Source organism: Flavobacterium panacagri (assembly GCF_030378165.1).
In the GTDB taxonomy this organism is placed as follows: Bacteria; Bacteroidota; Bacteroidia; order Flavobacteriales; family Flavobacteriaceae; genus Flavobacterium; species Flavobacterium panacagri.
On sequence record NZ_CP119766.1, the window covers coordinates 4,902,079 to 4,959,749 of the forward strand.

Here is a 57,671-nt window from a genome sequence, read left to right on the forward strand (position 1 = left end):
AATAATAGCAAACCTCCCTCTTGTGTTCCAACCCAAAGATTCTTGTCTTTATCTTCATAAATACATCGAATAGGATTTCCAATGGCTTTTTTAGTAACTTTTCGCGTTTCTTTTTCGATAGATAAAAGCGTACTATAATTTCCTGCCCACAATTTTCCATCTGAAGTTTCCGTCATGCATTGTAGATTGTCAATATTTTTATCAAAAAGAATAAAATTGTCTGTCTTGCGATCCAGAAAATATAATGAACCTTCATTTGTTGCACTTGCCCAAATATTGGCTTTTGAATCCTTGAATACAAACCAAATATTTTTTTCAGTTTGTTTAGTAAAAGTATTATAACACGAATATTTTTTTACACTATTTGTTTTCTTATTGATGCGATTGATTCCTCCTGCCCAAGTAGAAATCCAGATATCGTTATTGGCATCACGAATTATTCCGGTTATAAAAGGACTTGAAAGTGAAACTCCGTAATTGGTATAAGTATTATTTTTTCGATCCCAATATTTTAATCCTGCACCATCTGTTCCCACCAAAAGATTGTTCTTTTCATCTTCATAAAAAGATAAAATAAAGTTGTCTGCAGGCTCTTTTGCATTGTATCGGATGCTTTTAAAATACCTAGGCGTATCACTCAGCATACTGATTCCCCCACGAAGTGAACCAAACCATTTGTTACCTGATTTGTCTTCGTATAAACTCCAGACCGAATTACTCTTTGCTAATTGCTCGTTGTAAGGAAAAGGCTTATTATTTTGATTGATGTAAAAAATACCGCATCCGTCTGTTGTCAACCAGGTTTTTCCTTTTTTATCAATTAAAATATCTGTAACACTGCATTTATTGGTAAAATAATTTTCAGAAACCAAACCTGTCTTAGTATTCAATAAAAACAATCCTTCATCGGTTCCTAATAAAAGATTTCCGTCAGCGGACAATTTCATTGCTTTTACTCCAATGGAAAGCGGAAATATTATTTTTAAATCTTTTATCTTATAATCATAATTACACACCCCCACATTTCGAACATACACCCAGCATCCTGATTTTTCTTTGTTTTCCTGAATAGCAATCGCGTCATAAGTATTAATTCTGATTCTGTTTCCTAAAGCATTTAACGAAATATGTTTTCCAATAAAAGAACCATTCTCAAAAGCCAATAATCCTAATTTTTGGGAAGCAACCAACACCAATTGATCTGACACAGATCGCATCTGATGAATAATATCCTGTAAAACTTTTGTTTTTTTATCTTGAGCTATATATCTAACGGTATGAAAGACGGCTTTCTTCTTGTCGTAAATACAAATTCCATTGGTTCCTCCTATCCAAATATTGTTTTTAGAATCGCCTTCAATATTGTAGATCGTATTGAATAAAAGTGATTTTTTATCGTTGATCCGATTTCTAAAAACTTTAAAATTGTAGCCATCATATCGATTTAGACCATCATAAGTTCCAAACCACATAAATCCTTCATTATCCTGGTAAATAGAGATAATTGAATTATTAGACAAACCGTCAGAAATATCAAGGAATTTGACTGGATAATCTTGTGAAAAAACCTCAGAAGAAAATCCTAAAAGGAGTAGAAAATAGAGAACAAATGGTTTCAAAATGTACTTAGTTAGGGTCGGGTAATAAGTACAATTATAAGGTAATTTTAGGAAAAATTTAAAAAAAGAATGCAGAAATGACCAACATTCCTGCATTCTAATCAAGCTTTTATATTTAAGCTATTCTTTTTAATAAAACATTCCTTATAGAGTTTAAATTCTATGCGAATATTTTTATCAATAAAGAAGCTCAATCAACTTATTATTCTAATAAAAAAACAATCAATCCTCTTGCGCCATGTGCGCCTAGAACTAGAGATTGTTCAATATCTGCTGTTTTTGATGGCCCTGCAATGAAAGTTCCAAATCCATATTCCATATTGCCAATTCTGTCATAAGCTTGTTGCATCGTTGGCAGAATGTCTTTTTTATGAACTATAATAGCTAAATATTGTGCTATGAAAGGTGCAACACGCTGACCTAATATATCATCCGTAACCCAAAGCCCACTGTTTTCTGCAACACCAAAATGTGCTTTAATAACCGTTAATTCAACATCCTGAAGCGAATGCGGATCAACTGTTTTCCAGTCTAAAGACGCAATTTCAGAAAGTTCTGGAAGTGTTGTTATTAATCGTTTCTGCAGATTATAATTCGATTTGATGTAATTGATGATTTCATTATAATCAGCAACTTCAACAGGATCGCCTCCAATTCCTTTTAAAACCGTTTTATACGTTTCTAAGATATCAAATTGTTCCGATCCTAAGACTTTTAAATCTGGTAGTTCTGAAACCAATTCTGACTGATTCGCTTTTATTCTTTTTAAAATTTCGCCTTTACTACTCATTTCCTTTTTCTTTAGATTCTCGCGAATTTTTCTTGTACCATTCTCTAAAAGATTCTTCTGGAACATCTGGCATTTCGCGCTGATCGTACCATTTATTCATCTTATTGTTAACCATTCCTGGAATATTCTTCATTACAAATCGTCCTGATTTTCCAGCAATATTAAAAACCGTTGGATTTGCCAGCACTGTTGCCATTGTTTTCATTGCCACCGTTTTTACTTTTGGTGTATGGCCTTCTTTTACCAAAACCTGACGCCATTTGTATAATTGATCGTGAATATCAATTTTTACGGGACAAACATTCGTACATGAACCACAAAGTGTGCTTGCAAAAGGCAGATCAGCATTTTTGCTCATATCTAAATTTGGCGCTAATATAGAACCAATTGGCCCCGCAACTGCATTATGATAACTGTGTCCACCACTTCGTCTGTAAACTGGACAAGTATTCATACAAGCACCGCAACGAATACATTTTAGAGAATTTCTAAAATCTTCTCTTCCTAATTGCGTACTTCTTCCGTTGTCTACAATTACAATATGCATTTCTTTTCCGTCTCTTGGTTTTTTGAAGTGACTTGAAAAAGTAGTAATCGGTTGTCCTGTTGCGCTTCTTGCTAATAATCTAAGGAAAACACCTAAATGTTCTCTTTTCGGAATTAATTTTTCGAATCCCATGCAGGCGATGTGAACGTCTGCTAAATGAGCGCCCATATCGGCATTTCCTTCATTGGTGCAAACCACAAATTCCCCTGTTTCTGCAACAGCAAAATTGACTCCCGTCAGCGCCACTTTTCTAGTCAAAAAAGTATTTCTCAAACTATGACGAGCTGATTCCGTTAAATATTGCGGATTGAAATTTCCTTTTTCTGTACCTAAATGTTCGTGGAAAGTTTCACTTACATCTTCTTTTTTTAAGTGAATCGCTGGAAGTACAATATGACTTGGCGGTTCTTTACGAAGCTGCACAATATATTCTCCTAAATCTGAATCGATTACTTCAATTCCTTTTTCGGCTAAATAATCGTTTAAATGGCATTCTTCTGTAAGCATCGATTTGGATTTTACCATCTGCTTTACATCATGTTTTGCCATGATCGAATGTACAATTTCGTTGTGTTCTTTGGCATCAGCTGCCCAATGCACAATGATACCGTTTCTTTGAGCGTTTGCTTCAAATTCAACTAAATAATCGTGAATATTAGACAGTACGTTTAACTTGATTTGAGAAGCCGTTTCGCGAAGCAATTCCCAATCTTCAATTTGATGTGCGGATCTATCTCTTTTAGCGCGAACAAACCAAAGTGTTTCATCATGCCAATTGACACGTTCTACATCTTTATTAAACTTTGTCGCGGCTTCGCTGTGGGATATTATTTTTTCTGATGACATTTTCTACTATTTAAAAGTCAATTTTGAAATATTTATCATTGGTATGCTTTATTTAACCGCAAAGTTCGCAAAGGAAAAAGCGCAAAGTTCGCAAAGATTAAAATTAACTTTGCGAACCTAGCGTAAAACCTTGCGAACTTTGCGATTAAATTTTATACTCAACATTTGTTCTTAATTTTCGAGTGAATTTAATATTTCAGCAATGTGAATGGTTTTGATCCTGCTTTTTTGTCTTTTTAGAATTCCGTCCAAATGCATCAAGCAAGACATATCTCCACCGGTAATATAATCCACATCATGACTTTCATGATCTTTAATACGATCTTGCCCCATTTTTACAGAAACAGCTTCTTCGGTAACACAAAATGTACCTCCAAAACCACAGCATTCGTCTTTTCTGGTTAAAGCAACTAAATCAAGATCTTTTATATTGTGTAATAATTGTTCTGGTTTAGAAAAGAATGGTGCATTTAATTCTGACATCTGCGAAAGCTTTAATCCACGCTGACCGTGACAGCTTACGTGCATTCCTACTTTAAAAGGAAATCGTCCGTCGATATGGTCAATTTTTAAAATATCTGTAATAAACTCTGTAAGTTCGTAAACTGTATTTCGTATTGCTGTCGCTTTCTCTTCTTGTTTTTCATCGTGTAAGTGATCTTTCACGTGTAAAACGCAACTTCCAGAAGGACAAACGATATAATCAAAACCTGAGAAATTAGAAATAAAATTAGCGTCGCATCCTTTTGTTAAATGTGCATAACCACTGTTTGCCATTGGCTGTCCACAACAGGTTTGTCCCATTGGAAAATGCACGTCACAGCCTAATTTTTGAAGTAATTCGTAGGTTGCAATTCCTACTTTTGGGTAAAATTGGTCGACATAACAAGGTATAAAAAGTCCAATTTTCATATTGTAGTATTTAGTGTGTTGTTCATTAGGCGTATAGGGTAAAAAATGTAAAAAATACGTTTTTCAGCAAATTTACAACATACAGACCGTTTTTACCTAATGTTTATAGAATTTCAAGTCAATTAAATCATTCTGAATTGGTTTTGGATTCCAATTTTCATGAATGGCCAATGCAGCGCCCAAAGCACTCGCCTGCGCCATTGAAGCGGCATAAACCTCAACATCTGGAAAAGCCTCTGCCAATAAATTCATATAAATTGAATTCTTGCTGAATCCGCCATCTACAAAAATCTTTTTTACAGGACTGTTCTGGATTACCAAATTGGTAGAAAAATATTGCTGTTCCACTAAATCCAGCATCAATTGATGATACGCAGTTTCATAATCTTTAAACTGTGATAAATCTCTCTTTTGAAAAGGACACTCTTTTAAAATATCAAAATCATATTTCTTTGGATAGAAAATCTGATAGTTCAGTGAACGTAAATTGGCTGTTATTTTTTTGTCAAAATAAACCTCCTTATAAGTATCCACAGGTAGATTAAAATGTTCCGCCAATCTTTTCGTTTGCACTTCATGTTCGTTTCCGGCAAATAAACGTGCCGCTTTAACGGGTTTATTTGTGTATTGCATATAACACAAACAATCATGCTGCAACTCTTCAAAAGTCAATGGCTTAGTATTAAAAGGATTTAGAGAAATACTCCAAGTTCCAGTTGATAATAAAACGAAAGGTTCTGTAAAGTTTATGGTGTACGGAATTATTGCTGAAGAACTGTCGTGAAGTCCTGTTCCAATAGATAATCCTTCTTTTGTTCTTATAACATCTTTACCGTAATAAATTGGAGGCAATTTAGCCTCAATTTCTTCACTTTTTAACCATTTATGATATTTCATTTTTTTGAAATTCCACAAATTGGTATGACAGCCGATGCTTGTAATATCTGCATAAGCTTCATTAGTTAAAAGAAAACTCAAAAACTGCGGAAGATGCAGACAGTATTTTACTTTCTGAAATAATTCAGGTTTTTCTTCTTTTAACCTGTAAATCTGCATTCCAGAATTCAGACTGCCTAAAACTGGAGAAGCTGTTTTTACAGCAAACTTTTCTTCTCCCTTATATTTTTTATAAAAATCAGATTTTAATTCCTCTGGATAATCTTTCAGATAATTATACAGAGGAGTTAAAACTTTTTCTTTTTCGTCTATATAAACGAAGCTGGCTCCGTAAGTGCTGAAATTGATGGCTTTTAAAACATAATCACTCAGCTTTTTTATTTCTTCTAATCGATCTAAAATCCATTTTTGAAGAACCTCTATATCTTCGCAGGGAAATCCGTCTTCGTCTTTTGTTTCCTCCAGATTAACTGATTTTTCCCATACAATTTTATAATTTTCATTAAATAAAAAAACCTTTTTGTTTGTTTTACCAATATCAAAAATCGCAACTACATTCATTTTATTTAGTTATGAGTTATGAGTTATGGGGTTATTGGTCATGTGAAAAGTTCAATATTATTGTGCTTAATCATATTGTTTTTTACATTAAATAAACAACACAAGCAACAATAGTTAATCTACTTAACTCATAACTAATAACCAATAACTTAAAAATTCAGATTATAATCCCGTTGCCATTGTTTTTAAACCTCTTTCTTCGATAAGATTTTGTCTTACTTGAAGTGAACGATATAATGCCACTGGATCTAATGCTGCTCCAGAACGAAGACGAGCTTCTGACACTAATGCGCGAACATCTGTACGGAAAGCATTTTGAAGGATTTCCTGTGCTTTTACCACATCATTTTCTTCTTGCGCTTTTTCCAATGCTTTTCTGTCAACAGAAAGTGCTTGTGCATAAGCAATCATAATCGCTTCAACAGATTGCAATAAATCTTCTAATGGATCTTTAATGTTATGAGAAGCATCAATCATCCAGCCTAAATCTTTTGCGTGATTCATTCCTCTTGCATCCATTCCTTCTACTAATTCATTAAAAATTAAGAATAACTGGTATGGCTTTAACGCACCTGCAGTTAAATCATCATCTCCATATTTTGAATCGTTAAAGTGGAATCCACCTAATTTATTATCCATCAATAAAATAGAAACAATTTGTTCGATGTTTGCATTTGGCAAATGATGACCTAAATCAACAAGTGTTTTTGCCTTGTCCCCTAATTTTTGAACGTATGAATAAGACTGTCCCCAATCTGCTACTGTAGTAGAATAAAAGTTAGGTTCAGCACATTTATATTCTAAAAATAATTTCCAGTTTGAAGGCAATGCATCATAGATTTCCTCTAAACTTTCTAAAGTATTTTGATAGGCGCGTCTAAAATTTAATTGTCCTGGAAAATTAGAACCATCAGCTAACCAAATTGTTAAAGACTCAGATCCTAATTCTATTCCATGTTTAATTACTTCAATATTGTGAGCAATCGCCTGTTTGCGAACTGCTTTGTTTACGTTTTGTAAAGAACCGTATTTATAAGTATGCTCAGAACTAGCTTGATCTTGAAATGTATTTGAATTCATTGCATCAAACTTCAAACCATGCTGACTAGCTAATGTTTTAATTGCACCATAATTCGTTGGAATATCCCAAGGAATGTGAAGTGAAATGGCACCTGATGCATTATTCAATTTATGAAGCAACCCAACGTCTTCAATTTTTTCTTCTAAAGAACGAGGCTCTCCTCCTCCTGCAAAACGTCCAAATCTTGTCCCTCCAGTTCCTAAAGCCCAAGATGGAATTGCAATTTGAAAATCGATTAATTTTTGAATAATAGCTTCTGTTTCATTTATTTCTGAAGCTGTAAAAACTAATTTATTTTGATGTTTTTTTAATAAATCCTCATTATGAGAATCAATATGGTTTGATGAGATTAACATAGTTATTTATCTTTTTATAGAGTTTACAATATATAAATTTTTATAGGCTTATTATATTTTTTAACACCAAATGCTTAGATTTTTGACGCGGATGACGCGGATTCGCTATCGCGAAGACACGGAAAAAACCGGATTTTTTTATTGTAATGAAATTTAAAAAATCTGTGCAGATCAGCGTTTTCGCGATAGCGAATCCGTTTTCTCTGTGTTCCATATCTTTACGTGTTTAATATTTTTCAACTTAAAAATTTTATAGCAGTTAAACTCCCGTTTTACTTCACTTTTTTGTTAAGTTTTTGTTGTTAAAGCGCAATGTTATATGCTAAAAAAATCTAACGTCCGAAAGATTCGAACGTTAGACCACAAAAAACCACTTTTGCTTAAACAAACTTATATAAAAAACCTAAACAATCTTTATCTATAAAAGCCCATTGCAACGCCGCCGTCTACGTTTAAGGCATTTCCTGTAGATTTACCAAGTAAACCTCCAACAAAAGCAAAACAAGCATTGGCAATATCATCAGGCAATATGATTTCATTTAATAACGTACGTTTTGCATAGTAAGCCGGAAGTTCTTCCACTGTGATTCCGTATGCTTTTGCACGACCTTCAGCCCATCCTCCAGACCAAATATTTGAATCTGAAATTACAGCATCGGGATTTACTGTATTGACACGAATTTTATCTGCTCCAAGTTCTGCAGCCATTAAACGTGTTAAGTGCGCCTGCGCAGCTTTAGCCGAACCATAACCTGGGTTATTTGGGCCTGCAACAACAGCATTTTTAGAAACGATATTTACGATATCTCCTCCAAAACCTTGTTTACGCATTACTTCGATTCCCGCTTTAGAAACAATAAATTGTCCTTTTACCAAGATATCATATAATCTATCCCACTCTTCTAAAGTATGTTCTGCAATAGATTTTGAAATACTAATTCCAGCATTGTTCACTACAATGTCAACACCACCAAAAGCTAAAGAAGCTTCATCTAATGCTTTTTCTGTACTTACTTCGTCAGTAACATTCAATAAAGTACTAGAAACCGCATCTTTTCCAAATGATTTGATAAACTCAGCAGTTGCACCTTCTAAACGCTCTTCATTAATATCATTAATTACAACGCAAGCACCTTCTTGAGCGAATTTTTTAGCAATAGCTTTACCAATTCCTCCCGCTGATCCTGTAATCAAAGCTACTCTTCCAGATAATGCTTTTGGCTTTGGCATACGCTGTAATTTAGCTTCTTCCAACAACCAATATTCAATATCAAAAGCCTCTTGATGTGGCAATGAAGTGTATTCTGACACTGCTTCAGCACCTTTCATAACGTTTACAGCATTGATATAATATTCAGATGCTAAACGCGCCATTGTTTTATCTTTAGCAAAAGTAAACATACCAACTCCAGGATATAAAATTACAACTGGATTTGGGTCACGCATTGCTGGCGAATTTGATTTTTTACAAGCATTGTAATAGTCCTTGTACATGGCACGGTAAGCCTCAAAAGCAGGAGTTAATTTTGCTTTGACCGCATCAACATTAGATAAATCTTCGTTTGGATCTAATTCTAAAACCAAAGGACTGATTTTAGTTCTCAAAAAGTGATCTGGACAAGAAGTTCCTAGCGGAGCTAATTTAGACAAATCATTAGAGTTGATGAATTCTAAAACTCTTGCATCGTCTGTATAATGACCAATCATTTGACGCTCTGACGAACAAAAACCTCTTAAGATTGGAGCTACTTTTGCTGCTTTTAATTTACGATCTGCTTCAGCAAGACTTTCAATTTTCTGACCTCCAAAAACTGGACGCTTTTTACCATAGTTGCTTTCTAAGTATTCAGCACATTTTTCGATTACTTCCAGCGTATTAATATAACTTTCGTATGCAGTATCTCCCCAAGTAAATAAACCGTGAGAACCTAACATAATACCACGTAATTGTTTTCCGTTTTTAGCGGCTTCTTCTAAACAAGCTCTTAACTGAAGACCAAGGTCAAAACCTGGACGCTGCCAGCCAACCCAGCCAATTTCTCCGTTAAATAATTCTTCTGTAATCTTTTTTCCATCTTTAGCCGCAGCGATTGCAATTGCCGCATCTGGATGTAAGTGATCAATATGTTTGAACGGAAGAAAACCGTGTAAAGGTGTATCGATAGAAGGTGCTTTAGAAGCCAAATCAAAAATACAGTGGTTGAATAATTCTACCATCTCATCTTCGAATTCAATTCCTCTGTAAACATTTTCAAGATTACGAAGTCTGTCTAAATACAAAGCTGCACAACCAGATTTTGTCAAAGTTCCAATATCACCGCCAGAACCTTTAATCCACATTACTTCAGAAGATGTTCCTGTTAAAGGATCTTTATCTGTAATTTTTACAGAAGTATTTCCACCTCCATAATTAGTTAGTCTTAAATCAGCTCCTAACAAGTTAGAACGATAAATAAAAAGCGCTACTTCATCCCCCGCTAGTGCTGCGGCTTTAGCATCATCCCAAAGGTAGCTTACATGCTTAAAATTTGTATTAATTGTTTTTGTATTCGACATATACTTATATTATTTTCTTGTATTATTTATAATGAGTTACCAATTCCTACCAAAACGATCGCCAGCATAATAAGCCCGATCCCCCAGAAAAAAGTTCTTATTGTTTTTTTAGAAACTCCTTTCCATTCTTTCAAATAAAAACCCCAAAAGTTTGCTGTTAAAATAATGGTTGCCATGTGCAGAATCCATGAACTGGCACCATTTCCAAGTTTGCTCTCTCCCATTCCGTAAAAGAAAAACTGTAAAAACCACATTGTACCTGCAAGTGCAGAATACATAACGTTTTTAGTTATTGGAGTAGATTTGTCCGTATAATTTTTAATTGTTTTATTTTTAAAATTCAAATAAAGACACCAAATAAAGTTAGTGGTTAAACCTCCCCATAACAAAACAACATAAGTTACATTATTCTGAAATAATGGATTAGAACCTGTTATTACAGCTTGCTCTGCCATTGATTTCCCAGCTTCAATTCCGTAATTAAAGAATGAACTCAAAATTCCTGAAATCACAGCTACAATCAAACCTTTTACTAAGTTGAAATCCTTATCCTTATCTTCATGACCTGTTGCAAAATCCTTTTCTTTCAGCATTCCTGCTTTTCCAGATATGGCAATCCCAACAAGATAAACGACAACTCCAAATAAAACCAGCTGTCCACCAGAATTAGAAAGCATGTCAGAGAATGAAATTTTACCCTCAGTTGGAACAAAATCGTAGTAAATAGAAGGAACTAAAGCACCAAATGCAGAACAGAATCCTAGAGTAATTGAATTCCCTAAAGACATTCCTAAGTAACGAACTCCTAAACCGTAAGTTAGACCGCCAATTCCCCAGATTAATCCCATCGAAAAAGTAAAGGCTTTTATTGATGGAGAAGCTGCTGCAATAATTTCGGCAAAATTTGGAATCGTTAAGTAAGCTGCAATTGGCGGAACGATCAGCCAAGAGAAAAATCCTCCTACTAGCCAATAGCTTTCCCAAGCCCAGTCTTTTACTTTCTTAAAAGGCATATAAAAACTACCTGAAGAAAATCCTCCGATAGAATGAAAAATAATTCCTAATAATGATTCCATATATTTTTTTGGTTTAAGGTTTGGTTTGTTAGTAATTTGGTTTTGTAAAATAATAGAATGTAAAAAACAAAACTGTCCTGTACTATCCTTTATGTTTTTTGTATTTTTTGTTAAAAATTGAAGGTTATTAGAAATAACAGTCTGTAATTATTGGAGAAATAAATTTAAAATGGCTATTTTAGCAATCGATTTCGTAATTATTGAATCCACATTTTAAGGAAATTTAATAAATTATAAAAAAAGTATTACAAGCCTTGTAGAAATTCTCATTTTTGGCTACTCATAGAAAACATTAGTCCTAAAAAGAGTTTCTAGTAAAAGTTATAATTAAAAATCGTTTCGTCGAAATACGCGACAAGTTTCCCAGATACCATGATTAAACTTATTAAAATAGATGAAGATTCACGAGTTCCAAAGTACAAACAAATTGTAGACTCTATTCTTCAAAACATCGCCAATGGAAATTTAAAGATCAATCAAAAAATTCCTTCCATTAATAGTTTCAGCGAAGAATTCTATATGTCTCGTGATACTGTGGAGAAAGCATATAATATTTTAAAGGAACGGAAAATTATTTCTTCTATTAGAGGAAAAGGGTATTATATCACAAGAACAAAGCTAGAGTCTAAAGTAAATATTTTATTTTTGACGAATAAGCTGAGCTCTTATAAAATGAAAACCTACAGCACTTTTATCAATACTTTAGGAGCCAACGCACATGTCGATCTTCAAATTTACCACTGTGATGAAACTTTGTTTTTAAATATATTGGATAAATTCGAAGGCGCCTACGATTATTATGTAATCACAACCCATTTCAAAACAGACGAATTAAAACATTTAAGTTTTACTGATGAAGTGGTTAATGCTATTAAAAAAATTCCGCAGGAAAAATTGGTTGTTTTAGATAATATTAAATTAGGAACCGGAGATGATGTGATTAAAATCTATCAAGATTTTGAAAATGACATTTACAACGCATTAAAAGAAGGACTTTCTAAAATAACCAAATATAAACGATTAATATTAGTTTATCCAGACAAAGCCGTTTACCCTTATCCGCGAAGAATATTACACGGATTTAGAAAGTTTTGCGTTGAACACGAAATCAATTTTGAAATTCTGAGTGAAGTTTATGATGATATGATTCTTAAAAAAGGAGATTTATTTATCACTATTGAAGAATCTGATCTAGTAAATTTAGTGAAACAAATTCGGGATGAAGAGTTTGTTCTAGGCAAAGAAATCGGCGTGATCTCTTATAATGATACCCCTCTAAAAGAATTATTAGGTATTACTGTAATGTCTACCGATTTTAATATTATGGGAGAAACAGCAGCTCGAATGATTTTGAATAAAGAAAGAGGAAATGTAAAAGTGCCTTTTAATTTTATTGATAGAAATTCAATTTAAAGATACAAAGTTACAGAGGAGCAAAGCAACAAAGGTTTCTTCTCTTTGTCTTAAACTTTACTCTTTTTAAACATAAAAAACCTCGTCAATTGACGAGGTTTTAGTTGTATTATTTTTTTGATTCTTCGATAGAAACTTTTCTGAACTCTTTTAAAAGTTTTTCAATTTCTAAAGTAGCTTTACGTGCTCTTGGACCTGCAGCTTTAATTCCTTTTTCAGTTAAAGATTCAGCTTCTGCTTTAAATGTGTCAATTTCGGCGTTGATTTTTACTAATAAATCTTTCATGCTTATATATTGTTAAATTAAGCCACAAAAATAAAAGTTTGTGTGATAGTTACAACAAAATTGCTGTTAAATTTAATGCAGTTTTTCAGTCATTTTCTTTACAATAAATTGACTCTTCAGTTTTTGCAAACCCCAGAAAACACAAACAATTAAAAATCAAATACTTATTTAAAAAACCAATCACATCAACTCATTTTTAGGTAATCTAGAAAGTATCTCAAGCCCTAAGATTAATAAGAAAAACGACTCTCAAAAACTGTCTTTTCATACAATTTTGTTACATAAAAACACTTCAAACAGGAGAAAATTACTCAACTAACACCTCATTTACATTGATATTTTTTAAAATAATGTCCTTAACAAGACTTTTATCAAGCTTCATTTTTAAAGATTCTTGTTTAAATTTTAAAATGTTTTAGTGCTTTCTTTTTAATAAAAATTTATGTGAATTAATAATTATAAAACACCGCGCAAAAACAAAAAAATATTTGCAAGAACATTAAAAAGTATATATTAGAAAAGTACTTAAAAAAGAATGCAGGATAAGGAACAATACTTACCCTGCATTTTGAAGGTGTATTATAATTCAAAAAACATACACCTAAAAAAAAATAAAAATTACATTAAATAGTACATTGCTTTGTAATATTCTGGAAAACTTGTCTGCATAGTGATTGCTGCCTGTTGAAAAGAGATTGCCTCATTTCGTGAGTCTAATTTCTTTTTAAAAAATGTTTTTATTTCTTTAAAAATTTCACGGCTAGTTTTACATTCATCAAACAATATCAAGCTACTTATTCTTTCCAAAAATGACAAGCTTGTAAAAAACTGTTTATCAAATAAACAAACTAAAACATTGGCACTCTTATTCTCTTGTAAAAAGCCAAGCAATTCTTGTTTATCATACACAACATAAACAATACGATCGTATTGCTTTATTTTATCTTCATCAGTATCAAAAAATGATTTTTCAAAAAAATCAAAATCAGCCTTTAACCTTCTCTTAAACATTTTTAAAAAGATTCCTTTATTGTCTGGCACCTGGTGCACCATTACCGCCATTCATTCCATCTTTTCCATTATTCCCGTCTTTTCCGTTTATTTTTGTCCATGTTCCATCAGGATTTTGAACATATACATCTCCATTTTTAGTGTTAGTATAGATAACAACACCTTCTCCTGGATAGCCAGGATCACCTTTTTTGCCAGGAACACCTTCACCAACAGCTGTTTCCGTTTTTCCTCCTCCTTCACCAGAAATAGCTATTCTGTTCCATCTTCCTTTATACCAATAGTAATAACCTGGTGTAATGTCTGCTATTGTAGAAGTATTAAAAACTAATAAACTTTCAACATTGCCAGGTTTAATTGTTTCGGTATCTGTACTACTTTTCAACGCAATTTGAGGAATCAAAAGTCCCTTATCCTTTGAAGTAATATCCAACTGAGCAGAAGAATTGGGCGTTAATGTCCCAACACCTACCTGTGAATAAGCAGAATAAGATCCCAAAGCAACAAATAAAGGGAGTAATTTATTTTTCATGACATTTAATTGTTTAGATGTTTTAAATTATTAATAACCTTAAGAGAATGACTATTAGTGAAATTTTTAATCATGCAGAGTAAAATCCAAATGACCATTCCCTACAATAGACTTACAATCAAAAACTTATTTCAGAGTGCAAATTTCTCTTGAAATACTATTTATAAATGCCAGTAAAAGTTTTTAAACTTATAGATTAAGGTAATTCTGTAAGTTTTTAAAGACTAATTCAAATAATTTGTGATAAAATAGAATTATAGAGGCATAACGATTCCTCCTTTTATTCGAACAACTCTCTATGACTAGGACGTACTTTTTTAAACAAAAAAAAGAGAAAGCCAAGGCTCTCTCTTTTTTAGAATTGTAACATATTGGTTAATAAAAAACTGTAAACTGAATTTCTTTAAATCATAAATGTATTACAGATTAAAAAAAATGCAGATCACTATATAATTAAATACTAAAAGAGTTATTGTTAGTTTTAATAATTTATTTAATATTTCCTTTTATTCTTTTTAAAGAAGAATCATTTAATAATTTAAGTTGTGCAATAAATATTTGAGCTATTTCAACAGCTCCTTTTTGGGACAAATGTGTATCATCTGCTTTATCTTTATCATAAAATGCGTTTTCACCTGCTTTAAAATGCAGATGTAATGTTTTTGATTTTTCTGGCCCGTAAGACTGCTCCAATAATTCTGTCCAATATTCCATATCAATAAAAGGTACATTATATTCCTGAGCGACCAAACGTGTTTCTAAAGGATAATCACCATGCGTAGGAACTAGTACTCCCTTGTCATTAAAATTACGTCTCGCAATTGAAGTTAGCAATATAGGAATTGCTCCTTTTTCTCTGCTTTCTTTTACAAAACGAATCAAATTATATCTATACGCTGTATGTGGATTTGTATAACGTGTAGAATCTTCTATTTTTGCATCATTGTGTCCAAATTCAATTAAGACATAATCTCCTTTTTTTAATTTCTTGCTGATAGAATCCCAACGCTTTTCGTTAATAAAGCTTTTTGTACTTCTACCATTTACTGCTTTATTTATTACTATTATATCTTGCTTAAAAAAAGACTGTAAAACCTGTGCCCAACCATGTTCTGGATTTCTATCTGGATCTTTTTTATTTGCCATTGTGGAATCACCAATGCAATATAGTGCTGTTTTCTGTGCAAAACTTACCGTAGTAATTAGAAGAGTTAGGATGATGTATTTTTTCATTTTGTTTTTTTGTTTATTGTTTTTATAGTAAAGAACACAATCCTGATAACTATCAGGAACGCAAAGTTCAACGAGTTTTTCTTTCTTATAATTCTTAAGAAGGCACAAAAAATTGTTCTCTTAAACTAAAAAATCAGTTTTTAGAAACTGCTGTTGGCACATTTGCTTTTTGACCTATAAAAACATCAGTCATCAAAACATTTTCTGCATTCTCATTGGACAATGCATTTTTAGCTTCTTTGATTTCAATATTTTTTAAAGAAATATTCTTGATTTTTTTATTCTCAAATCCCTGAATTACAATTCCTGACTCAGAAGCTTTGTTACAAGTAATATTTGAAAAATATACATTCGATATATCCGATTGATATCCTTTACCTTCTCCATGATAATTTGCTGTAATATACAAACAGTCTTCAACCTGGTCTAACTGGATATTTCTAACAAATATATTTTTAATATATCCTCCACGGTCAGCATTGGTTTTTAAATAAATTCCTCTTTTTAAATACCCCGCCGTTTTACAATTTTCCACAAAAATATTTTGTACTCCTGCTGACATTTCACTACCCACTACAACTCCGTGAAGTCCTTTGAAATTACAATTTCTTATTACAATATTCTGACTTGGCGTTGCTGTATTTGCTCTTCCTTCATGATCTCTACCTGCTTTTATGGCTACATTATCATCTCCATTATCGAAGTTTACGTTTTCAATTAAAACATCTTTAGTATATTCTGGGTCTATTCCATCATTATTATGATTCAATGATTTATAACTTATACCACGAATGGTTATACTCTCGGATTTTAATAAATGTAAGCACCAAAATGGTGAATTCTCGATTCTAATATTTTCTATTAATATATTTTTACTATTCAAGAACTGAATCATCTGTGGTCTTAAAAAATATCCTTCTCCAAATTTTCTATTTCCAACAGGTGTGTTATTGTGATTCATTTCACGACTCAAGTTTTTACCCTCCCCTTCCTTTGTTTTAAATGTTTTCCATGTTTTTCCTCCTTCTCCATCAATCGTTCCATTTCCTGTTATGGCAATATTAGTGCAATTATTAGCATAAATCAACGGACTGTAATTATAAAGCATAGTACCTTCCCAGCTTGTCAGAACCAATGGAAGATAATCTTTAGGATTGTCGCTAAATTTAATTTTTGCACCTTCCTCAATCTTCAAATTTACATTACTCACAAAGTGAATTGGACCATTGATTTTATAAATTCCTTTTGGCACTATTATAGTACCACCATTATTTTTTTTACACATAGCCATTGCTTTGTCAAAGGCTTTTTTATTATCTGAAATAGAGTCACCTTTTGCACCAACTTTTAAAATATTAATTTGGTAAGCTGGAAATACTGGTAACTGAATTCTATTCACTATCGAATCTACTTTTGCAGATGGGAAATCACCATTTTGAGAAAAAGATACCCAAGAAAATAATAACAGAACGAAATATTTAATATTCATTTTTTTTAGTTTTTTTAGTTTCCAATCGTAGTTTGTACAGTAAACTTTGACTGATTCTAATAATCAAAGCAAATTAATTTAAATACCAACTAGAAATTTTATCTTTAAGGATATTTTCTGTAGTATATTTTCCAGCTTCTTTTTTCGAAAGTTGGTGCGACCATTTGACTCTTTTAGATGGCTGAAAGCCATCACCAGTACAATTATATTCTGCATAAAAAGAGTTTTTTTCAGCTTCAGGTTTTGACCAATTTTCCCAGCCTTCTGATCTAATTTGTCTCCCCATGTCACAATTTACAAAGACAGTCTTGGCATAAATTCTCCAAGGTCGTCCTAAATAAACATCTTTAGCATCAGGGTTAGCTGTTAGTTTACAATTTTTGAAAACAAACCCAAAATCAGTTCCTTGTGGGGTTGACGCTGCTGTGATGTAGGAACTTTTAATACTATGAATGATACAGTTTTCAAATAAAGCAGTTGCTCCTCCGAAAATAAAATCTGTGGTTCCTTCTATGTAACAATCTTTGAAATATTGCTTTGCTTCTTTTCCTGATAAATATAAAGTGTCTTGGTTTCCTAAAAGATTACAATTTATAATTTTAGCACGATTTGCAACAACAGACAATGCAATTGCCTGACCACGCTCTCCTGATGAATTTTTAACAGTTAAATTTAATGCTGTAAAGTCATCTCCTTCTACTAAAATTGTAGATGTGTAAAAAGTACTATTTCTGCCAAGAGCTATTTTAGAAAAATTATCATCAAAAGTAATGATGGTATTTTCTTTACTTTCTCCTTTTAGAATTACATTATTATTCCATTCTGGAATTCGGACTTTTTCAGTATAAATTCCATTTTTAATGAATATTGTCACTTTTTCGTAAGGAAAAGCTGGGGTTGCGTAAACAGCATCCTGAATTTTTGTAAAATCTCCTGAACCATCTTGTGCTACAGTAATATAGTTTACATTTTTTTTATCTGCAGCACCAACTTTTGTTCCATTTTTAACCGCCCAGTCAGGAAACCTTTTTAAGACTTCATTTGGAGCATCTGAATACCATGAATAACCATTTCGGCGTTCTGAACCGATTTGATCAATCGACTTCTTTTTTATCCCGTCGCGATCACAAAAGAAAGGTTCATTAGTTTCTAAATCCATAAATCGAGCCCAGATAGGATCTGCATTTACAGCTGGAATCATTTTCTTATCTATAACTTTTCCTGCGTCATTTAAAACTCTCTTTTCTTCTAAATTGGTAATTTTCGTTTTTTCAAACCATTCAACAGCGCTTTTTACAGCTGTTACAATTTCTCTTGAAGGTTTGTCAATTGACATCAATAACAATACAATTTTTGCGGATTCATAACCGCTTAATGAAGCTAATTCAAAAGCTCTAGCGTTTGCGGGAGCAAAAGTAACTTCATCGTGCTGCGCGCACCATGCTGTTAAAACTCCGTTTTGTCTATACTGTGTTTTTAGGATGCATTCTATACCTTTGTCAAAAGCTTTTTTACATTTTTCTACAATTTCTTTTGATGGCTTAATACTGTAATAATCAGTTTCGTCTGCAACTGCTTTTATTACATTCAAAATATTTACCATCGAATCATCATTATAAGTAATATGTGTATAATATCCTTTTTTCAACGGATAAAATTGAGGCCAGCCACCATTTGGATATTGCGCTTCCAATAAATAATTAAGTCCACGCAGGAATGAGTCTTTATAACGCTCATCTTTTACCTGAGCATACATTCTAGACATAAAAAGTATTTCCTGAGAAGTTGCTCCATTGTCTGTTGTTGTTTCAACTGCAGTTTTTTTGAGTGCTACTAAATCCTTTTTCTGTTTTTCGGTCAGCTCGTCCTGCATCTGAATATTTTTTGGCCAGCCACCAATTTCTCTTTGGTATAGCAAAACATTCTCTGCAATTCTTTTCGCTTCATCCGATCCAAACCATACCGCATCATTCTTACGAATAATTTCTGGCCATCTTTTATAAGTATTCTGAGATTTTACAGCAAAACTGCAAAAACATAAAAAAAGGATTATTTGTTTTTTAAACTGCATTTTTTTCTTTCTTATTTAGTTACTCTAAACCAATCTACGGCTACATTTCCTGAATCATTTTTTACTTCTTCCCCTAAAGCAAAAAGTCCTACTTTGGCACCAATCCATTTTCCTTCTCTTGCTTTAAATTTAGTTCCTATTGTCTGATAATTTTTATCATCTAAACTATAGAAGAAGTTACATATAGCTCCTTTTTTGATTTGTACTCTCAAATAAATCGTATTGCTTTCTATTAATACCGATTTCGTTTCTGTTTCTGAAACCGTATTTGCAAAAGTTCCTGTTTTCTGATTTAGATATAATTTTCCGTTATCATTTTTAAAACAAAGTGCGCTAAAATCTAATCCCATAATAATTAAACCCGTTGATTCGCCATTTAATCTCGAATTAAAAGTCAGCTTTGTTGTTACAGTAAATTCTTCTGCTGGAAATTTTTGCATAAGTAAATTTGGTGCATTAAAAATGTTCTTAGTAGTGGTGTTACAGAACAAATTCAGATAACCCAAACTGGTTGGAAATCCAAAATTAACTTGTTTATTGGCCTGCCATTGCCATTGCAACCCTAATTTAGGTTCATTAAATTCATCTGAAGTTGCAGGTACTTCTATCGGATATTTTTTACCAACATTGGGTTTCTTATAAGTAATAACAGGTTCTCCTACTCCGTTTTTATCAAAATCTTCCCCCATAACCGGCCAGTCGTTTACCCATTTCATAGGCTGTAAATGAACAATTCGTCCATAAGCTCCCTTATCCTGAAAATGAAAAAACCAGTCTTCTCCTGTCTGAGTTGTTACCCAAGCACCTTGATGTGGCCCATTTATGATTGTAGAACCTTGTTCCAAAACTTTTTTCTTTTCATAAGGTCCAAAAACATTTTTAGATCTTAAAATAGTCTGCCATCCTGTTGGTACTCCTCCCGCAGGAGCAAAAATGTAATAATATCCTTTACGTTTATAAAACTTTGGACCTTCAATGGTTTCTTCTCCTTGATGTCCATCAATTACCATTACTTCATCATTGTTGACAACAGTACCCTCAGAATTCATTGTGCAAACAACCAATAAACTCTTAATTTGTGCACGGCTTCCTGCAAAAGCATGAGTCATATAAACTTTACCATCAGTATCCCAAAGAGGACTAGGATCAATTAGACCTCTTCCTGCTTTTACTAAAATTGGCTCAGACCAAGGTCCTTCTGCTTTTTTAGCTTTTATCATATAAATTCCGTAATCTGGATCTGGATAATAAATGTAAAATTCATTTTTATGATACGTAATACTTGGTGCCCACACCCCATTTCCATGCTGCACTCTGTCATAAGTTTCATAAGGGGGCTGTTTTGTAAGCGCATAACCAATAATTTTCCAGTTTACCAAATCTTTAGAATTTAATATAGGGAGTCCTGGAATACAATTAAATGAAGAAGCTGTCATATAATAATCATCGCCTACACGTACAACATCTGGATCTGAATAATCAGCATGGAGAATCGGATTTGTGTAGGTTCCGTCCCCATTATCAGGAATCCAGACTTGCGCTGTGCTTTTCTGAAAGAAAAAAATGGAGAGCAGCAAAAGGATGATTTTTAAATTTTTCATTATAGAAGTATTTGACTTTTAAGAGACCTAACAGGTTTTAAAAACCTCTTAGATTTTCTTGTAAATTTTATATTCAAAACAAATCCGATAGGTTTTAAAACCTGTCGGATTTGTTGAAATAATTTTTTATCTATTCAATTCTAAAGCTGCCAAAATAAATGGCCCCGTAGCTTTAGGATCATTGTCTTTTTTTCTTTCGTTCACATAATATTCGTAAGATCCATCGCGGTATGGAGTTCCTCCAAGACCAGCAACTTGACAGCAGTTTGTTAATGTTATACCTCCATCTTCATCTACTTTTTTGATTAAAACTGTAGTCAATCCATCAAAAGCCTTGTTTGCCGCTTTTTTAAACTTGGCTGGCAAATAACCATTATTAGCTCCTTTTGCATAAGCGTAAGCAAACATAGCCGAACCAGAAGCTTCTAAATAATTTCCTTTTTCGCCTCCTTTATCTGTTACCTGATACCATAAACCCGAAGATTTATCCTGAAATTTAAGAATAGCCTCAGATGCATTGTTTAGATATTTAACCAATTCTTTATATTTTGGATGCTCTTTTGGCATATAATCCAGAACATCAACTAATGCCATTACGTACCAGCCTAAAGATCTAGACCAGAAATTTGGAGAATTTCCTGTTTCTTTATTAGCCCAAGGCATTTGTTTGCTTTCGTCCCAACCATGGTATAAAAGACCTGTTTTTGGATCTGTCGCTTTAAGTTGTATCAACTCAAATTGTTTCGCTATATCGTCGAAGCTTTTACCATTTTCAAATTTAGCTGTATACTCAGCATAGAATGGTTCTCCCATATACAAACCATCTAACCACATTTGATTTGGGTAGATTTGTTTGTGCCAAAATCCACCGCTAGGAGTTCTTGGCTGTTCTGTAAGCTGTTTGCGGATTAACTGCAATGCTTTTAAATATTTCTCGTCTTTTGAATAAGCATAGACGTCAAAAAGCAAACGTCCAGGCAAAACCAAATCAATATTATATTTATCAAACTCATAAGTATTGATACTTCCGTCCGTTTGTACCAATTGATCTACATAACCTTTTACGTAAGCTTTGTATCTTGGATCTGGATTCTTTTTGTACAACTCCTCGATTGAATGAAGTACTAAAGCATGAACATAATCCCACTTTGGTTTCTTGGCATCGTCCAGCATATAAGATTCAGGATGGCGTTTCATTAATGTCAAAGCCATTTTATCAGACCATTTCGCATTCTTTGCAATTACAATGTCTTTTTTTGCTGGTTCCTGAGAAGTTACTTTACAACTTGTAATGGTCATAACACAGATCATTAAAACCGACATCAAATAACTTTGCTTTCTATTGTTTTTCATTTCAAAATATATTTAAATTCTATTATTTTTCTAATTCTATTGCTGCTAAAATAAAAGGCCCTAATCCATGTGAATTGTCTACTTTTATTTTCTCATTTATATAATACTCGTACGAACCATCTCTAAAAGGATTTCCTCCTAATCCTGCACTTGCACAAACTTGAGTAATGTGTATTTCGCCATCATCATCAACTTTAACCAAATCTTTTATAACAGCTTCAAAACCTTTAACTGCAAGTTTTTTATAACTAGCTGGCAAATATCCTTTTTTTACACCTTTTGCAAAAGCATAAATAAACATCTCAGAACCAGAAGCTTCCAAATAGTTTCCTTTCCTATTACCCGCATCAGTAACTTGATACCATAATCCCGAAACGTCTTGATATTTGGCAACAGCTTTTGATATCTCATTTAAATATTCTATAAGTTCTTTTCTTTTAGGATGCTCTTTTGGCATATAATCCAAAACGTCTACCAAAGCCATCATATACCAACCGATAGATCTTGACCAGAAGTTTGGAGAAGTTCCTGTTTCTTTATTTGCCCACTCCATCTTTTTACTTTCATCCCAAGCATGAAATAGAAGTCCTGTTTTTTTATCTAATGTATGAAGATATATTTGTTCAAATTGCTTTACAATATCATTAAAATCTTTTCCATTATTGAATTCAAACGTATAGCGGGCATAAAAAGGAGTTCCCATATACAAGCCATCAAGCCACATTTGGTTTGGATAAATCTTTTTATGCCAAAACCCTCCAGAATTTGTTCTTGGATGCGTTTCTAATTGTTTTCTCAATTGTTTGATCGCTGTTAAAAATCTGCTGTCGTTTGTCTGCTTATAAAGATCAAAAAGTGTTTTTCCAGCATTAATATAATCTATATTGTAATCTTCGAGTTTGTAATTTGTAATCTCTCCTGAATTACTAATTACCGTTTCATAATAGTCTCTAATATAATTTTCGTAAACTGGATTTTTTGTCTTTTGATACAGATTTTCAAAAGCGGTCATAACCAAACCTAATTTATAATCCCATTTGGGTTTATCATTATTATCAATCTGCCATGCTTTTGGAGCGCGCTTCATTATAGAAAGTGCCATTCTTTCTGACCATTTTAAATCTTTTGAAATTACAATTAGGCTTTTGGAAGTTTCCTGTGCTGCAACATTCAAAAATGAAAAAAGCATCAATCCAAAAGAAATAGCTAAAACAAAATATTTTTTCTTTCTATTCATATTAAAAACTATCAATCATTTATTTGTCTAATTCTACCGCGGCTAGTAAAAATGCTCCCAGTCCAATTGCTCCATTCTCTTTTGTTTTTGCTGTAAGATAATATTCGTTTGTCCCATCCCGAAAAGGCTTTCCTCCTAAACCTACATTCGACGATACATTCAAAACATTTATTTCTCCTTTTTTATCCACTTTTATAAATTCTTTTATAAAACTTTCAAAAGATTTTTTTGCTGTCGATTTATAACTTCCACCCAAATACCCCCTGTTGGTTCCTTTTGCAAAAGCATAAATAATCATTCCAGATGCAGATGGTTCAACATAATTTCCAAATTTTTCTGGTTTATCTGCTACCTGATACCACAAACCTGATTCACTTTTGTATTGATTTACATTCTTTGCAATCTGATTCAAATACCCAACCAAAACTTTGTATTTTGGATGTGACTTCGGAAAATAATCTAAGGTTTCTACTAAAGCTACCATATACCAGCCAATTCCCCTTCCCCAAATTGTTGGCGAAGTCCCTGTTTGCTTATCTGCCCAGCCAATTTCTTTGCTTTCGTCCCAAGCCTGATACACTAAACCCGTTTTTTTATCTACAAGATGATTTTGAACCAATTCAAACTGTTTTGCAACATCATCTAAACTCTTTCCTTTCTCATATTTAACAGTAAACTGAGTATAAAATGGTTCTGCCATATACAAGCCATCAATCCACATTTGGTTTGGGTAAATCTGTTTGTGCCAGAATCCTCCGCTAGCAGTTCTTGGCTGCGTTTCTAATTGTGTTCTTAGCTTTCCTATTATCTCAAAATAGCGTGAATCCTTAGTAATTTCATACAAATTAAAAAGCAGTTTCCCCGGATTGAGATAATCTATATTGTATACCTTAGCATCATATTTTTTTATATTTCCAGTACTGTCAATCATTTCATCAACATATTCTTTAATATAATTCAGGTATTTTTTATCATTTGTTTTTTGATATAATTTTTCAAAACCTGACAATACAAATCCCATTTTGTAATCCCATTTTGGTTTTTCGTTTTCATCGAGCTTCCAAGCCTGCGGATATCTGTTTAAGATCGTTAGCGCCATTCTTTCCGACCATTTTAAATCATAAGGAATTATATTTTTTTCTGATTCGTTTTGATTCTGAGCTATTGTTTTAAAACCTAAAAAAAGTAATAAAACAATTGCCGTTTTAAGATTAATCTTTGTAAGTAGAGATTTACACATAATTTTTATTGGTTTAGATTTTCATTCTAAATTACTTAAAAATTTTATCTAAAAATCCTACAGTATATGAAATTGTCTCTCCAAACCAAGGTTCATAAAACCAAAAAGAATGAGGAGAATCTGCAATCGTATGTACTTCATTATAAATCTTATATTCATTCAAAATTTTAATCATATCATCTCTTCCCGCATGAAATCTTGGAATACTGCTGCAGATATATAAGGTTGGCGGTGTATTTTTATCGGTATGAGTTAAAGCAGACGCATTCTTCCAGTTTTCAGGAATCTCATTTGATTTCCCGCCTAACCAAAATGCAGCCACTTCTCCTTCTGTAGATTCTGGGTGTTTCATTGCCAAAACTCCGTCTACATCGATTATTGCATTTACTTTTGATGATGATTTACTTTTGAAACTCTTGTCTTCAAAAATTGCATTATTATTTGTTGTGCCAATTAAAGCTGCCATCTGTCCTCCCGCTGAACAACCTAAAACAGCTATTTTATTAGGATCTACATTAAATTTTGAAGCATTGTCTTTGATAAATTTTATAGCATTTTTTACATCAATAACTCCAGTCGGATATTTGGCTTCTAATGACAATCTGTATTCAATAGAAAAAGTAGTATACCCTTTTGCTGCTATTTCTTTTCCTAAAAACTGCATCTGATCTTTATTTCCTGATCTCCATCCGCCTCCGTGAATCATAATTACAGCTGGATTTTTTTTCTGTTTTTTGTTGATAAACGCGTCAAAATGAAGCACTCTTTCTTTTTCTTTATTGTAAACTAAATCAAACATTTCCTGAACATCTGGATTTGGTTTAACTTCTGGAATAGTAATAAAAGGATGTTTCTTAATTAATTTGGCGTAAGTACTTTTTATGGTATAAGAGGAATCAATCTGATATTGCTGACTTTGAGCAGCTACAGCATATAAAAATATAACTAAAATTAACTTCAATTTTTGCATTTCACTTTCCATTTTACAAGTCAAGAAAAGAGTTTGACACTTATTAATCAAACTCTTTCTCAACTACTTCAAAAAACAATAGTCTCAAAAAACTAACAAATTACTAATAACCAGGATTTTGAGGAAAATCTTTGTTTTGGTTTAAATCCAAAACTGTTTGCGGTATTGGTCTTAATATTTTAAGCTTTCCATCTACTCCAACAAAATTAGCTGCCTTAATTTTATAATTATAAGCAGAAGCTCTTGCAACCAATGTTCCAGTACGTTTTAAATCGAACCAGCGCTTATATTCTCCTAAAAGCTCTCTTCCTCTTTCATCTAAAACATAATCTATGTTGAATTGTGCAATTGTTGCATTTGCTACACCTGCTCTTTTTCTAACTTCATTTAAACGATCTAAACCTGTTGAAGGCACACCTGCTTTTAAATACGCTTCAGCGGCAATTAAATAGGTTTCTCCTAGTCTTGAAATAATGATATCTCTTGTACTAACTGGCCCTGTGCTTGAAGGTGTTGTTGGATCTGGATCATCGAATTTCTTAACTGGAATAGTATAACAATCTAGGTTTTTAATTAAAGTATGTGCTGCAGAATATTCCCCCCAAGGATGATAAACAAATGTAGCTGATAATCTAGATGCATTCGTAGTCATCCAAGCTGTTTTATCAGCTGGTGTAAACCATTTTGGTTCATAAAAGTGTCTTACCTTTAGTGATGCTGGATTTGTACTTCTATAGTATGGATAATATAAAATTGTTTTTGTTACTCCATTTGTTGTTTCTGGGCCTTCAACAATTTCTGTCATGAAAGTAGCATCCCATCTTTTATCTCCTTTTTCATATAAACCTAAAGCATAATCTGTTGGACATAAATTATAACTTCTTAATGGAGCTCCAGTCTCAGCACCTCCTAAATAAGAACTAAAATAGTAAAACTGATTATTCCCTAATTTTGTTGGATCTGTACTTGTAGAGGCCTTATCATATTGCACAGAGAAAATTGTTTCAACATTTAAATCATTTCCAGGTTTAAATAACTGATCAGCAGCAACTGTTAAAGTCTGCCCAGCAATAGCAGCATCAGCATAAGCTGCCGCTTTTGAAAAATCATCAGCTTTTCCAAAAGTTTCATATCCTCTTGTTAAATATACTTTAGCTAACAAATCGTTTACCGCTCTTTTATTTACTTTTCCTGATGCGCTGTAAGCATTAGTTCCAACATTAGCTAAAGCAAAATCTAAATCACTTATAATCTGTGTATACACTTCCTCTGCAGTATTTCTTTTAAAAGACAAAACTGGCACTGTAATATGCTCATTAACAACAGGCACACCTCCATAAGTCTGCACTAATAAGAAGTAAGCTTGTGCTCTTAAAAATCTTGCTTCTCCAACTAGAGTGTTTAAATTTGAAGTCTGTTCTGTTACTGTTGAATAATAAATTGTTTTATTAACTGATTGAATTAACTGATAACACGGAGTATATAAATCAGCAACATTGTCAGATGATGGTATCAAAAGTGTATATTGACTTAAACCTGCAGGTTCTGGTCCTCTTCCTTCTGCATACATATCTGTTCCTGCTTCAAACAACCATGGATTACCTCCGTAAATACTTTTAAGCCATGCATAATTTGTATTTACTAATAATTGAAATCCAGATGCTGTTTTATAAGTTGCATCTGCAGGCACATAAGAACGGCTGTCTTCTTCAATATAATCACTGCATGAACTTACAGATACAGCGAATATTCCTAACATTATTATTATTTTTTTCATTTGATATCTTTATTAAAATTTAACACTTAATCCTAATTGCGTAGTTACAGATGCTGGACGGTTTACACCAAACGGCGAAGCTGCCCATTCTGGATCATAACCATCAAATTTTGTAAACACAAATGGATCTAAAACATTTACATAAACTCTTAAATTTGAGATTTTTAGTTTCTTTAATAAATCAGAATTTAATGTATAACCTAAAGATATATTTTTAATTTTCACGTAAGAAGCGTCTCTATAATATCCAAATAAAGAAGTCCAATAAGCACCTGCTCCAGTTGCAACTGGACCCGGTCTTGGGTTTGTATTGTTAGCATTTGCTGCGATTCCGGTGCCATTAGTTGGAATGAAATAATCCATTGCTAATTTCTGGCGTCCACGATCACTTACATCCGCAAAGTTTTGATGAAAAGTACTCAAGACAGTTTGTCCTTGACTTGTTAAAACGGAGAAGTTAAAATCAAACTGGCCAACAGTCAATTTTGAATATAAACTTCCCTGCCATTCAGGATTTGGATTACCAATAACAGTTCTATCATCTTGATTGAATTTGCCGTCTCCATTTAAATCTTTTGGTCTTGCTTGTCCTGGAGCCATTCCGTAAGATGCAGCCTGTGCTGCTTCACTTTCCTGCCAAACTCCATCATAAACATAATTGTAATTAGGATTTAATGGCGCGCCAAGTATCAATTTGTTACCAATATCACTTACTTTATCCTGATTGTAAATGGACTCTAATTTATTCACGTTTTTAGTAAATGTAAAAGTAGTTTCCCAATTCACATTTTTAGATTTTATGTTTTTTGTCGTCAATAAAACCTCGATACCTTTGTTGCTAACAGAACCTACATTGGCAAATGTATTTTTCCATCCTGATTCAGCAGGTAATTGCTGTTTATATATTAAATCATCTGATAATCTATCATAAACATCTACAGTACCCGAAATTCTATTTTTCAAGAATCCAAAATCGATACCTAAATTGTACTCTCTTGTTTTTTCCCAAGTTAAATCTGGATTAGCTAAGTTTTCTGACTGCCATCCTGAAACCACATTTGCTCCCGCTGCGTAAAATGTCTGTTGGTTTAATAATGCTTGAGAAGTATAAGGAGCAACGTTGTCATTTCCTGTATAACCTAAACTAGCGCGTAGTTTTAAATCTGAAACTACTGAACTGTTTGCTAAGAAAGATTCCTTGCTGATTTTCCATCCTAATGCTACAGAAGGGAAACTCTGCCATTTATTACCTTGAGATAAAACAGAAGAACCATCCCATCTTGTTGAGGCAGTAACTAAATATTTATCCTTATAGGCGTAGTTTAAACGAACTGCATAAGAGTTTAATGTATTCTTTGCATAAGAAGATTTCACTACATAACTGGTCTGCACACCAGATCCCATATTATCAGTACCTACATCAAAAGGCTGATTATTTGAATATAAAGAAGAAAACTCATCCACATTTGAGTACAAACTCTGTAATAACAACACACTAAAATCATGAACTTCATTAAAAGTATGTTTTAAATCAATTTGGTTATCCCATGTATAATTGAAGTTATTGGAATTTTCTAGAGTCGCTGAGTTTTTTCCGTTTAGTGTTACACCGGCATTAGTCTGTGCTGTATATGCTTTAGATCCTTGCGTATCCATAACTCCTGCTGCAAAAGTTGTTTTGAACGAAAGCCATTTAAGTGCTTGATACTGGAAATAAGCATTACCCACTGTCTGCCATGTTTTTTCTGTCTGAGAAGAGTTTGCAATCTCCATTAAAGGATTTACAGTAGATGTTTTATTAATTGCCCAAGAACCATCAGGATAAGTCAATTTACCTGGAAGAAAAAATAAAGTTCCTACTTTTTCATTTCCTGCAGCGTCTACTGCCCAGGGAGACATTAAAGGACTTAATCTAAATGCATCCTGCATCGCTAAGTCACTTCCTAATTGATTATCTAATCTAGCAATTGTAACATTTACTCCTGTAGAAAATTTATCATTAATTTTATGATTTAATCCTAATTTGAAAGAGTATTTGTCTGTCGAATCATTATCGATAAGACCTCTGTCGCTCTGAATTCCAAATCCTAAGTTATAACTCATTCCTGAGTCTGAACGACCTGAAATATTTAAATAATTGTTTTCAGTCATTCCTGTTTTAAGTACGGCATCGTACCAATCAAAATTATAACCGCTGTTGGCACGAGAAACTAACAATGGACTCTGATTACCTGCTAAAGCCGCTAATTGAGCCGGAGTTTGAGTTGCAGGTGTAGCGCTCATATAAGCAACTTGATGAAATTTCCACCATTCTTCTCCTGACATCATTTTAGGCAATCTTGCTGCGGTCTTATTTCCATAAGAAGTATCAAAAGTTACACTAATACCAGCCTTTGCACTTGTACCGCTTTTGGTTGTTACAATGATAACTCCATTTGATCCTCTAGAACCATAAATTGCGGCTGAAGAAGCATCTTTCAAAACATCCATTCTGGCAATATCCTGCGGATTCAAGAAATCAATTCCATCCATAGGAACACCATCTACAACATATAAGGGCGAAGAACCTACCATGCTCGGATTACTAGAATCTGCAATTAGTGAATTATTCCCTCTAATTACAACTTTAAATCCATCTCCAGCACGACCTGAAGAAGATGAAATCTGAACTCCTGGTGTACTACCCTGAATTGCCTCTAAAGGACTAATCGTATTTCTTTCTGTAATTGTTGCAGCATTAATCGTACTAACGGAACCTGTCAAATCTGTCTTCTTTACAGAACCATATCCAACAACTACAACTTCATTTAATGAATTAGATTGCTCTGCAAGACTTACGTTGATTTTTGTTTTTCCTGCAACGCTAATTTCTTGTGTCTGAAAACCTAAATAACTAATAATCAAAATCGCTTTTGAATTAGTTACATTTATTTTGAAACTTCCTTCAAAATCAGTTGAAGTTCCATTTTTAGTTCCTTTTTCCTGAATATTTACACCAGGCAGCGATAATCCTGCCGCATCTGTAATTTTTCCTTCTATTGTGGCTGATTGAGCATTAATCGTATTGCTCAGTAGAAAATTTAAGAAAAATAAAAATACAATCTTGTATTTTATTTTTCTCTTTAGTGGTTGATTAATTTTCATAAGTTTTTTTAAGTGGTTTTTTGGTTAATAGTTACTAGTTTTAATTTAATCTACTTTCTTTCCATTTATATAGGTATTTATAAAGTTTATATTTTTTACATTCTTCAATAAATAGACGGAATCTACTTTTTGAATTTTTACATTTTTTAATGTGATGTTTTCAACTGGTGACGCTGCATATCCATCTGCCCAAACACTGTACTTACCTCCGTTTTTTACATTTACATTTTCTAAACTGACATTTCTGATTGTTGGAATAAAATTTCCTGTTTGAGATCCGTAAACGTTATAGAACATATTCAGTTTTAAAACACATTCTTTTACAGTTCCTACTTCAAGATTTCGAACAAAAATATTTTCGGTAACTCCCCCTCTTTTTGAATTGGTTTTAATGCGAATAGCACGATCTAGATTTGGACTGTCCATGACGCAGTTTTCAACAAAAACATTATTTACTCCTGCCGAGATTTCACTTCCAATCACGACACCACCATGCCCATCAATCATTTTGCAGTTTTGAACTATAATATTTTTACTTGGAATTGCTACTCTTCTTCCATCTCCATCTCGTCCAGCTTTAATTGCAATACAGTCATCTCCTGTATTGAACGTACAGTTTTTAATTACAACATTTTGAGAATATTCAGGATCACAACCGTCATTATTTGGACCGTGGCTGTTAACCGTTACGCCGTCAATAATCATGTTATTGGTTTTTATTGGATGCAAAATCCAAAAAGGAGAATTTATAATGGTTACATCTTTTACCAGTGCTGTATTACATTCAAAAAATTCAATAAAATTGGGACGCAGATATCTTCCTTCTCCAAAAACTCTCTCAGACACAGGAATTCCTTTTTCTGCCATATCTACTAAAACCTCGCGATTTGTTGGGTCGTTCTGAGATGGAGTGCCTTTATTCCAGCCGTAGTTTTTGCTTCCAGCCCAAATCCACCAATTGGTACTGTCTGCCTGACCATTTAAAGTGCCTTTTCCAGTAACGGCTATGTTTGTTTTGTTTTTAGCATAAATTAATGGAGAATAATTCATTACTTCTGTCCCTTCCCAAGAAGTATGAACAATTGGATAATCTTTTGGATTTAGGCTAAAAAGAATTTCTGCATTATCAGCTAAATGTAGGTTTACATTGCTTTCTAAATGAATTGCACCAGTCAAATATTTTCCGTTTGGAACTAAAACTTGACCACCGCCATTTGAAGCACATTCTTTTATTGCTTTTTCAAATGCTGCTGTATTCAATGTTTTACCATCTGCAACAGCACCAAAATCATTTATGTTATATATTTTATTAGAAAAATGAGTTTGCGGAATACCTTTTAAAACCAATTCCATTTTCTTCCAAGGATTACCAGTATTAGAAGAACCTGAAGAAACCTTTTTAGCGCATGATATCACTATGACGCTTAAAGCGGCTGAAAATAAAACTCTTTTGAATGAGGTGTGCTTAATTATCATCATCTGTTTGGTAATTTTCCTATTATACTCCCGAAAACGTTATAGATTAATTGTAATCGATTACACGAAAGTAGAAAAATTGTTCTAAGAGACCAAATTAATTTAGAAAAAAATTATATATTTAATTTTTATTGCAAAATTTAATTACATTTAATGCAAAAATTTATATAATTTATTATCATTGTAAAACCTAAATCGTTTGAGTTTTGAATTATGGTAATCGATAACAATTTTTATTACATAATGAAAAAAAATGTATTTTTGTCTAAAATAAACCGATAAACTTTTTTTGAATGAGTGAAAAAGTAACTATTTATGATATTGCTGAAAAACTAAACATCACTGCTGCAACGGTTTCGAGAGCTTTAAACAATAATCCTAAAATTAAAGAAGCAACTCGCGAGCTGGTGATCAAAACTGCCGCGGCGATGAACTACAAGCAAAATAAATTAGCACTGGCTTTAAAAAGCGGTCGAAGTAATAATATCGGAGTTATTGTACCTCGTATTGACAGCAACTTTTTCGCCTCTGTTATTCGAGGAATAGAAGAAGAACTTTATCCTCATGGTTATCAAGTTATCATCTGTCAAACACACGAAAGCATTAAAAGAGAGAATGAAAACCTTCATACTCTTGTAGATGCACAAGTAGACGGCATCATGATGTCAGTTACTGGTGTTTCTAATGAAAATGACAGCGCTTTCAGAAATGTATTAGAAAAAAATGTACCGCTGATATTTTTCGATAGAAGCAAACATATTGATGGCGTTAGTTCTGTTACCATTAACGACTTTAAAGGCGGTTATCTAGCCACTAAACACTTAATCGATGAAGGCTGTAGAAATATTGCACATTTTTCTGGTGATCAATCATTAGATATCTTTAAAAACAGGTTTTTAGGCTATAAACAAGCTTTACTAGACAATGGAATTGAATTTAAAGAAGAATATGTAATCTATACTAAAAGTGCCGTTGATGCTGGAAAAGAATCTGTAGACAAGCTTTTACAACTAGAAACACCTCCAGACGCTCTTTTCTCTTCAAGTGATTTTGCTGCATTAGGTGCAATTCAAGAACTTAAAGAGCGAAATATCAGTATCCCGAACGAATTTTGTGTTGCTGGATTCAGTAACGAACCGTTTACGAAGTTCATGGAATTATCAATTACTTCTGTAGATCAGTCACCATTAGAAATGGGAAAAATGTCTGCTCGTGTTTTCTTAGAGCAAGTAGACAAAACAGATACTATAAAAATCGAAAAAAAGGTTGTTTTAGCACCCGAATTACACATTCGTAAGTCTTCTGCTAAAACCAACTTTTAATTTTTTTTACCATATAAGTTATATAAGCTCATTTTAGAATGGGCTTTTTTTTATGGAAGCTCTAACGGAGCGAAATATTTAGGTAGCAGAAAAATATGTCGCTCCTCCAGAACTTTTGTTTGTCTGTCTTATCGCAATTCTATAAATATTTTACTCCGCTGGAGCACTCTCTATAAAAAAAAGAAACGCACTACTGTGCGCCTCTACATATAAACCTTTGTCTCTTTGTAACTCTTTTACTTTGAGCCTAAAAAACTAAAGCGACACCCCTCTTTTCCAAGGAATAAAATCGTTTTGATTTAAAATAGCTGCTTTTGTCTTAATGTTACCGCTGGCAATATCAATAATAAACTCCAGCATTTCGTCTGCCATTTCATCAATTGATTTTTCTCCAGTGATAATTCCACCAGTATCAATATCAATAATATCAGACATTTTGTTTGCTAATTGTGTGTTTGATGAAATCTTCACAACTGGCGCGATTGGGTTTCCTGTTGGAGTCCCTAAACCTGTTGTAAACAATACCATATTCGCTCCAGAACCTACCATTGCAGTTGTACATTCTACGTCATTACCTGGCGTACACAACAATGTAAAGCCTGGTTCATTAATATATTCTCCATAATCGTAAACACCTGTAATTGGCGATGTTCCACCTTTTTTAGCAGCACCTGCCGATTTCATAGCATCTGTAATCAAACCGTCTTTAATGTTACCTGGAGAAGGATTCATATCGAATCCTGAACCTGCATCAACAACTGTTTTTTCGTACCACTTCATCAAGTCTAAGAAACGTTTTCCATCCTTATCATCTATACAACGGTTTACTAATTCCTGTTCTACTCCACATAATTCAGGAAATTCAGAAAGAATTGTAGTTCCTCCCAAAGCAACTAAATGATCAGATAACACTCCCAATGTTGGGTTTGCAGAAATCCCAGAGAATCCATCAGATCCACCACATTCTAAACCAATTCTTAATTTAGATAATGGCGCTGGTTCTCTCTTGATTTCGTTTGCTTTTTTAATCGCTTCAAAAGTGTCTTTCACCACACTGTTCAACATCGTTTCAATTGTTCCAATAGACTGCTGATCGTAGATCAAAACAGGCTTTTTACTATTTGGATTGATTGCATCTAAAGCGTCTTTAAAAATAGAAATCTGAAGATTCTGGCATCCTAAACTCAAAACAGTTGCTCCAGCCACGTTTGGATTATTTACATAACCCGCCAAAAGCTTAGCCAAACTATGAGAATCCTGACGAATTCCACCACAACCACCTTGGTGCGTGATGAATTTAACCTCGATATTATTGAATAGATTGGCATCATTTGAAGCTTCTTGATTTCCTGCTCCACCTGTTTCTGATTTCACCAAAGAACGCAACAATAACTGATAATCGTTCTCTTTCGGTTTCATTAATTCTTTTTCAAAAATATCTTTTAAGATTTCGATGTTTCTGTTTTCACAAAAAACTAATGGAAAAAATAACCAAACATTTTCTGTTCCAACCTGACCATCTTCTCTGTGATAGCCCTGCCACGTTCTGTCTTTCCATTTATCGACATTAGGTGCATTCCAGCCAATAGTTTCCGTTTTACCAGTAACTTTATCACTTTCGTGTTTTACGTTTGCTGTAGAAAGTAAACCGCCTTTCTCGATTCTAGCGCTTGCTTTCCCAACCAAAACACCATACATAATGATTCTGTCCCCTACATTAAAAGGAACCATTGCAATCTTATGTTTCATTTTTACGTCAGACTCTACGGTAATTGATTGTCCTTCAAAATCAATCACTTCGCCTGCAGTAAGATCCACCAAAGCAACCGCAACATTATCGGTTGGGTTAACTTTTATTAATTTTTTCTGCGTTGCCATAATTAACCTTTGTTCTTTGTTTTTTTTCTTGTGTGTTTTTTTTATTTTATTCTTTCTTGAAACTTCGCAAAACCTGTTTCAATTCCGTTTGAATCTATTTCTTCTAATGCAATTGTAATTGCTCTTGTCAATCCAGGAATTTCAGTTAAATCTTGATCCCAGAAACCTTTATTTTGTAATGTTAAACGAGCGATTTTTTCATAGTCATCTGATTTCCACAAACCATCAAAAAATAAAACAATATCTTCGCCATCTTTAACCGGTAAACTTTGTCCATTCCAAGTTCCTTTGTAGAAACGAATTAAACTCGCCAATGAAAAAGTCAAATTAACAGGCAATTTTTTGTTAGCATTATAATATCCTAATAAACTAGGCAAAACTCTTACTTTGAATTTCGATACAGAATTTAATGCAATATCAGCAAGTGCATGTTTAATAAATGGATTTTTAAATCGATCCATTACTTCCTCAGAATAGGCCGTAATTTCATTTTTATCCATATCAAGAGTTTCACTAATTTCACTAATAACGCTATTTACAAATTTTCCGGTAAAATCTCCGTTAACAGTTTCCACTACTAATTTATTACCGTGCAAAAGTGAAAAAGGAACCATTGCCGTATGCGCACCGTTTAAAATACGAACTTTAATCATTTTAAAAGGACGTATATCGTCAACGATTTTTACATTCAAATCTGTTTTGTGAAAAGGCAATTTTGCTTTTAGCTCATCTCCACCTTCAATAGCCCAAAGGAAAAAAGGTTCAGCCGCAACAATTAAATTGTCCTCATAATCTAATTTATTATTGTATTCTTCGATTTCAGCTCTTGGATATCCAGGAACAATTCTGTCAACCAAAGTACTATGATAGGTACAAGAATCTGATACCCAAGTTTTAAATGTATCTTCTAGTTTCCATAAATCAACATATTGTAAAATATATTTTTTAAGCGTCTCAGAATTATAATCAATTAATTCACAAGGAATTATTGTAACTCCTTTAGAAGCATCTCCATTAAAATGTTTAAATCTTTCATATAATAAAACCGTCAATTTTGCAGGAAATGACACTGGTGGTTGCATTTCTGGAGTATCACTTTCAATAAATTCAATTCCAGCTTCTGTAGTATTAGAAACGATAAACTGAAGCTCTTCTTCTTTAGCTAAAGCCAAATAATTTGAAAATTCAGTATATGGATTTATAGTTTTTACAATATTATTAATTAACACAATATCTTGTATCTTTTCACCTTTTTTAATCCCGTTCATAAACAAGGTATAAAGACCATCCTGAGCATTAATCATATTTACCATACCGTCTTTCAAAGGTTGAACTACAGCAATACCAGCATTAAAATCAACTTCTTTATTCAGTTTGTCAAAAGCATAATCAACAAAGGCTCTTAAAAAGTTACCTTCTCCAAACTGAACTACCTTAATTGGCTGTAACTTTTCTAATCCTGTATTTATTCTATTTAATTTTTTCATTTTAAATTTTCTTTAATGCGTTATAAATAACCATTTACAAACCCTATTTCATCATTTCTGCCTTTTAAATTGTAAAAGAAACATTACACCAGATTGAATAAAATAAAGCCGGCTGTGAGGAATGGCTAGCTAAATTTTTCAAGCGTAATGTTCAATTACAATCTCTAAAAATCTAAAAAAAACTTATAAAATAAGGAGTTGGCATGATTACCCCTTAATCTTATTTTCTAATATCTTTAATAATATCAAGAACCTGTTTCACTTTTGAAGTAAGTCCGTCGAAATCTTTCTTTTCTAATATGTCTTTTGAAATCAATTGCGATCCTAAACCAACACAAGTTGCTCCAGCATTCAACCATGAACTTAAACTTTCCACTGTTGGATAAACTCCTCCTGTCGGCATAATATTTGTCCATGGACACGGCCCTTTTATGGCTTTGATAAATTCAGGCCCGTAAGTATCAGCTGGAAATAATTTCACGATTTCACAGCCTAATTCTTCTGCTCTTGTGATTTCTGTTAATGTGCCGCATCCAGGAGACCACAATACTTTTCTGCGGTTGCAGGCTATTGCAATATCTTCCCTGAAAACAGGAGTTACAATAAAATTTGCGCCTAAACTCATATATAACGAAGCCGAAGCTGCATCTGTAATAGAACCTACTCCCAAGATCATTCCCGGAAGTTCTGCCAGAGCATATTTGTTCAGCGCTCCGAAAACCTCATGTGCAAAGTCGCCTCTGCTGGTAAATTCCATCAATCGGGAACCGCCGTCGTAACAGGCTTTCAATACTTTTTTACTCAATTCGATATCAGAATGAAAAAACAACGGAACCATACCATTCTCTTTCATGGTCTGAGCCACTTCTATTCTTGAATATTTTGCCATTTTATTTTAAAATTATCTTGATACTAATGCAGAACCATCACCATCAATCATATTTTCAACTTCTTTTAAAGTAACCAGATTATAATCTCCTGCAATTGTATGTTTCAAACAGCAGGCTGCAACTGCAAAGTCTAATGCTCTTTGGTTATTATTTTGATATTCTAACAATCCGTAAATTAATCCGCCCATGAAAGCATCACCGCTTCCAACTCTGTCCACTACTGGAGTCACTTCTTTTACTTTTGCACTGTAAACTACTTTTCCATCATACAAAATTCCGCCAATTCTTTGGTGTGAAGCGCTAACTGAATAACGAAGCGTTGTTGCAGCAATCTGCAGATTTGGAATCAATTCAAACAGTTTATCGTATACTGCTGGAAGTGATTTTTCATCCTGATAATTCGGATTTACTTTAGGAATACCCAGCATAAAATAAGCCGTGTCAATATCTCCTAAAATCACGTTGCTGTATTTAAGCATCTCCGGCATCACCTCACTCGGAGTTTTACCGTACTGCCATAGTTTAGATCTGTAATTTAAATCACATGAAATTTTGATTCCTTTTTTGTGGGCGGCTTTAATAGCTTCCAAACAGGCTTCTGCCGCAGTCTGGGAAATTGCAGGCGTAATACCGCTCCAGTGGAACCATTCAGCACCTTCTAAAACTTTATCCCAGTCAACCTTCCCTTTTTCGATAGTTGACATCGCACTGTGTGCACGATCGTAAACTACGTTACTGCCACGAGTTCCTGCTCCAGTTTCCAGAAAATAAATACCTAAACGTTCTCCTCCGTAAACAATGTTTTTAGATTCGACGTTCATTTTTCTGATTTCTTTCAATGCAGAAAATCCAATTTCATTTTCCGGCAATCTTGTTACAAATTCAGCATTTACACCATAATTCGCCAAAGAAACACATACGTTGAATTCTCCGCCTCCATATGTAGCACCAAATGCCGTAGACTGTGAAAAACGCAAATGTCTTTCTGTCGATAATCGAAGCATAATTTCTCCAAATGCAACTACTCTACTCATTGTAAATACCTAATTAAAAGTTGAAATATTCTTTAGCGTTGTTGTATGAAATATCAGAAACCAACTTTCCAATCCATTCCATATCATTTGGAAGTTCTCCACGTTTAATTTCATCTCCTAAAAGATTACATAAAATACGTCTGAAATATTCGTGTCTTGGGAATGATAAGAAACTTCTAGAATCTGTCAACATTCCAACAAAACAGCTAATTAATCCCATATTGGAAAGCGCATTTAACTGCTTTGTCATTCCATCTTTTTGATCTAAGAACCACCATCCTGAACCAAATTGTACTTTTCCACGAACGCTTCCGTCGTTGAAATTTCCAATCATTGTTGCCATAACTTCGTTATCAGCAGGATTTAGGTTATAGATAATCGTTTTGCTTAATTTATCTTTACTGTCTAAAGCATTTAAGAAACCTGAAAGTTTTTGTGCCTGAGGATAATCTCCAATAGAATCCCATCCTGTATCCGGGCCTAAAATTCTGTGCATACGAGCATTGTTATTACGCAAAGCTCCTAAGTGAAACTGCTGTACCCACCCAAATTCATGATACGTTTCGCATAAGAAAATTAAAACAGCACTTTGGAATTTTAAAGCTTCTTCTGGTGTTATGATTCTGTTTTCTCTTTTCTTTTTGAAAATGGCAGTAATTTCAGATTCTGTAAATTCTTCAAAATAAATTTGATCTAAACCGTGGTCACTTAATTTACATCCGTTAGCATTAAAGAATTCAATTCTGTTTCTTAATGCAGCCTGTAAATCAGTAAAAGTATTAATTGCAATACCGGACACATCCCCTAATGTGTCCAGATATGCATTATAACCATCATTAGCAATTAAGATGGCTTTATCAGGTCTGAAAGCCGTACTCATTTTGATTCCAGTCGAATTGTTTGCGAATTTCTTGTGATATTCTAAACTGTCAATTGGATCCTCTGTCGTACAAACTAATTCAGCATTTACTTTTTTAAGAAGGTTTTGCGTACTGTAAGCTTGAGAATTTATTTTCTCAGTAGTTTCGATATAAATTTTCTCTGCTGATTTTTCATTTAACAAATCATAAATATCAAAATAGCGCGCTAATTCTAAATGTGTCCAGTGGTACAAAGGATTACGCATCGTGTACGGAACTGTTTTTGCCCAGTTTAAGAACTTATCTTTATCTGAACCATTTCCTGTTACAAACTGCTCGTTGATTCCTAAAGTACGCATTGCTCGCCATTTGTAGTGATCGCCGTTGATCCATACATTCGTAATATTATCAAAAATCTTATCCTCAGCAATAAACTGCGGGTTTAAGTGATTATGGTAATCAATAATTGGCTGGTTTTTAGAGTAATTATGATATAACTCTTCAGCGTATTTATTTTCTAATAAAAAATTGTCGTGTATGAATGTATTTGCGCTCATGTCTTTTTAAATATAATTTGAGAATTATTCTTCGTTTGAAGGTTTTCCTATTGTTGCAAGGATTCCACCGTCAACATATAAAATGTGACCGTTTACAAAATCACTTGCTTTGGAAGATAAAAATATTGCCGCTCCAGCTAAATCACTTGGATCTCCCCATTTTGCAGCAGGAGTTCTACTAATGATAAAATCATTAAACGGATGCCCGTCAACTCTAATTGGTTTTGTTTGTTCTGTTGCAAAATAACCTGGCCCAATTCCATTAATCTGAACATTATATTTTGCCCATTCTGTTGCCATGTTTTTTGTCAGCATTTTCAAGCCTCCTTTTGCAGCAGCATAAGCAGAAACTGTATTACGGCCTAATTCGCTCATCATAGAACAAATGTTGATAATTTTGCCTTGTCTTCTTTGAATCATTCCTTTTGCAACATGCTTAGAAACGATAAACGGACTTACTAAATCAATATCCACCACTTCTCTGAAATCAGAAACTTCCATATCTAGAAGCGGAATTCTTTTAATAATTCCGGCGTTATTAATCAAGATATCAATTGGCCCAACTTCGTTTTCAATTTTTGCAACAGCTTCTTTTACTTCCTGCTCTTCAGTTACATTAAACTTGTAACCTACTGCATTAATGCCTTCACTTTTTAATTCGTTTACAGCATTATCAATTTTTTCTTGAGAAGAATTTCCATTCACAACAATCGTTGCTCCTGCTTGCCCAAGTCCTTTTGCCATTGCCATTCCCAGTCCGTGAGTACTTCCTGTAATAAGGGCAACTTTTCCTTGTATGTCAAATAAGTTTGTCATTTTCTTATCTTAAATCAGTGATTTTACAAACATCCATATCTCCGTAATCCAAGTTTTCACCTGCCATTCCCCAGATAAAAGTATAGTTGCTGGTTCCTGAACCTGAGTGAATTGACCAAGGCGGCGAAATTACAGCCTGATGATTGTTCATCCAGATATGTCTTGTTTCTTGTGGCTGTCCCATAAAATGGCAAACTGCTTGGTTTTCTGTAATATCTAAATAAAAATAAACTTCCATTCTACGATCATGTACGTGAGCTGGCATTGTATTCCAAACACTTCCAGGTTTCAATTCTGTCATTCCCATCTGCAATTGGCAAGTTGTTACCACACTTCCAATAATCATTTGATTCACGGTACGGTGATTTGCAGTTTCCATTGTTCCCAACTGTAATTTATTAGCTTCAGCTAAACTTACTTTTTTAGTAGGATATGTTGTGTGTGCTGGGGCAGAGTTCAAATAGAATTTAGCTGGATTTTTGCTGTCATCACTTTTAAAAACAACTTCTTTATTTCCCGCTCCAATGTATAAAGCATCTTTAAATCCTAATTCGTAAGTTGTCCCTTCTACTAAAACAGAACCACTTCCTCCTACATTAATAATTCCAAGTTCTCTTCTTTCTAAAAAATAAGGCGCTTTAAGCGGATCGATTGTTTCTAAAGCTAAATCACCTTTTACTGGAACTGCAGAACCTGCAATGTATCTGTCGTAATGAGAATAAACCAGTACCACTTCATCTTCCTGCATTAAATCATCAATTAAGAATTCTTCTCTCAATTGTTGTGTATCATATTTTTTTACAGCTTCTGGGCTTGACGCGTATCTTGAACTATATTTTGTCATAATTTCTATTTAATGTAATCGATTGCACAAAATTAATTTTTTATATTGAAAAACCATAATTCAAACCAAAAATTATTTCGAATGAATCATTTTTGTTTTTTATAACTCCACTTTTTTCATTCTTGGAACTAGGATATGCATAATCAGCCAAGCCAATAAATACGAAGCTCCACAGATACAAAACATAATAAAATAACCCGTTTCTATCTTACCTATTTTAGTGTAATAAACAAACATATTTTTCTGCACCAACAAGGTTAATAAGATTCCGCCAAGTGCTCCAAACATTCCTCCCATTCCTGTAACCGATGCTGTAGCTTTTTTTGGAAACATATCTGAAACTGTTGTAAAAATATTTGCACTCCAAGCTTGATGCGCTGAAACAGCTAAACCAATAACCAAAATAGCAAACCAAATATTTATTGTTCCCAATTGCTGTGCAAATAAAACAGGTAAAACTGCAAAAGCATACAACAACATACTTGTTTTTCTTGCCTTATAAGCCGGCCAATTGTTATTTATTAATTTTAGCGGAAGCCATCCTCCACCAATACTTCCTATACTTCCAATCATGTAAACTAGAGCGCAAGGCCAAATAATTTCAGTAGCTGTAAGCTTATACTGTTTCATCAAGAAATCTGGCAACCAGAACAAATAAAACCACCAAACTGGATCTGTCAATAATTTACCAATGGCAAAAGCCCATGTCTGGCGAAATGAAAGCAACTTTATCCAAGAAACTTTTTCTTTTGATTCTTCTACCGGTTCTTCTAACTTATCTGATGTAATATATTCTAATTCTGCTTGAGATAAACGTTTCTGTTTCTGAGGTACTTCATAAAATAAAAACCATAAAGCAAGCCATACAAAACCAACAATTCCAGTTATAATAAAAGCCCATTGCCAGCCATATTTTTCTGCAATGTGAGGAACTGTTAGCGGCACAATAATAGCCCCTATATTACTTCCTGAATTGAAAATTCCAGTAGCTAAAGCTCTTTCTTTCTGCGGAAACCATTCAGCTGTTGCTTTTATTGCTGCCGGAAAATTTCCAGCTTCTGTAACTCCTAAAAACACGCGGGCTATTAAAAAACCTCCAGTTCCTGTTGCCAATGCATGTCCAATTGCCGCTAAACTCCATAAACCAGTTGCAATTGCATAACCCAATTTAGTCCCTAACTTATCAATAATTCCTCCCGCAACCAGCATCCCTAAAGCGTATGCAATTTTAAATGCCAATTCGATATTAGAATAATCAATAACTTCTTGCTCTGGCGTCCAATGAAACGCTTCTGCCAAAAAAGGCCTAAGGTAACTTATTACATTCCTATCGAGATAATTGACAGTTGTAGCAAAAAATACTAAACTGCAAATAGTCCAACGGTATTTTCCTATTGCTGCATTAGCTTGGTTCATGATGTGGTTTTGGTTTAGGTTGGTTAGTTAGTGTCGAAAAATCTTGGTTAGAGATTTGTAATCGGACTGTATTTTGGAACCAATGTTTTCATTACGATCCAGCCCGTCAAATAACAAACTGCACAGATAGAAAAAATGATAAAATATCCAGCTTCAATTCCTTTGAATCCCATAAAAACCATGTTCGTATCTTTAGCATAATCAAACAAAACACCAGATCCTTTATTGATTAAAGTTGACCCCACTCCTCCTGCTAAACCTCCAATTCCTGTAATAGTTGCAATTGCTTTTTTCGGAAACATATCTCCTACAGTTGTAAATATATTAGCCGACCAAGATTGGTGTGCAGCTCCTGCAATTCCGATGATAATTACTGGTACCCAGTAACTAATATATCCTAAAGGTTGTGCAATTAAAGCTAATAATGGAAAGAAGGCAAAAATCAGCATCGCTCTCATTCTTCCTTCATACGGATTCATTCCTTTTTTTTCAACAAAATATGTTGGAAGCCAGCCTCCAATAATTGACAATAATGTAATCATATAAAGTACAAATAATGGCAATGCCGCTTCTGTAGAATCCATTCCGTAAACCGAACTTAAATACGCTGGAGTCCAAAATAAGAAGAACCACCAAACGCCATCAGTCATGAACTTACCAAATGCAAATGCCCAAGTTTGCTTGTATTTAAAACAATCCATTAGAGAAACTTTTGAAGTTGTTTCTGGCACATAACCAACTAATTTACTATCTGCAATATCATCTTGCTGAATATATGCTAATTCTTCCGCACTTACTTTTGAGTGTCTTTCTGGTTTATCATACATAAACATCCAAAATCCCATCCAAACAAATCCTAACGCTCCGATGATTATAAATGACATTTCCCATCCGAAAGATTTTGCAATAAACGGAATTGTAATTGGTGCTGCTAACGCTCCAACTGTCGCTCCTGCATTGAAAATACTAGTTGCAAAAGCTCTGTCTTTTTTAGGGAAGTATTCTGCTGTAGTTTTAATTGCTGCAGGAAAGTTTCCAGCCTCTCCTACCGCCAAAACAAAACGAGCGAAAATAAATAATGCAACACTTACATTAATTACCATCGCTGTATCACTAACTGTACTTATAATCTCTTTTGAACCATGAAAACCTACAAACCAGTTTCCTGTAATAATTCCTGAAGTTGCAATTCCACAGAATGCATGAAGACAAGCTCCTACAGACCAAATTCCGATTGCCCAAAGAAATCCTTTTTTCGTATCCAACCAATCTACAAATCTTCCTGCAAACAATAAAGAAACAGCATAAAAGATAGAAAATAAAGCAGTGATATTTCCGTAATCGTTATTAGTCCAATGAAATTCTGGCGCAATAAAATCACTCCATGTTAAAGAAAGTACTTGTCTGTCTAGATAATTAATGGTTGTTGCAAAAAATAATAAAGCACAAATACTCCAACGGTATTTGCCTGCAGCTTTGGCGCTCTCATTTACTGCAACAGTTTCGGTTTGATTCATAGTAAGTGGGTATTATAGTTTTGTAATTTTTGGTAATTTCAGCAACACTATTTACCTCTATTTAAAAATATTAAAATCAATAAATTAACAGTTCTAAAAAGAAATAATGTAATCGATTGCACAAATATAGTTTTTAATCTCTACAATCCAAATAAATTGTATAAAAAATAATTTAAGGTTTTCAAATAAACATATTACATAAAAAAAAGAATACAAAATTACACATTAAACAATATATTTGTTAAAAGAGACCAGGTGAAATTCATCCTTTTTACGGGGTAAAATTGTCCTAAAATAGTTGATTTTATAAGCCCTATTTAACAATTTCATCGAATTTAAGCCATCGGTTGCATTTAGTACAACATACACACATAAAACATTACAAACCAAATAATTACATTCAAAATTGAAAACTACAAAGACAGTAACGCTAAGAAGGATTACATTGAGTTTTCTTCTTTTTTCAGGTGCGTTTTCTCTAAGCGCACAAAATCAGGTAATTCCATTATGGAATAAAATTCCAGATGAAGTAAAAGCCGCAGATTATAAAGAAAAAGAAGTACTAAAAGACGGAAAAATGCAAAGTACAAGTCAGGTTTCTGTACCTACGTTAAGTATTTTTATTCCGAAAGAAGCAAAATCAAATCAAACAGCTGTTGTAATTTGTCCAGGCGGCGGTTACACCCATTTAGCCTTTGAAAAGGAAGGAACAAAAGTGGCAGAATGGTTCAATAGCTTAGGAATTGCTGCATTTGTGCTAAAATACCGCATGCCTACCGATTTAACTATGAAGAATAAAAATGTCGGCCCACTGCAAGATGGACAGGAAGCCATTCGTTATATAAGACAGAATGCCGCAAAATGGAATATTGATCCAAATAAAATTGGAATTTTAGGATTTTCTGCAGGAGGACATTTAGCTTCAACTGTATCAACTCATTATGATGATAAAGTTTATGATTCGGCTTTTAAAGTAAGTGCTCGACCTGATTTCTCTCTTTTGATTTATCCTGTGATTTCAATGCAAAATGAGACTACACATAAAGGTTCGCAGATTAATCTTTTAGGAAATAATCCATCACAAGATCTTTTAGATTCATTTTCAAATGATAAAAAAGTGACTGCTAAAACACCACCAGCATTCTTAATTCATGCTACAGACGATACTGTAGTAATACCAGAAAACAGTATCAACTATTATCTGGCTTTGAAAAAAAATGGAGTTACAGCGGAGTTACATTTATATGAAAAAGGCGGACACGGCTTTGGTTTAGGAGTCAATGATACTAGCAAATTCTGGACAAGAGATTGTATAGAATGGCTTAAAGCGAATGGTTACAACTAAAAATAAGAAAGGCAAAACTTTTTCAAGTTTTGCCTTTTAATCAAAAAAAAAAACAAAAAGGAATTAAAAAACCATTTTAATATTTTAAGCAGTAACTTCTTGTTCTGCGTTATTTTTCAATTTAGAAACAGGAATTGCTTTGCTCACCACTTTTGGTTTTGCAGCAGGAGCTTTCTTTTTGCCAAATTTCTGTTTACCCCACCAAATAATAAATCCTGTAATAGGTAAACTGGCGGAAATTAAACTGGCTAAAAATGCAATAATTTTACCTGTTAGCCCCAAAACACTTCCTACGTGGATATCATAATTCATTCTTCGGATTTTGTCTGGAATATTTGCCTCAATATATTTCCCTGAAAATGGAGTTTTAATCGAAATTTCTTTTAGTGACTGCTGATCAAAACTATATCTATCCATATTATAAAAGGTGTTTTTTTGTTTGTAAACAAAAGCACCAATAGGATCTGCCGGTTTTCCAGGAATACTAATCATGATTCCGGCTGCTTGAGGATTTTCTTTTTTAATATTTAATAAAACTTTATCAGCGGTTGTAATTTTAAACTCTTTTACATGAGTAGTATCTGATTTTGGAGATTCTCTGTTTTCAACTAATGGTGTTCCTACAGAAGTTACCCAATACAAGGATTTACTCCACCAGCCAAAACTCCACACTAAGCCAGTTACAGCAATAAAAAACAGAAAAATACAGCTGTAAAAACCTAGTACATTATGTAAATCATAATTGACACGTTTAAAGCTCGCGTCCCACTTAATTTTAAAACTTTTATCTATAATCGATTTGATCCATTTTGTAGGCCACCACAAAACGATACCAGAAATTAACAATACAACGAAGATCAAAACGGCAACACCTACAATTGGACGACCTATATCATACGGAAGCCACAATGCTCGATGACCGTTTAATATCCATCTGAAAAAATCAGGTGACTCTCCTCTAGAAAATGTTTTTACATTTAATATTTCTCCGGTATACGGATTCATATAAACACTTATAAAAGTGCCACTTCTTCTTCCGCCCTTGCCTTTGCCTTTACCCTTTTCTCCCTTTCCATTTCCTCTTTCTTTCCCCTTTTCATTATTTACAGGTTTCAAATCAGCTTTCATTTTTCCGCCTTCATTCTTGGCGAAATCTTTCCTTTTATCTCCTCTCTTATGTTCTCCTTTTTCTCCTTCTTCTTTTTTCTCAACAAAATAACCTACAATTGCAGCTTCATCTTTTGCTCCAAAGGTTACGCTTGTAGCTTTTTTATCTTTCATTTTTTTATCAGCAATTGTTACCAATTGAGAGGGTAGTAAAAATGCTTTTTCTTGAGGTTTCACAAAGCGCCAGTCTTCGATTAAATCTTTAATTTCATGTTCAAAAACATAAATACAGCCTGTTAGGCTGACAATGACTACGATAATTCCAGACGCTAACCCAAGCCACAAATGCAGCCAAGCCATAATACGCTTGAAAAGCGATTTTTTACTTTTTTTCTTATTATTAGGTTTTGGTTTTGAAGAAGAAAACATAATTGGATAGATAAATAGAATAAATAAAAAGACCGTAAGTCCTCATTAAAATAAGGACTTACGGCACAAAAAAATTAGTATTTTAATTTCTGAATTGCAGTAATTTGACCTCCTTCAACTTTCATACCTTGTGTAGCTACAGCAGAGGTACCATTGATGGTATAGATCCAGTTTCCATCAGGAGTGTTTACACCAAGAACAGCTGAATTTCCATCTTCTGATGTAATATTATAGCGAGTAGTAGCATTTGACAATACCGCCGGCATACCAGTAACCCATTTAAAAGTTTGGTTGTATACATCAGCAACAGCCAACTTAACAGTTCCAGAATTAGTTCCAACGTTTCCGTACATTAATAGTAAGAACTTACCATTTGAGATATAACTTGTAGAAGAAATTTTGTACCCTCCTGATTTTTCCTGAACATTAAAGAAATAAGATTTGTCAAATTCTGTGGTACCTTTACTAATTTTAATAACAGCCGAAGGTTTTGTAGAAGTAACTACACCATTAGCTGTTCCAATAGCTCCAGAAAATCCATAAGCATCTCCTTTTTCATCTTGAAACAATCCATTAGTAAAATAAGCTCCTAAGTAACTTGTACGGTTATCTTTTATTACTTTTTCTAATTTTAGATCTGGATAACTATATACAGCTACCCAAGTACTATCAGCATGTCTTGTTCCAAAAGTATCTGGAGCAATACCATTAATTTTCATATAAGGCATAAATACTTTATCTCCAACCTGAGTTGCCCAAGTAAAATGAGCCCTTTCTGCTAAATCTGGATTTTTATTTCCAATTAAAAGTCTCGTATCTTGTGATACTGTTCCTGTAAGTACAGATTGTTCTGCATCAACTTTATACATGTAAGAAATTGAAGCGCCACTTCTAGGTACTTTTACCATTACGATATCTTTGTTAACAGGTGCAAAAACTTGCACTGTCTCTGCCTGGAAATTTGAAGTCTTAGTTAAGTCTCCATTTGCCGTTAAGCCATAAGTAGTAACAGCTCCCGGATTTCCTTGACCGTAAAGGAAACTAAAAAATTTGTTTTGCGTTGATAAATAATAACGATAAGTACCGTCTTGCTCTAATCCGTTTCCTGCTGTGGTAATTGATCCTTTTGTAACGTCGTCGGCAGTCAATAAATAATCTGCTACTCCTGTTGCTCCTGTAGAAACGGTAATTATATATTTTGATTTTCCAGTTTCTCCACTAGCTCCTTCATTTTTGTCGTCGCTACTCTCACATGAAGTAAAAGTGAAAGCAAACGCAGCTAATAGTAAAGGTAATTTACTAATTGTTTTCATAAGTATTAAAGTTTATATTAAAATTATTTATTCGATTTGTTAAAGAAGTATCTAAACTTCAGATAAAAAGCTCTACTAGGTTTTTGAAGTGAAAAATTATCCACAAGTTCATTATCCAATAAGTTTTGACATTCTAAGGCGATGTTGTATTTTCCATCGGCCATTGTGTAAACCAAGTTTAAATCATGCTTAAGCTGTGTAGGAATATCATGTTTACCATTTGAGCCTCCTCTACTTGGCCAGTACAAATAATAGGCATGTACATAAAGAAGATTATAGCCTACAGATAAATTATTTCCTTTTTTAAATACATCGTTAAAAAAAACTGTTCCATCAAGATTACCAAATAAATAAGGGATATTAGGCACTCTGTCCTTATAGTAATAGGAAACATAATTTTGCTCTGGCTCATATTTGGTCATATTTCGTATATCCTGATAAGTCATATTAAGACCAGAAGTAAATCGCTTTTTATAAGAGTATCGAATCTCTCCATCAATACCTTTTGTTTTTACACTTCCCTGATTAACGGTTACAGTTTTGTTTTGATTATTATTAAATTCAGTACGAATAAAATCAGTAGCATTACGATAAATACCATTTACATCAAATGTTAAGGCATTGATGTCATTAAAACTAGTTTGATAACTTAAACCTAAGTTAATATTGTTACTCGATTCTGGTTTTAAACCATTATTACCCTGTAAATTATCATTAGGATCACCAAAAATTTCATTCGCTGTAGGCAATCTATAGGTTTTTTCATAAGAAGCTTTTAGCTGTAAATTTTGTTTTAAATAATAGCTGCTTGCTCCTCCATAACCTAAAGAAGATGTTTTATTATTTAACTCCATATAGGCAACATCTCCCCAGTTTCCAGAAGGATTATAACTTCTGGTAAGCGTAGTGTTTAAATCATAATTCTTTAAAAATAATGAGGTGCTCCATTTTTCATTGTAGTCAAATTTGTAACCAGCAGCCAAAATATTCTTTTGTAGTTTTTCAGGTTGCTGATACGTTACAGACTCAGGATAAAGCTCATCGCTTCCTTTACGGTCAAATGTGTTAAATGTGTTGTTTATTAACAAAGAATGATGTTCTCCTATAGCATAAGTTGCATTAAAAGTGGCTATTCCATTGTTGTTTTTAAATTTATAGAGGGATCTACCGGCTTCTCCACCTGGTCCTGCGTTTTGTGTATATTGTCCAAACCAATTGTAACGTCTATTTACAGTATCTACAGTTTGTTCATAGCCAAAATTAAAATTTCCTGTTACATCAATATTCAACCCTTTTGTAAACAAATCTTTTACCTGGTATTTTAAAGTAGGCATCAAAGTGTTCCCACGTCTATATCTTTCGCCAAATACTGCAACCATTCTGGCTCCGGTTTGAATATCAGCCTTATTTTGTCCAGCTGTAAAACCAATCATTAATTTATCGGCGTATTTTTTACCCGTAATTCCAATATTAAAAATTACAGTTTCATTATGGTAATTATCATGAAATCTTCTTACTCGTGTTTCTGGATAATATTTACCAGTTTCCAAATCATTAGTTTCAACATTTACCCAATAATTATTATCCGAATAATTTTGAAATGCATTAATCTCTGTCGTAAAACCACTTTTTGAAGTATAACCAGCGTTTATGGCAGTTTTAAACGTGTTGAATGATCCAAAGGAATAAGAAGCATCCAAATAGGTTCGAGGTTTGCTATTCGTTACAATATTAACAGCTCCTCCTAAAGCATCTCCACCTAACCAAATGGGCACAACACCTTTATAAACCTCTACACGATCAGCTAGGTTAATTGGAATATTATTGATTTGAAAAGACGAACCAAAATTATCCATCGGCACACCGTCAATAAAAATTTTAATTTGGTTCCCAGAAAATCCATTAATCGATAATTCTGATCGAGATCCTACACCACCAGCTTCGCGAAAACGTACTCCTGAAACCCTATCTAATGCATGTGCCAGATCCAAAGTGGAGTTATGCAGTTTTTTTGCATCGACAGCTGTTACGTTATAAGCTTGTTTATTGATCTTATCAACTGCCGAACGCCCAATTACTGATACGTTTTCTAATTCTTGTAATTCGCTGTTCAATTGAACTGGAATATTTACATTAGTTCCTGAAACTTCAATGCTTTTTTTAAAGCTCGAAAAACCAATTGCAGAAACTTTTATGGTATGTTTTCCTGGTTTAACATTTCTGAAAATAAACTTTCCGTTTTCATCAGAAATCATACTTAAGTCAGTTTTTTCTATTACTACTGTTGCGAATGGAACAGTTTGACCAGATTTTTCAACGACTTGTCCAGTCACTGTAATCCCTTTATTTTGCTGGGAAAATGACAAGAACGAAAAGAAGAAAAATGAAATAAAAAATAAAATTTTTGGCGTTGACATATCTTTAATTAGACTAATTATAAATAACTTTGCCACAAAAGTACCATCAACTGATTCAAAAAAGTTAGGGAAAAACGGATTATTATTTTGTAAAAACGGATTAAATTTTGAAAATCAAGTCTACTCTTTCGTCTCACGATCAACCAATAATTAACATTGAAGTCAATTCCCAATATGATCCAAAAAGTGCTCTTAGTGAAGAAAATATTCAGTTTCAAAGGGAAGACTCAGAAGACATCAAAAGCCACATTCTTGCTACTGACGGAATGGTAGTAATAGATACTCAAATGTATTTTACAAAACCTCAAACAGAGATTTTTGAAATTAATGATGAATGTATCGTGATGGATTTTGTAAGTTGTACTAATATCGAGTTTCAAATAGAACAGCTTGAAAATGAGAAATATTTAAAGCAGAACACTCATAATATTTTTTACACTACAAAATACAAAGGCACTTTTAAAATTCCAGCATTTGAAAAAGTAAATTATCTAACCATTATTTTTTCTAAAGAATTCTATTTCAATGTAATCAATGAAGACTGGAAACTTCATGAAAAATTCTCTAAAAACATTTTAATCCAAAAATCCAGCTATCTTACTTCAAAATATCTCCCATTTACTTCTTCCATTCAGTGGATTATTTCTGAAATCAAAAATTGTAATCGCAAAGGAGCATTAAAGAAAATGTACATTGAGACAAAAATAAAAGAGTTGTTAATCCATCAATTAGAATCGGTAGTTTCTAAACCCAAGCAACAAGAAAAAATCGACAGTGAAGAATACAACAAATTATTAGAAGCCAAACAAATACTAGACAACGATTATCGAAACACCCCTACTCTTCCTGAACTTTCCCGAAAAATTTCATTAAACGAATTCAAGCTAAAAAAGGGCTTTAAAGCATGTTTTGGAACAACGGTTAAAAGCTATATCATTAAACTTAGAATGGAACATGCAAAAGAATTGTTTCAAAACAATTCTACAACAGTTAGTGAAGTCGCCTATAAATGCGGTTATAAAGATGTGTCCCACTTTTCAGCGGCATTTAAAAATTATTATGGATTTTCTCCTCAAAAATTTAAAATCAATACCGACATCATATCATTTTGGATAATAGGATTTTCATTTTTTCTATAAAAAAAGGGTCTTAAAATTAGGTCCGTCGACTTAATCTTAAAACCCCAAAAAAATTAGACATTAATTGTACATTGCAAACTATATACAAATACCCACGATCAAATGAATATGTCTTAATTAAAAATAAAAACGTTTCTCCAAAAACTGTTTTCTGTAAAAACTCTAAATGATATCTAAAAAGGTAAAGAATATCATCGTTTTCAAATTTCTACACCCCAAAATTATATTGCAGAAAACAGATTCCCTTACGGTTTTCCACATCTCTATTAAAAAGAAAATCTTTTTTTGAAAACAAAAAACATAAAAATCTGTATTTCAATACTTTAACTTTAAAAATTTAACAATACTTTTTGAGAAATAATTTAAAACTTCCTTCTAAAAATCATAAAAAAGTGTAAAAACAACACTTAAATAACGCCTTTCTTGTCCTAGATTAAGCGCCTTTTTTCTATCACAAGTTATATTTGCACTGTAAATTATAAGTTCTGTCAAAAACTAAAATTGAAGACAAGAAAAAAACTTAGCTTCTTAGCATCTCAGAACCTTAGTATCTTTCTTATTCTAGATTAAGTCGAATTGAGAATGAAAGAAATAAATTTGCAATATAAATTACATGTTCTGTCAAAAACTAAAATTAAAAACAAGAAAAAAACTTAGCTTCTTATTATCTCAGAACCTTAGTATCTTTCTTATTCTAGATTAAGTTAAAGCAAAAAGGAAACAAATAAATTTGTAAAGTAAAAATCCAGATTCCATGAAACTGAAATCTAAGAGTAAACAAACTTAGAATATCAGTATCTCAGAACCTCAGAAACTAAAAAGAAAATGAAAACACTTGAATTCTTATTACTCGGAAAAAACGAAGCGATATTGGCCATTTTACTTCGCCTTGTAAACGCTTATGAAGACTGGAACGCAGTCGCATTTAGCAACGAAACAGAAGCTCAGGACTATTTTCAGAACCACAAAATCGACGTTGTTCTTTTGAGCTCCGGAATCGAAGATCATGTCGAGAAAAATTTTACTACATTTTGCTTAAAACAACAGCCAGACGTAGAAGTAATTGAACATTTTGGAGGTGGAAGCGGCTTATTAAAATCAGAGATTCTCCACCGACTACATCTAAAAGGGAAAATATAGCATTCTAACTTCCTTTTACATCATTTTACAGCTTTAAAAACAACGCAATTACGAATATCGTCAAAAATTTACGATATATCGTTAGGACTACTATTGTCTTTTTTGAAGAAATCCCTTTAAAAACAACGCTTTAGAAATAGGGCATCCATTTTGAACACCCGAAAGTGAAAAATCACAAATAATTTTAAAAACCTAATCATTAACAACAAAATCAAAATATCATGAAAAAATTAATTCTTACAGCAGTTTTATCTTTAATTACATTTATTGGATTCGCTCAAAAGCCAAGTCCTGCGTTATTAGACCCAACAAATCATACTTTGGTCTTAATTGATTACGAAAGCCAAATGGCATTTGCAGTAAGCAATATTCCAATCGATCAATTACGCAACAACACCGCTTTAGTAGCTGGAGCTTCAAAAATATTTAAAGTACCGACTATCGTTACAACAGTTGCAGAAAAATCATTCAGCGGGCCCGTTTTCAGGGAAATTGAAGAATTCTATCCTCAAAAAACTTCAAACTATATCGATCGTACCACAATGAATACTTGGGAGGATGCTCCCGCTCGCAAAGCTATTATTTCAACGGGAAAAAAGAAAATCGTATTTGGCGGTTTATGGACAAGCGTTTGTATTGTTGGCCCTGTTTTATCAGCAATCAACGAAGGATATGATGTTTATGTAATTACAGATGCAAGCGGTGATGTTTCTAAAGAAGCTCATGAAATGGCTGTAACTCGTATGGTTCAGGCTGGTGCACATCCAGTAACTTCTTTGCAATATTTACTAGAATTGCAACGCGACTGGGCTCGTCAGGAAACTTATGTACCCGTAACTGATTTGGTTAAAAAATACGGTGGTGCTTACGGCGTAGGTGTTCAATACGCTCACGAAATGTTGAAACACTAAATCTTAATCAACGCGGATAAAACGAATTCGCTATCGCGAAGGCGCGGATAAAAAACGGATTTTAATTCATCCTATTTACTTTAAAAAAATCTGTGGAAATCAGCGTCTTCGCGATAGCGAATCTGTAAAATCAGCGTTAAATTTTATTCTATCCAATAAAAAGATTGTGTGCTAAAAACATGCCGTTTTTTTTCCAACCAAACAAAAACCTCCACTATGAAACCCTCTTTCAAAATACTAGCTTTCCTTTTAATTATTTCACTTCCCATTTTTGGGCAAAGCAAAAAAGCGACACTTATTGTGCATCACGCTATAATTCACACTTTAGACAATAAAAACACCATTGTTGAAGCTATGGCTGTTGCCGATGGAAAAATTCTTAAAACTGGAAAGAATAGCGAAATCTTAAAACTAAAAGATAAAAAAACAACCATAATCGATGCCAAAGGAAAAACTATCATTCCCGGAATATTCGATTCTCACATGCATATCATCCGTGGCGGAAGATTCTATAATACCGAATTGCGCTGGGACGGTGTACGCTCTTTAAAAAGAGCTTTAGCAATCCTAAAAGAACAGGCACAAAGAACTCCAAAAGGACAATGGGTTCGTGTTGTAGGCGGATGGAATGCGTATCAGTTTGAAGAAAAAAGACTTCCTACTTTAGCTGAAATCAACGAAGCAACTGGTGATGTTCCTACCTTTATTCTTCACTTATATGGACATGCTTATCTAAACAAAGCAGGTTTAGAAGCTTTAAAAATTGATGCTAATACTCCAAACCCAAATGCTGGATTGATTGAAAAAGATCCAAACGGAAATCCAACGGGATTATTAGTCGCAGAACCAAATGCTTTTATTTTATACTCCACACTCGCCAAACTTCCTGAATTGACTCAAGAAGAAAAATTCAATTCGACTAAACAATTTATGACCGAAATGAACCGTCTTGGTGTAACTGCAATTATGGATGCAGGAGGCGGATTTCAAAATTTTCCTGATGATTACGGAGTGACAAATGGTTTATGCAAAGACAGCGATTTAACAGTTAGAATGCCTTATTATTTGTTTGCTCAAAAAGCAGGAACAGAATTAAACGACTACACCAAATGGATCAATACTGTTGAAATTGGTGAAGGTTGTGATGACGATCATCGTTCGGATAAAGTAGAGTATCATGTTCAAGGTGCTGGAGAAAATTTAGTAATGAGTGCAGGAGATTTTGAAAACTTTGATAAACCAAGACCAGAATTAAGCCCAGCGATGGAAGGTCAACTAAAAGAAGTTTTATCATTATTGGTTAAAAACAAATGGCCGTTTAGAATTCATGCTACTTATAACGAAAGTATCACTAGATTTTTAAATGTAATTGAAGACATTAATAAAGAAACACCTTTAAATGGACTTTTATGGTTCTTTGACCACGCAGAAACGGTTTCTGTAGAAAATTTAAAACGTATTAAAGCTTTAAACGGTGGAATTGCAATACAGCATAGAATGGCTTATCAAGGCGAAAGTTTTATTAAAAGATATGGAAAAACTGCTGCTGCGAATACGGTTCCATTAAAGAAAATCTTGGAATTGGGCATTAAAGTCGGAATGGGAACTGATGGGACTCGTGTAGCAAGTTACAATCCTTGGGTTGGTTTATACTGGCTGACAACAGGCAAAACTTTAGGTGGTTTAAAATATATGAATGATGAAAATATTTTGCACAGAACCAAAGCGCTGCAATTGTTCACTTACGGAAGTGCCGAATTGATTAATATTGAAAAAGATAGAGGAATGCTGACCGCAGATAAACTAGCCGATTTTGCCATTCTTTCTGATGATTATTTCAGTGTTCCGGAAGAAAAAATCCTAAACATCGAATCAAAACTGACAGTGGTAAATGGGAAAGTAATCTATGCTGATAATGACTTTAGAACTTTTGCAGATGAAAAACCAAAAGCAATTCCAGATTGGAGTCCTGTAAATTACTTTGGAGGTTATCAAAAAAACTAAATTATAAAGCAAGAAATAAATTCAAATTTCAAATAAATTTCCTATGGCTTTGAATGCACAATTTAAATTTTAATTTTGTGTAATTCAAAGCCTTAAAAATGGAAAAAACATACTCAGTTGTTTTTTATTCTAAAACATTGGTTGAGCCTGTTAAAAAGATGAAAGCCTTTTTAAGAAGCAAAATCAATTGGTATAACAGCTATAATTCTGAAGCACATATTACGATTTGTGAATTTACCATTGAAGAATCACAGCTCGATTCCATCAAACAAAAGCTTTCTAAAATTGCAAATACTTTTACGCCTTTTGAAGTGTATTTAGATCATTTTGATTCTTTTCCAACAAACGGCGCTTTTTTTATTGGTCTAACCGAAGAATCAAAGAAGAATCTTGTGCCAATAATGAAAAAAACTCATGAAACCTTCAAGTCTTTAAAACATAAAAGCGACAATCCGCACCTATCAATCGGAAGAAGATTAACTCCAGAAAATCTTAAAATTGCTTCTGAACTTTTCACAACAATTAATTTGAACTTTTTATGCAATGAAATTGTTTTAAGAGAATTTGATCCAGCAGTAAAACAGTTTTTTGTAATGGATGCTTTTCCTTTTGGAAGTAATCCTGAACCTGAGTTTGTACAGGGAAGTCTTTTTTAATGGTTCTTCTGGTATTGCCACGAAGGCGCTAAGACACCAAGTTTTTTACCAACTAATGTTACCAATAGTTTTTATTATTGGAACATCATAAAAATAAACTTTGTGTCTTAGCGCCTTCGCGGCAAAAAACGCTTAACATTTTTTCGTATATTTGAATTTTACAACTCATCTTAATATGAAATCCCTAGATTCATTTTACCAAGATATTACCGAAGGTTCAGCAGTAGAACCTACTTCCCTATTACCAAATGACATTCAGAAAGAAATCGGGCATTTTAATGTTTTTGATATTAAGGAGCTTTTGGAACGTATGAAAGGAAAACCTGGAATGCCTTATGACAGAAGAGCTTATTACAAAATCAGTTTAATTAGGGGAAAAAACAGAGCTGAATATGCCGATAAAATAATCGACATTGAAAAGCAGGGATTGTTATTTGCAACACCAAAAATTCCGTATAATTATTTACCACAAGACACCAATCAAGGCGGACAGTTTTGCGTATTTACCAGCGAAT

Annotated in this window: 43 protein-coding genes (2 of these 43 only partly in view); 9 read left to right on the forward strand and 34 right to left on the reverse strand. The window is 33.4% G+C overall.

From position 1 onward, the window contains the following. From P2W65_RS20950 to rhaT, 8 genes are all read right to left on the reverse strand, one after another. A protein-coding gene (locus tag P2W65_RS20950) for a two-component regulator propeller domain-containing protein (protein WP_289660873.1) crosses the window boundary here: on the reverse strand, nucleotides 1–1,619 show its beginning. The gene continues 2,404 nt to the left of window position 1, outside the view; 1,619 of the gene's 4,023 nt are visible here — the first part of the coding sequence; the start codon lies at nucleotides 1,617–1,619; its stop codon lies off the left edge, out of view. Nucleotides 1,620–1,821: 202 nt separating this feature from the next. Then, a complete protein-coding gene (locus tag P2W65_RS20955; RefSeq protein ID WP_289660876.1) occupies nucleotides 1,822–2,409 on the reverse strand; it encodes a LutC/YkgG family protein in 588 nt (195 codons plus the stop codon). Then, entirely contained in the window at nucleotides 2,402–3,802 is a 1,401-nt protein-coding gene (locus P2W65_RS20960) for a lactate utilization protein B (RefSeq protein ID WP_289660877.1), read from the reverse strand. Before P2W65_RS20960 ends, P2W65_RS20955 begins: the two co-directional genes overlap by 8 nt. Before the next feature lie 171 nt (nucleotides 3,803–3,973). Then, the gene (locus P2W65_RS20965; protein ID WP_289660879.1) at nucleotides 3,974–4,714 is read right to left on the reverse strand and encodes a (Fe-S)-binding protein; all 741 of its coding nucleotides are present in this window, start codon (nucleotides 4,712–4,714) and stop codon (nucleotides 3,974–3,976) included. Nucleotides 4,715–4,810: 96 nt separating this feature from the next. Then, complete coding sequence (locus P2W65_RS20970; protein ID WP_289660881.1) at nucleotides 4,811–6,172, reverse strand: FGGY-family carbohydrate kinase; 1,362 nt, start codon at nucleotides 6,170–6,172, stop codon at nucleotides 4,811–4,813. A 162-nt stretch (nucleotides 6,173–6,334) separates the two neighbouring features. Beyond that, nucleotides 6,335–7,609 (reverse strand): sugar isomerase, encoded by a 1,275-nt coding sequence (locus P2W65_RS20975; RefSeq protein WP_289660883.1) that lies wholly within the window; start codon nucleotides 7,607–7,609, stop codon nucleotides 6,335–6,337. Nucleotides 7,610–8,023: 414 nt separating this feature from the next. Beyond that, the gene (locus P2W65_RS20980) at nucleotides 8,024–10,165 is read right to left on the reverse strand and encodes a bifunctional aldolase/short-chain dehydrogenase (RefSeq protein ID WP_289660885.1); all 2,142 of its coding nucleotides are present in this window, start codon (nucleotides 10,163–10,165) and stop codon (nucleotides 8,024–8,026) included. 26 nt (nucleotides 10,166–10,191) lie between these two features. Further along, complete coding sequence (gene rhaT, locus P2W65_RS20985) at nucleotides 10,192–11,241, reverse strand: L-rhamnose/proton symporter RhaT (protein ID WP_289660887.1); 1,050 nt, start codon at nucleotides 11,239–11,241, stop codon at nucleotides 10,192–10,194. A 372-nt stretch (nucleotides 11,242–11,613) separates the two neighbouring features. On the opposite strand from rhaT, the gene P2W65_RS20990 reads away from it, so the two are divergent. Beyond that, nucleotides 11,614–12,654: a GntR family transcriptional regulator gene (locus P2W65_RS20990; RefSeq protein WP_289660889.1), complete on the forward strand. Its 1,041-nt coding sequence runs from the start codon at nucleotides 11,614–11,616 to the stop codon at nucleotides 12,652–12,654. A gap of 109 nt (nucleotides 12,655–12,763) precedes the next feature. Here the strand turns inward: P2W65_RS20990 and P2W65_RS20995 are convergent, their stop codons facing one another. From P2W65_RS20995 to P2W65_RS21060, 14 genes are all read right to left on the reverse strand, one after another. Continuing rightward, a complete protein-coding gene (locus tag P2W65_RS20995; protein ID WP_026729959.1) occupies nucleotides 12,764–12,940 on the reverse strand; it encodes an Hc1-related histone H1-like protein in 177 nt (58 codons plus the stop codon). Nucleotides 12,941–13,558: 618 nt separating this feature from the next. Further along, nucleotides 13,559–13,951, reverse strand: coding sequence for a hypothetical protein (locus P2W65_RS21000; RefSeq protein ID WP_289660893.1), 393 nt, complete (start codon nucleotides 13,949–13,951; stop codon nucleotides 13,559–13,561). 16 nt (nucleotides 13,952–13,967) lie between these two features. Then, nucleotides 13,968–14,483, reverse strand: coding sequence for a phage tail-like protein (locus P2W65_RS21005; RefSeq protein ID WP_289660894.1), 516 nt, complete (start codon nucleotides 14,481–14,483; stop codon nucleotides 13,968–13,970). Nucleotides 14,484–14,972: 489 nt separating this feature from the next. Next, nucleotides 14,973–15,716: a rhamnogalacturonan acetylesterase gene (locus P2W65_RS21010; RefSeq protein ID WP_289660895.1), complete on the reverse strand. Its 744-nt coding sequence runs from the start codon at nucleotides 15,714–15,716 to the stop codon at nucleotides 14,973–14,975. A gap of 133 nt (nucleotides 15,717–15,849) precedes the next feature. Further along, on the reverse strand, nucleotides 15,850–17,205 hold the full coding sequence (locus tag P2W65_RS21015; protein WP_289660896.1) for a glycoside hydrolase family 28 protein: 1,356 nt from the start codon (nucleotides 17,203–17,205) through the stop codon (nucleotides 15,850–15,852). Between the two features lie 73 nt (nucleotides 17,206–17,278). After that, complete coding sequence (pelA, locus tag P2W65_RS21020) at nucleotides 17,279–19,276, reverse strand: pectate lyase (protein ID WP_289660897.1); 1,998 nt, start codon at nucleotides 19,274–19,276, stop codon at nucleotides 17,279–17,281. A gap of 11 nt (nucleotides 19,277–19,287) precedes the next feature. Further along, a complete protein-coding gene (locus tag P2W65_RS21025; RefSeq protein WP_289660898.1) occupies nucleotides 19,288–20,877 on the reverse strand; it encodes a glycoside hydrolase family 43 protein in 1,590 nt (529 codons plus the stop codon). A gap of 126 nt (nucleotides 20,878–21,003) precedes the next feature. Continuing rightward, nucleotides 21,004–22,230, reverse strand: coding sequence for a glycoside hydrolase family 88/105 protein (locus P2W65_RS21030; protein WP_289660899.1), 1,227 nt, complete (start codon nucleotides 22,228–22,230; stop codon nucleotides 21,004–21,006). A 22-nt stretch (nucleotides 22,231–22,252) separates the two neighbouring features. Then, the gene (locus P2W65_RS21035; protein ID WP_289660900.1) at nucleotides 22,253–23,467 is read right to left on the reverse strand and encodes a glycoside hydrolase family 88/105 protein; all 1,215 of its coding nucleotides are present in this window, start codon (nucleotides 23,465–23,467) and stop codon (nucleotides 22,253–22,255) included. A gap of 19 nt (nucleotides 23,468–23,486) precedes the next feature. Continuing rightward, on the reverse strand, nucleotides 23,487–24,707 hold the full coding sequence (locus P2W65_RS21040) for a glycoside hydrolase family 88/105 protein (protein ID WP_289660901.1): 1,221 nt from the start codon (nucleotides 24,705–24,707) through the stop codon (nucleotides 23,487–23,489). Between the two features lie 31 nt (nucleotides 24,708–24,738). Continuing rightward, entirely contained in the window at nucleotides 24,739–25,677 is a 939-nt protein-coding gene (locus tag P2W65_RS21045; protein ID WP_289660902.1) for an alpha/beta hydrolase family protein, read from the reverse strand. Nucleotides 25,678–25,780: 103 nt separating this feature from the next. After that, the gene (locus tag P2W65_RS21050; RefSeq protein WP_289660903.1) at nucleotides 25,781–27,454 is read right to left on the reverse strand and encodes a RagB/SusD family nutrient uptake outer membrane protein; all 1,674 of its coding nucleotides are present in this window, start codon (nucleotides 27,452–27,454) and stop codon (nucleotides 25,781–25,783) included. Between the two features lie 12 nt (nucleotides 27,455–27,466). After that, nucleotides 27,467–30,598 carry a SusC/RagA family TonB-linked outer membrane protein gene (locus tag P2W65_RS21055; protein WP_289660904.1) on the reverse strand — a complete coding sequence of 1,044 codons (3,132 nt, stop codon included), beginning with the start codon at nucleotides 30,596–30,598 and terminating at the stop codon, nucleotides 27,467–27,469. Nucleotides 30,599–30,643: 45 nt separating this feature from the next. Continuing rightward, on the reverse strand, nucleotides 30,644–32,074 hold the full coding sequence (locus tag P2W65_RS21060; protein ID WP_434783366.1) for a glycoside hydrolase family 28 protein: 1,431 nt from the start codon (nucleotides 32,072–32,074) through the stop codon (nucleotides 30,644–30,646). A gap of 293 nt (nucleotides 32,075–32,367) precedes the next feature. Here P2W65_RS21060 and P2W65_RS21065 point away from each other — a divergent pair, with 293 nt between their 5' ends. Further along, nucleotides 32,368–33,396, forward strand: coding sequence for a LacI family DNA-binding transcriptional regulator (locus tag P2W65_RS21065; RefSeq protein WP_179005532.1), 1,029 nt, complete (start codon nucleotides 32,368–32,370; stop codon nucleotides 33,394–33,396). Nucleotides 33,397–33,651: 255 nt separating this feature from the next. Here P2W65_RS21065 and P2W65_RS21070 read toward each other — a convergent pair whose 3' ends face one another. The 9 genes from P2W65_RS21070 to P2W65_RS21110 all read right to left on the reverse strand — a co-directional run bounded on the left by P2W65_RS21070 (nucleotide 33,652) and on the right by P2W65_RS21110 (nucleotide 44,695). Continuing rightward, nucleotides 33,652–35,274, reverse strand: coding sequence for a UxaA family hydrolase (locus P2W65_RS21070; protein WP_289660906.1), 1,623 nt, complete (start codon nucleotides 35,272–35,274; stop codon nucleotides 33,652–33,654). A 41-nt stretch (nucleotides 35,275–35,315) separates the two neighbouring features. Continuing rightward, a complete protein-coding gene (locus P2W65_RS21075; RefSeq protein ID WP_289660907.1) occupies nucleotides 35,316–36,761 on the reverse strand; it encodes a tagaturonate reductase in 1,446 nt (481 codons plus the stop codon). A 220-nt stretch (nucleotides 36,762–36,981) separates the two neighbouring features. After that, nucleotides 36,982–37,650, reverse strand: a complete 669-nt coding sequence (locus tag P2W65_RS21080) for a bifunctional 4-hydroxy-2-oxoglutarate aldolase/2-dehydro-3-deoxy-phosphogluconate aldolase (RefSeq protein ID WP_289660908.1) — start codon at nucleotides 37,648–37,650, stop codon at nucleotides 36,982–36,984. A 12-nt stretch (nucleotides 37,651–37,662) separates the two neighbouring features. Next, nucleotides 37,663–38,685, reverse strand: coding sequence for a sugar kinase (locus tag P2W65_RS21085; protein WP_289660909.1), 1,023 nt, complete (start codon nucleotides 38,683–38,685; stop codon nucleotides 37,663–37,665). A gap of 13 nt (nucleotides 38,686–38,698) precedes the next feature. Further along, a complete protein-coding gene (gene uxaC, locus P2W65_RS21090) occupies nucleotides 38,699–40,102 on the reverse strand; it encodes a glucuronate isomerase (protein WP_289660910.1) in 1,404 nt (467 codons plus the stop codon). A gap of 24 nt (nucleotides 40,103–40,126) precedes the next feature. Continuing rightward, nucleotides 40,127–40,918, reverse strand: coding sequence for a gluconate 5-dehydrogenase (locus P2W65_RS21095; RefSeq protein ID WP_289660911.1), 792 nt, complete (start codon nucleotides 40,916–40,918; stop codon nucleotides 40,127–40,129). A gap of 4 nt (nucleotides 40,919–40,922) precedes the next feature. Continuing rightward, complete coding sequence (gene kduI / locus P2W65_RS21100; protein WP_289660912.1) at nucleotides 40,923–41,762, reverse strand: 5-dehydro-4-deoxy-D-glucuronate isomerase; 840 nt, start codon at nucleotides 41,760–41,762, stop codon at nucleotides 40,923–40,925. Nucleotides 41,763–41,861: 99 nt separating this feature from the next. Continuing rightward, nucleotides 41,862–43,178: an MFS transporter gene (locus P2W65_RS21105; protein ID WP_289660913.1), complete on the reverse strand. Its 1,317-nt coding sequence runs from the start codon at nucleotides 43,176–43,178 to the stop codon at nucleotides 41,862–41,864. Between the two features lie 47 nt (nucleotides 43,179–43,225). Next, the gene (locus P2W65_RS21110) at nucleotides 43,226–44,695 is read right to left on the reverse strand and encodes an MFS transporter (RefSeq protein ID WP_289660914.1); all 1,470 of its coding nucleotides are present in this window, start codon (nucleotides 44,693–44,695) and stop codon (nucleotides 43,226–43,228) included. Nucleotides 44,696–45,101: 406 nt separating this feature from the next. On the opposite strand from P2W65_RS21110, the gene P2W65_RS21115 reads away from it, so the two are divergent. Further along, entirely contained in the window at nucleotides 45,102–46,040 is a 939-nt protein-coding gene (locus P2W65_RS21115) for an alpha/beta hydrolase (RefSeq protein WP_289660915.1), read from the forward strand. An 84-nt stretch (nucleotides 46,041–46,124) separates the two neighbouring features. On the opposite strand, the gene P2W65_RS21120 is transcribed toward P2W65_RS21115, so the two are convergent. From P2W65_RS21120 to P2W65_RS21130, 3 genes are all read right to left on the reverse strand, one after another. Then, complete coding sequence (locus tag P2W65_RS21120; RefSeq protein WP_289660916.1) at nucleotides 46,125–47,576, reverse strand: PepSY-associated TM helix domain-containing protein; 1,452 nt, start codon at nucleotides 47,574–47,576, stop codon at nucleotides 46,125–46,127. A 74-nt stretch (nucleotides 47,577–47,650) separates the two neighbouring features. Next, nucleotides 47,651–48,889, reverse strand: a complete 1,239-nt coding sequence (locus P2W65_RS21125; protein ID WP_289660917.1) for a DUF4374 domain-containing protein — start codon at nucleotides 48,887–48,889, stop codon at nucleotides 47,651–47,653. Nucleotides 48,890–48,912: 23 nt separating this feature from the next. After that, a complete protein-coding gene (locus P2W65_RS21130; protein ID WP_289660918.1) occupies nucleotides 48,913–51,306 on the reverse strand; it encodes a TonB-dependent receptor in 2,394 nt (797 codons plus the stop codon). A 107-nt stretch (nucleotides 51,307–51,413) separates the two neighbouring features. Here P2W65_RS21130 and P2W65_RS21135 point away from each other — a divergent pair, with 107 nt between their 5' ends. The 6 genes from P2W65_RS21135 to P2W65_RS21160 all read left to right on the forward strand — a co-directional run. Next, nucleotides 51,414–52,445, forward strand: a complete 1,032-nt coding sequence (locus P2W65_RS21135) for an AraC family transcriptional regulator (protein ID WP_289660919.1) — start codon at nucleotides 51,414–51,416, stop codon at nucleotides 52,443–52,445. Between the two features lie 825 nt (nucleotides 52,446–53,270). Then, nucleotides 53,271–53,585, forward strand: coding sequence for a hypothetical protein (locus tag P2W65_RS21140; protein ID WP_289660920.1), 315 nt, complete (start codon nucleotides 53,271–53,273; stop codon nucleotides 53,583–53,585). A 221-nt stretch (nucleotides 53,586–53,806) separates the two neighbouring features. After that, a complete protein-coding gene (locus tag P2W65_RS21145) occupies nucleotides 53,807–54,496 on the forward strand; it encodes a hydrolase (RefSeq protein ID WP_289660921.1) in 690 nt (229 codons plus the stop codon). Between the two features lie 216 nt (nucleotides 54,497–54,712). Then, nucleotides 54,713–56,500 carry an amidohydrolase gene (locus tag P2W65_RS21150; RefSeq protein WP_289660922.1) on the forward strand — a complete coding sequence of 596 codons (1,788 nt, stop codon included), beginning with the start codon at nucleotides 54,713–54,715 and terminating at the stop codon, nucleotides 56,498–56,500. A 98-nt stretch (nucleotides 56,501–56,598) separates the two neighbouring features. Next, on the forward strand, nucleotides 56,599–57,156 hold the full coding sequence (locus P2W65_RS21155; protein ID WP_289660923.1) for a 2'-5' RNA ligase family protein: 558 nt from the start codon (nucleotides 56,599–56,601) through the stop codon (nucleotides 57,154–57,156). A gap of 175 nt (nucleotides 57,157–57,331) precedes the next feature. Continuing rightward, nucleotides 57,332–57,671: the 5' portion of a helix-turn-helix domain-containing protein gene (locus P2W65_RS21160; protein ID WP_289660924.1), read on the forward strand. The gene runs 584 nt beyond the window's last position; 340 of the gene's 924 nt are visible here — the first part of the coding sequence; the start codon lies at nucleotides 57,332–57,334; its stop codon lies beyond the right edge, outside the window.

What these genes read in the sequence shown, in the direction of transcription:
- kduI (WP_289660912.1), bottom strand. Translation starts at nt 41,762, where the DNA reads ATGACAAAATATAGTTCAAGATACGCGTCAAGCCCAGAAGCTGTAAAA.
- P2W65_RS21015 (WP_289660896.1), bottom strand. Translation starts at nt 17,205, where the DNA reads ATGAATATTAAATATTTCGTTCTGTTATTATTTTCTTGGGTATCTTTT.
- P2W65_RS21055 (WP_289660904.1), bottom strand. Translation starts at nt 30,598, where the DNA reads ATGAAAATTAATCAACCACTAAAGAGAAAAATAAAATACAAGATTGTA.
- P2W65_RS21070 (WP_289660906.1), bottom strand. Translation starts at nt 35,274, where the DNA reads ATGGCAACGCAGAAAAAATTAATAAAAGTTAACCCAACCGATAATGTT.
- P2W65_RS21030 (WP_289660899.1), bottom strand. Translation starts at nt 22,230, where the DNA reads ATGAAAAACAATAGAAAGCAAAGTTATTTGATGTCGGTTTTAATGATC.
- P2W65_RS20995 (WP_026729959.1), bottom strand. Translation starts at nt 12,940, where the DNA reads ATGAAAGATTTATTAGTAAAAATCAACGCCGAAATTGACACATTTAAA.
- P2W65_RS20955 (WP_289660876.1), bottom strand. Translation starts at nt 2,409, where the DNA reads ATGAGTAGTAAAGGCGAAATTTTAAAAAGAATAAAAGCGAATCAGTCA.
- P2W65_RS21110 (WP_289660914.1), bottom strand. Translation starts at nt 44,695, where the DNA reads ATGAATCAAACCGAAACTGTTGCAGTAAATGAGAGCGCCAAAGCTGCA.
- P2W65_RS21155 (WP_289660923.1), top strand. Translation starts at nt 56,599, where the DNA reads ATGGAAAAAACATACTCAGTTGTTTTTTATTCTAAAACATTGGTTGAG.
- P2W65_RS21025 (WP_289660898.1), bottom strand. Translation starts at nt 20,877, where the DNA reads ATGAAAAATTTAAAAATCATCCTTTTGCTGCTCTCCATTTTTTTCTTT.
- P2W65_RS21060 (WP_434783366.1), bottom strand. Translation starts at nt 32,074, where the DNA reads ATGATAATTAAGCACACCTCATTCAAAAGAGTTTTATTTTCAGCCGCT.
- P2W65_RS21040 (WP_289660901.1), bottom strand. Translation starts at nt 24,707, where the DNA reads ATGTGTAAATCTCTACTTACAAAGATTAATCTTAAAACGGCAATTGTT.
- P2W65_RS21145 (WP_289660921.1), top strand. Translation starts at nt 53,807, where the DNA reads ATGAAAAAATTAATTCTTACAGCAGTTTTATCTTTAATTACATTTATT.
- P2W65_RS21125 (WP_289660917.1), bottom strand. Translation starts at nt 48,889, where the DNA reads ATGAAAACAATTAGTAAATTACCTTTACTATTAGCTGCGTTTGCTTTC.
- P2W65_RS21050 (WP_289660903.1), bottom strand. Translation starts at nt 27,454, where the DNA reads ATGAAAAAAATAATAATAATGTTAGGAATATTCGCTGTATCTGTAAGT.
- P2W65_RS21105 (WP_289660913.1), bottom strand. Translation starts at nt 43,178, where the DNA reads ATGAACCAAGCTAATGCAGCAATAGGAAAATACCGTTGGACTATTTGC.
- P2W65_RS20990 (WP_289660889.1), top strand. Translation starts at nt 11,614, where the DNA reads ATGATTAAACTTATTAAAATAGATGAAGATTCACGAGTTCCAAAGTAC.
- P2W65_RS21095 (WP_289660911.1), bottom strand. Translation starts at nt 40,918, where the DNA reads ATGACAAACTTATTTGACATACAAGGAAAAGTTGCCCTTATTACAGGA.
- uxaC (WP_289660910.1), bottom strand. Translation starts at nt 40,102, where the DNA reads ATGAGCGCAAATACATTCATACACGACAATTTTTTATTAGAAAATAAA.
- P2W65_RS21035 (WP_289660900.1), bottom strand. Translation starts at nt 23,467, where the DNA reads ATGAATAGAAAGAAAAAATATTTTGTTTTAGCTATTTCTTTTGGATTG.
- P2W65_RS21140 (WP_289660920.1), top strand. Translation starts at nt 53,271, where the DNA reads ATGAAAACACTTGAATTCTTATTACTCGGAAAAAACGAAGCGATATTG.
- P2W65_RS21150 (WP_289660922.1), top strand. Translation starts at nt 54,713, where the DNA reads ATGAAACCCTCTTTCAAAATACTAGCTTTCCTTTTAATTATTTCACTT.
- P2W65_RS21075 (WP_289660907.1), bottom strand. Translation starts at nt 36,761, where the DNA reads ATGAAAAAATTAAATAGAATAAATACAGGATTAGAAAAGTTACAGCCA.
- P2W65_RS21120 (WP_289660916.1), bottom strand. Translation starts at nt 47,576, where the DNA reads ATGTTTTCTTCTTCAAAACCAAAACCTAATAATAAGAAAAAAAGTAAA.
- P2W65_RS21130 (WP_289660918.1), bottom strand. Translation starts at nt 51,306, where the DNA reads ATGTCAACGCCAAAAATTTTATTTTTTATTTCATTTTTCTTCTTTTCG.
- P2W65_RS20975 (WP_289660883.1), bottom strand. Translation starts at nt 7,609, where the DNA reads ATGTTAATCTCATCAAACCATATTGATTCTCATAATGAGGATTTATTA.
- P2W65_RS21010 (WP_289660895.1), bottom strand. Translation starts at nt 15,716, where the DNA reads ATGAAAAAATACATCATCCTAACTCTTCTAATTACTACGGTAAGTTTT.
- pelA (WP_289660897.1), bottom strand. Translation starts at nt 19,276, where the DNA reads ATGCAGTTTAAAAAACAAATAATCCTTTTTTTATGTTTTTGCAGTTTT.
- P2W65_RS20965 (WP_289660879.1), bottom strand. Translation starts at nt 4,714, where the DNA reads ATGAAAATTGGACTTTTTATACCTTGTTATGTCGACCAATTTTACCCA.
- P2W65_RS21085 (WP_289660909.1), bottom strand. Translation starts at nt 38,685, where the DNA reads ATGAGTAGAGTAGTTGCATTTGGAGAAATTATGCTTCGATTATCGACA.
- P2W65_RS21080 (WP_289660908.1), bottom strand. Translation starts at nt 37,650, where the DNA reads ATGGCAAAATATTCAAGAATAGAAGTGGCTCAGACCATGAAAGAGAAT.
- P2W65_RS20970 (WP_289660881.1), bottom strand. Translation starts at nt 6,172, where the DNA reads ATGAATGTAGTTGCGATTTTTGATATTGGTAAAACAAACAAAAAGGTT.
- P2W65_RS20980 (WP_289660885.1), bottom strand. Translation starts at nt 10,165, where the DNA reads ATGTCGAATACAAAAACAATTAATACAAATTTTAAGCATGTAAGCTAC.
- P2W65_RS21045 (WP_289660902.1), bottom strand. Translation starts at nt 25,677, where the DNA reads ATGCAAAAATTGAAGTTAATTTTAGTTATATTTTTATATGCTGTAGCT.
- P2W65_RS21005 (WP_289660894.1), bottom strand. Translation starts at nt 14,483, where the DNA reads ATGAAAAATAAATTACTCCCTTTATTTGTTGCTTTGGGATCTTATTCT.
- rhaT (WP_289660887.1), bottom strand. Translation starts at nt 11,241, where the DNA reads ATGGAATCATTATTAGGAATTATTTTTCATTCTATCGGAGGATTTTCT.
- P2W65_RS21065 (WP_179005532.1), top strand. Translation starts at nt 32,368, where the DNA reads ATGAGTGAAAAAGTAACTATTTATGATATTGCTGAAAAACTAAACATC.
- P2W65_RS20960 (WP_289660877.1), bottom strand. Translation starts at nt 3,802, where the DNA reads ATGTCATCAGAAAAAATAATATCCCACAGCGAAGCCGCGACAAAGTTT.
- P2W65_RS21000 (WP_289660893.1), bottom strand. Translation starts at nt 13,951, where the DNA reads ATGTTTAAGAGAAGGTTAAAGGCTGATTTTGATTTTTTTGAAAAATCA.